Annotated in this window: 25 protein-coding genes and 1 other RNA gene; 9 read left to right on the plus strand and 17 right to left on the minus strand. The window is 43.3% G+C overall.

Annotated elements, in window-relative coordinates:
* Nucleotides 1–827 precede the first annotated feature (827 nt).
* The 11 genes from murC to RDO37_RS10735 form a co-directional block, all read right to left on the minus strand.
* Nucleotides 828–2276 carry a UDP-N-acetylmuramate--L-alanine ligase gene (murC, locus tag RDO37_RS10685; RefSeq protein ID WP_308499074.1) on the minus strand — a complete coding sequence of 483 codons (1449 nt, stop codon included), beginning with the start codon at nt 2274–2276 and terminating at the stop codon, nt 828–830.
* A gap of 717 nt (nt 2277–2993) precedes the next feature.
* The gene (gene murG / locus RDO37_RS10690; RefSeq protein ID WP_308499075.1) at nt 2994–4064 is read right to left on the minus strand and encodes an undecaprenyldiphospho-muramoylpentapeptide beta-N-acetylglucosaminyltransferase; all 1071 of its coding nucleotides are present in this window, start codon (nt 4062–4064) and stop codon (nt 2994–2996) included.
* Between the two features lie 164 nt (nt 4065–4228).
* A complete protein-coding gene (gene ftsW, locus RDO37_RS10695) occupies nt 4229–5392 on the minus strand; it encodes a putative lipid II flippase FtsW (RefSeq protein ID WP_044121328.1) in 1164 nt (387 codons plus the stop codon).
* A 129-nt stretch (nt 5393–5521) separates the two neighbouring features.
* A complete protein-coding gene (gene murD / locus RDO37_RS10700; RefSeq protein WP_308499076.1) occupies nt 5522–6853 on the minus strand; it encodes a UDP-N-acetylmuramoyl-L-alanine--D-glutamate ligase in 1332 nt (443 codons plus the stop codon).
* 110 nt (nt 6854–6963) lie between these two features.
* Entirely contained in the window at nt 6964–8046 is a 1083-nt protein-coding gene (gene mraY, locus RDO37_RS10705; RefSeq protein WP_308499077.1) for a phospho-N-acetylmuramoyl-pentapeptide-transferase, read from the minus strand.
* 194 nt (nt 8047–8240) lie between these two features.
* Entirely contained in the window at nt 8241–10682 is a 2442-nt protein-coding gene (locus tag RDO37_RS10710; protein WP_308499078.1) for a Mur ligase family protein, read from the minus strand.
* A 9-nt stretch (nt 10683–10691) separates the two neighbouring features.
* Nucleotides 10692–13466, minus strand: a complete 2775-nt coding sequence (gene murE, locus RDO37_RS10715; protein WP_308499079.1) for a UDP-N-acetylmuramoyl-L-alanyl-D-glutamate--2,6-diaminopimelate ligase — start codon at nt 13464–13466, stop codon at nt 10692–10694.
* 257 nt (nt 13467–13723) lie between these two features.
* Complete coding sequence (locus tag RDO37_RS10720; protein WP_308499080.1) at nt 13724–15595, minus strand: penicillin-binding transpeptidase domain-containing protein; 1872 nt, start codon at nt 15593–15595, stop codon at nt 13724–13726.
* Nucleotides 15596–16279: 684 nt separating this feature from the next.
* The gene (locus RDO37_RS10725; RefSeq protein WP_303074750.1) at nt 16280–17590 is read right to left on the minus strand and encodes a cell division protein FtsL; all 1311 of its coding nucleotides are present in this window, start codon (nt 17588–17590) and stop codon (nt 16280–16282) included.
* A gap of 3 nt (nt 17591–17593) precedes the next feature.
* On the minus strand, nt 17594–18553 hold the full coding sequence (rsmH, locus tag RDO37_RS10730; protein ID WP_027939132.1) for a 16S rRNA (cytosine(1402)-N(4))-methyltransferase RsmH: 960 nt from the start codon (nt 18551–18553) through the stop codon (nt 17594–17596).
* A gap of 1574 nt (nt 18554–20127) precedes the next feature.
* A complete protein-coding gene (locus tag RDO37_RS10735) occupies nt 20128–21687 on the minus strand; it encodes an ABC transporter substrate-binding protein (protein ID WP_308499081.1) in 1560 nt (519 codons plus the stop codon).
* 1395 nt (nt 21688–23082) lie between these two features.
* Here RDO37_RS10735 and RDO37_RS10740 point away from each other — a divergent pair.
* Together RDO37_RS10740 and RDO37_RS10745 are read left to right on the plus strand one after the other, a co-directional pair.
* Nucleotides 23083–24468, plus strand: a complete 1386-nt coding sequence (locus RDO37_RS10740; protein WP_027939134.1) for a DegQ family serine endoprotease — start codon at nt 23083–23085, stop codon at nt 24466–24468.
* Nucleotides 24469–24892: 424 nt separating this feature from the next.
* Entirely contained in the window at nt 24893–26014 is a 1122-nt protein-coding gene (locus RDO37_RS10745) for a S1C family serine protease (protein WP_027939135.1), read from the plus strand.
* Between the two features lie 381 nt (nt 26015–26395).
* On the opposite strand, the gene rnpB is transcribed toward RDO37_RS10745, so the two are convergent.
* The 3 genes from rnpB to rsmI form a co-directional block, all read right to left on the minus strand.
* Nucleotides 26396–26774: RNase P RNA component class A (gene rnpB / locus RDO37_RS10750), an RNA gene on the minus strand.
* Nucleotides 26775–27050: 276 nt separating this feature from the next.
* Nucleotides 27051–29252, minus strand: a complete 2202-nt coding sequence (locus tag RDO37_RS10755; RefSeq protein ID WP_308499082.1) for a YgjP-like metallopeptidase domain-containing protein — start codon at nt 29250–29252, stop codon at nt 27051–27053.
* Nucleotides 29253–29336: 84 nt separating this feature from the next.
* Nucleotides 29337–30185 carry a 16S rRNA (cytidine(1402)-2'-O)-methyltransferase gene (gene rsmI, locus RDO37_RS10760; protein WP_027940319.1) on the minus strand — a complete coding sequence of 283 codons (849 nt, stop codon included), beginning with the start codon at nt 30183–30185 and terminating at the stop codon, nt 29337–29339.
* A 1446-nt stretch (nt 30186–31631) separates the two neighbouring features.
* Between rsmI and RDO37_RS10765 the strand changes: the two genes are divergently transcribed.
* On the plus strand, nt 31632–32813 hold the full coding sequence (locus RDO37_RS10765) for a LacI family DNA-binding transcriptional regulator (protein ID WP_308499083.1): 1182 nt from the start codon (nt 31632–31634) through the stop codon (nt 32811–32813).
* Between the two features lie 477 nt (nt 32814–33290).
* Nucleotides 33291–35060, plus strand: coding sequence for a penicillin-binding protein activator (locus tag RDO37_RS10770; RefSeq protein ID WP_308499084.1), 1770 nt, complete (start codon nt 33291–33293; stop codon nt 35058–35060).
* 705 nt (nt 35061–35765) lie between these two features.
* Here the strand turns inward: RDO37_RS10770 and RDO37_RS10775 are convergent.
* The 3 genes from RDO37_RS10775 to rplM all read right to left on the minus strand — a co-directional run bounded on the left by RDO37_RS10775 (nt 35766) and on the right by rplM (nt 37538).
* The gene (locus RDO37_RS10775) at nt 35766–36281 is read right to left on the minus strand and encodes a stringent starvation protein B (protein WP_052339047.1); all 516 of its coding nucleotides are present in this window, start codon (nt 36279–36281) and stop codon (nt 35766–35768) included.
* A gap of 422 nt (nt 36282–36703) precedes the next feature.
* Entirely contained in the window at nt 36704–37096 is a 393-nt protein-coding gene (gene rpsI / locus RDO37_RS10780) for a 30S ribosomal protein S9 (protein WP_027940135.1), read from the minus strand.
* Nucleotides 37097–37109: 13 nt separating this feature from the next.
* Entirely contained in the window at nt 37110–37538 is a 429-nt protein-coding gene (gene rplM, locus RDO37_RS10785) for a 50S ribosomal protein L13 (RefSeq protein WP_027940136.1), read from the minus strand.
* 2334 nt (nt 37539–39872) lie between these two features.
* Here rplM and RDO37_RS10790 point away from each other — a divergent pair.
* The 5 genes from RDO37_RS10790 (at nt 39873) to RDO37_RS10810 (ending at nt 46134) form a co-directional block, all read left to right on the plus strand.
* Nucleotides 39873–40892, plus strand: coding sequence for an ABC transporter permease (locus RDO37_RS10790; protein ID WP_308499085.1), 1020 nt, complete (start codon nt 39873–39875; stop codon nt 40890–40892).
* On the plus strand, nt 40893–41786 hold the full coding sequence (locus RDO37_RS10795) for an ABC transporter permease (RefSeq protein ID WP_027940138.1): 894 nt from the start codon (nt 40893–40895) through the stop codon (nt 41784–41786).
* A 12-nt stretch (nt 41787–41798) separates the two neighbouring features.
* Entirely contained in the window at nt 41799–42770 is a 972-nt protein-coding gene (locus tag RDO37_RS10800; RefSeq protein WP_027940139.1) for an ABC transporter ATP-binding protein, read from the plus strand.
* 10 nt (nt 42771–42780) lie between these two features.
* Nucleotides 42781–43806: an ABC transporter ATP-binding protein gene (locus RDO37_RS10805; RefSeq protein ID WP_303075000.1), complete on the plus strand. Its 1026-nt coding sequence runs from the start codon at nt 42781–42783 to the stop codon at nt 43804–43806.
* Between the two features lie 1428 nt (nt 43807–45234).
* Nucleotides 45235–46134 (plus strand): hypothetical protein, encoded by a 900-nt coding sequence (locus RDO37_RS10810; RefSeq protein WP_308499086.1) that lies wholly within the window; start codon nt 45235–45237, stop codon nt 46132–46134.
* Nucleotides 46135–46601: the final 467 nt, after the last annotated feature.

Raw genomic sequence — 46601 nt, forward strand, 5'->3', positions numbered from 1 at the left:
GACTGGAGTTCAGACGTGTGCTCTTCCGATCTCCGCGACCTGTCGCGGCACGACCTAAGATAAGCCAAACATCTCCCTCAAGTAATATACGATAGCCGCGCGTTGCATCTAAGTGCACTTCGCGAATCATATATTGTGTGCCCTTAGTCATCTCAATAAACTTCGCGGCATGTGCATATAAACCAGCGGCCAATGTGTCATGCTGCGCACTTAAGGTAACTAATGGCAAATTAAATCTTTGCATATCAGGATAGAACACGCTTTCACTAAGCGCATCGTAATATCCTGAGTTTCGCCAGCGTGCTGAGGCGTGATGCTCTTCAATCACCACGCTTAAAGTGTCAGGCATTTTCTTTCTTACTGAAACCTTGCTCACCCACGGCATACGCAATAAAGCATTATGCACAGGAGCTAGATCCAGCGCTACCAAGTTCTTACCGGCAGCTATCTTAGCTACAGTATCAATGATCTCTTCTTTAGTTAGAAACTCAAACTCACCTTCAACAGTGACACGAGAAATCGGAAAAGTCTGCTCTGACTTAGCGTAGTCAAAGAGTAGCTCATATCCTTTGATAGAGACTAAGAGAAAGCCTACAAAGAAGAGCACAGACAAGATAAATCCTGCTCTACTTCTACGTCTGCGTGAACGCTGCTTTCCTATCGCCACTTTGCCGTTCCTAAATACTGAAACTACTTAACTGTAGGTTAACACCTAAACATTGCACTATAGTGAATGATATATGGCAAACAAACAAAAACGCAAGATTGGATGCTAAACAAGATTCTTTTTAGCACCCATCATTCACTATCAGCATTGAAAATAATGCTTAGGCTTTCTTAATAAAATCGCGATCTGACTTATCCCAACGCTGTGTCAGCATACCTGCAACCTGAACTACATTGCCTGCACCTTGAGTAAGCACAATATCGCCCTCTTCACACAATGCATCTAACAGCTCAGGCACTTCTTGAACAGACTCAACAAAGTGAGGTTCAATGCGACCTTGAGATCTGATGGAGTGACACAGATGACGACCATCAGCACCAGGAATTTTAGACTCACCAGCAGAGTAAACCTCAACTAAGATAAGCACATCTACCTGCTGTAAAGTCTTTACAAAGTCTTCATAGAGATCACGGGTACGGCTATAGCGGTGAGGCTGGAATACCATAACCAAGCGTCTTGTTGGCCAACCCTCACGAATTGCTTTAATCGTTGCATTAACCTCTGATGGGTGATGCCCGTAGTCATCGACAATGCTAACTAGACCCTTAGGAGCTAAGTATCTGCCATAACGCTGGAAGCGACGACCTACACCTTCAAAATGTTCTAAAGCACTTAAGATAAACTTCTCTTCAATGCCTTCTTCAAGCGCCACAGCGATCGCGGCTGTAGCATTTTTGGCCATATGAAGTCCTGGCAAAGGCAGCTTCACATTTAGATCATTACCATTCTTACGCTTGACAGTAAACAATGAGCCTGCCGCCATCTGAATGAAGTTAGTGACCTGTAAGTCAGCTTTCTCACTAACGCCATAAGTAATTACTTGACGACCAATTCTTGGAATAATGCTCTCTACAGTTGGATCATCAATACAAACTACAGCCACGCCATAGAATGGTAAGTTGTGCAGGAACTGTACAAAGGTATCAGTTAACTTATTAAAGTCACCGTCGTAGGTCTCAAGATGATCTGGCTCGATATTGGTAACTACAGTTAACATTGGCTGCAGATGTAAGAATGAAGCATCAGACTCATCTGCCTCAGCAATTAAGAAGCGGCTTGTGCCTAAGCGTGCATTTGTGCCAGCTGAGTTGAGCAGTCCTCCAATAACGAAAGTTGGATCCATTGCAGCTTCAGCAAAGATAGAGGAGATTAATGAGGTAGTAGTGGTTTTACCATGAGTACCTGCTACAGCAATGCCGTAACGGTAACGCATTAACTCACCTAACATCTCGGCACGGCGCACCACAGGGATACGGCGCTCAACGGCTGCATCGATTTCAGGGTTACCCTTGTGGATAGCAGAAGATACCACCACGACCGAAGCACCCTCGATATTTTCTGCCTTATGGCCAATAAAAATTTTAATACCAAGAGAGGCTAAACGCTGTGTAACCTTGCCATCTGCAATGTCAGAGCCTGAGACCTCATAACCCTCATTTTTTAATACTTCAGCAATACCGCACATGCCTGAGCCGCCAATACCAACAAAATGGATGCGACGCACCTTGTGCATATGAGGAACCTTTTCAAAATTAGGCATTTTGTTCATAACAATCTCAGGCTATCTCAGCCTTATAAAAATTTAAGCAATGGCTAGCGCGTTAGTATTAGTAACTTATATCCCATGTACTAGGAAAACTCATAATCGCTACTTTAGACAGCGAACATCCTAGTTTTTTGCCACAGATTAACATCGTGAGACTAAAGAGTAGTTGCTAGACAAACAAGCAAAATATGCCAAGCACTCACTGTAAGTATCGTAACTTAGCCGTTAGTAATAAAAGCGCTACTAACCTTTAAAGCAACTGTCGAAATCCAACCAGCAATATAAGGTCTATAAAATGCCTTACACCGCCCACGCATAAACACTATTAAAACCGTATCTACAAGCGCTTTCACTGCTGATTTCTTTTCGACAAGTGCCTTTAGTGAATAGAAAAGCAAAACTATGATCTTAGTCTAAAATTGCCTAACTGACAAATGCCATGTTAATTCACCCTCATTATTTATGCCATGCACAGCCCCAAAACGAGAGCAATTAACAGCAAATCCATAAAGACGTTAAGAATGGATGTCTTTGACAGCATATATAAGCAAAACCCAGCTAATAAGCTGGGTGTGCAATAGACTTGCATGCAACAAGCTGGGGGTGCAATAGACTTGCATGCTACAAGCAGGGCACGCAATAAGACATAGGCATAACGCTGCGCAGTGCGCCAAAAGACTCTGTCATTGCAGCTCAGCACTAAGAGCTGTTTAGTTGGCTCTACTTGTTGGCGAGCTCTTCAGCAATATCAGCTACACGAGTGGTTGCATCAAGCTTGGCAGCTTTTGCAGCAGCCTCGGACATAGCCTTGAGAACCTGAGGATTTCTTAGCTCTACGATCAGCTGATGGAGAGCCTCACTTGTAAGCTCAGACTGTGGAAGCAGCTTTGCTGCGCCAACTGACACTAAAGACTGGGCATTTTTGGTCTGATGATCATCTACAGCAGTTGGCAGCGGAACAAAGATAGCAGGTAGCTTTGCTGCACTCACCTCTGAGACAGTAGAAGCGCCCGCACGACAGATGATTAAGTCGGCATTACGATAGGCAGAGGCCATATCCTCAACAAAGTCTGAAGTTACAAACTCGCACTTTACATTCTTGTAGAGCTGAGCTGTTTCCTCTGAGCGGTCTTTACCACACTGATGGAAGACACTAACCTCATTGTCATTAAAGCCTTCTAAAGCTGCTGGCACCGCTTTATTTAAAGCAACTGCGCCTAATGAACCGCCAATTACCAAGATGCGAGTCTTACCATCCTCGCGCTCAAAGCTGCGCTCTTGACTATGCAAGGCAAGAATCTCAGAACGTACAGGATTACCTACACTTTCTACTTTTGGGCCATTAAAGGCATTGCCCACGCCGAGTAAGATCTTAGAGGCAAAGCGGGATAACAAACGGTTGGTTAAGCCTGCAGCTGCATTTTGCTCATGCAAAATAAGCGGAATGCCACTTAAAGAGGCTGCAACACCACCTGGTCCTGAAGCATAGCCACCAAAGCCAATAACCACATCTGGCTTAAACTCTTTAATGACTTTCTTGGCCTGAGATACAGCATGCATCACCATAAACGGAGCCTTTAACAAAGACATAATGCCGTTACGACGCACACCTTTGACATCAATATAGTGAATGTTAATGCCTGCAGCTGGCACTACACGCTCTTCAATACGGCCACGGGTACCGAGCCACTCAACAGTATGGCCACGTGACTGCAGCTCTTTTACGATAGCCATTGCAGGGAATACATGGCCGCCGGTGCCGCCAGCCATGACTAAAACTCTCTTGCTCATAGTACCCTCTAATGATTTTGTCCTAATTTTCACTTACCTTAGATAAGTGCCACTCAGTTAAGTATCCATAATTCTTACTGTAGCAATATGACTTAGACAATTACTTCTACAGCTTCAATTAAGAGCCAAACTTGCTGCGTATTACTTAGGCTCGCCTATACCAGCTAATTATTGTATTTAAACTCGCCAAGCTGTTCTGTACGCCATTCATAATCGATGCGCAAAAGTATGGCCACTGCCCAAATACAGACTACCAAGGATGAACCACCATAAGATACTAATGGCAATGTCAGACCTTTAGTTGGCAGACCACCTGAGGCTGCACCGATGTTAATTACAGTCTGCAAACAGAAGAATAAACCAATCGCAAAGGCCACATAGCCTTGGAACTGAGCTCTCTGACGTAAAATGCGTGTGGCTAAGATAATAGCCTTTGTCACAATGATGAACTCTAAGAAAATCACAAAGCATACGCCAATAAAGCCACACTCTTCACCCAAGATTGAAGTGATGAAGTCAGTATGAGCCTCAGGCAAATAACCTAACTTGTGGATAGAGTTACCAATACCGTCGCCAGTTAAACCACCTCGACCGAATGCCATTAGAGATTGGGTAAGCTGATAGCCAGAGCCAAAGCGGTCTTGCCATGGGTCTAAGAAGGAGGTCACACGTGCAATACGGTACGGCTGGAAGATAATCATAAGGCCGCCAGCTGCAGCCACAAAGCACAGTGTAATTAGATACTTTAATAGACCTGCACCAGCTACAAACAAAATACCGAAAGTAATGGCGGTCACTACTACTAAGGAACCAAAGTCTGGCTGCAGCAAGAGTAAGAATGAAATACCCACTAAGAACATCATTGGCTTAATAAAGCCTGCTTTCTCGTGACGCACCATCTCAATCTTACGGCTAGCATAGCTAGAGAAGTAAATAATCCACACTAGCTTCAAGATTTCTGCCGGCTGTAAATTAATTGGTCCTATAGCAATCCAGCGCTTAGCCTCATTAACCTCACGTCCTATGATGAGCACTAGCACCATCAAGAACAAGGCTATACCTAGCAAGGGCAAGGCCGCATCAAACCACGCTTTGGAGGGGATTGATGTCATCAATAGCCCCCATACTACAGCCACGGAGACGAAGACTAATTGACGCTTGAAATAATAGTAAGAGTCACCTTTAGTGGTAAATGCCTCTTGTACTGAAGCAGATGAAATCAGCACGATAGAGATCAAGATCAGCAACAACGCAGTAAAGATAATGACGCGATCGAAGTGCACGACGTGTTTAGTGTGTTGATCAATCTTGAACTTATGTTCTGACATGGCTATAGCACCTATCTAGAGGCAAAGCAGTATAGGAGAACGACTACTATCTAGCCATATCTAAAAAGACAGCTAGATAGCACATCAAGCTTAAATGGCTAAGTGATACTAGCCTAAGCTTAAGCTTGATTACTTGATGGAATTAACTAAGTCAACGAAGACGCGGCCGCGCTCATCAAAACCCTTGAACTGATCTAAAGAGGCGCATGCAGGGCTTAATAAAATAGCCTGACCATCGCTAGCCTCTTCACTTGCCATGCGCAGGGCCTGACGCATATTCATAACGCTCACACAGCGCTCTTTATCTAAAGCTAAGAGCTTATCGGCATCACGGCCAAAGCAGAAGACTTTCTTAATCTCCTTGCCTAAATAGCGCTTTAATGGGCTAAAGTCTTGACCCTTACCAATACCGCCTGCCAGGAGCAAGATGCCATTCTTGTGACGTGAGCTCAGACCAGTAATAGCTGCCTCTGCAGATGCAACATTAGTAGCCTTAGAGTCGTTATAGTAAGAAACACCCTCAAGGATGCGCACTAACTGACAACGGTGCTCTAAACCATTGAAGGTCTTTAAGGCCTGAATCTGTACATCACGAGGAATACCAGCTGCATCAGCTAAAGCCATAGCAGCTAATGCATTTAACTCATTGTGAGTACCGCAGATAATAAGGTCACGAGCATCCATAATGCGCTCACCGTTTACGCACAGGTACACGGTGTTTTCAGTAACCTCACGACCATACTCTTGATTATTTAGGCCAAAGCTAGAGTAGATATGCTGCTTCTCTTCATCCTTGATTGGATAAGTACGCTTATCATCGCGGTTAACGATAATCTTCTCGCAGTGGGCAAAGATACGGCGCTTAGCCTCAGCATACTTCTCAATATCACCATCATAACGATCAAGGTGATCTTCAGATACGTTGAGATTTACACAGGCAGCAAGCTTTAAGCTTGAGGTGGTCTCAAGTTCAAAAGATGACAGCTCTAAAACATAGGCCTCATTGCTATCTGAAAGAATGTCAAAGACGGCATTACCAAAGTTAGCTCCGATTGCTGCCTTGATTCCGGCCTTTTCAAACATGTAGCTAACTAAAGCGGTTACAGTGGACTTGCCATTAGAACCAGTAATTGCAACTACTGGAGCTTTAACCTCACGAGCAAATAGCTCAACGTCGCCTACTACCTCGACACCTGCATCTGAAGCTGCCTTAATCTCCTTGGTGTTGATGGATAAGCCAGGGCTTACCACTAACATGTCATAAGAGCTTAAGTGCTCAGCGTTTAAAGGACCAAAGTTGATATCAACACCGCGAGGTACTTCCTCAGCATGTGGTGGATTTGGACGGGTATCAAAAACTGACAGCTGCTTTAAGTCGTGCTTGAGCAGATATGAAATCACAGCAATGTTGGAGATACCAAGACCTACAACTGCAACCTTTTTACCCTGAAATTTGTCCATTTTGAATCTCCGCTCCACTTGTGAGCGCCTATGACATAAAGATTAACTTATCCCATGGCCCTAATCTGGCCATGGTCTAAAGTAACAAAAACCAATCTCATTTATCTGGCTTAACGTAACTTTAAGGTTACTAAGCCTAAGAGTACTAAGATGATAGTGATAATCCAAAAGCGGATGATCACGCGAGGCTCTGGCCAGCCACCCTTTTCAAAGTGGTGGTGGATTGGAGCCATACGGAAAATACGAGTACCTCTCAGGCGGAATGAACCAACCTGTAAAATAACACTTAAGGTCTCGGCAACAAAGATGAAACCCATAATGAAGAGTAAGAACTCCTCACGAATGAGCACAGCAATGATACCTAATGTAGCGCCTAAAGATAAGGAACCTACATCACCCATGAACATCTCAGCTGGGTAGGTGTTAAACCATAAGAAGCCTAAACCAGCTCCGATGATAGCCACGCAAGCAATTACCAACTCAGATGCTAAAGGCACATGAGGAATGTATAGGTACTGTGCAAAGTTATAGTTTGAAGTAGCCCAAGCGATGATGCCCAAACCTGCTGCTACAGTAATGGTAATCAAAATAGCCAGACCATCTAAACCGTCGGTTAAGTTAACCGCGTTAGATGAACCAGTGATTACAAAGTAAGCCAGAGGAATGATAAGGAAGCCAATATCAGGCATGAACTCTTTAAAGAAAGGCACTACTAAGGTGGTCTCAGCTGGAGACTGAGCAAAGCCATAAATGCAGCAGCCTAAGCCTAAGGCGATAGCTGATTGCCAGAAATACTTGTACTTAGCTCTCAAGCCTTGTGGGTCATGGCGTACTACCTTTAAGTAGTCATCAGCAAAACCAATGAGGCCATAGCCTAAGACTGTAACTAAGGTGTACCACACATAAATATTGTCTAAATGAGCCCATAATAAAATGGTCAGCATGATGGTGGAGTTAATCAAGATACCACCCATAGTTGGGGTACCCTGCTTCTTAAGATGGCTCTCAGGGCCATCCTTTCTAATTACCTGACCAAAGTGCAACATCTGCAGACGTTCAATAGTCTTTGGACCAAGCCATAAAGAAATGGTCAATGCAGTAAGCAAGGCACACACTGCTCTAAAGGTTAAGTATTCAAAAACGCGAAAAGCTGGCACATATTGGCTTAGCCATTCAGCGAGCATAATGAGCATGTTTAGTTCTCCACTATCGAGCTGACAGCTCGACGCTCAGTAGCGCAGCTCTGACAAAATAACTTAACATCAAGTCAGGCTGCTCTTAATTTAAGTACTCTGGTCGTTAACTTGCCGTTGTACTATCCCTAAGTCCTATATTCATAAAGAAGCCCTGCATATAGCAGGGCCTCTTGTGTACACAAGCTCAAATACTAGAGCTCGGTGTAATCTTTAAGTGCTGATACTACCTTGTCCATTTGCATAGCATGAGAGCCCTTTACCAAACAGGTAGTATGCTCATGTTGCTCAGCTTTTTCTTTAAGGTAGTTCTTCAAGAAGGTAATTAACGTATCGTGATCAGTAAAGTGCAACGCATTACGTCTCATTTCCTTTACTGAGTACTGTGAGAGCGGACCAATACATAAGAGCTGATCGATCTTGTCTTTAGCATGAGCGCCAACAGCTGCGTGTAACTCAACCTCAGCATTGCCAAGTTCACCCATATCGCCAAAGACTAGCACCTTAGAGCCATTAAAGGTGCTTAAAGTATCAACTGCTGCAATTACTGCATTGTATGAGGCGTTATAAGCATCATCAATTAAAGTCAAAGAGTCATTGACCTCAATTGGGGTTAAACGTCCCTTCATATTTTGCGTATTGCTAAGACCTGCAACTACATCGCTAGCTTTAGCACCCATGACCATGGATAGTAAAGCCGCACCGGCTGCATTAATGGCGTTATGACGGCCTAAAGCATTGATGGTGATCTTCTCATCAATCTTAAAGCGCTCATCATTGCTATGCAGTCTGAAGCTTAAACCATTAGTGCTAGCCTCAATCTCACTTACCTGCATGTCTGACTCATCAGACTCGCCAAATGACAGTAAACGACCTGCCTTCATATAAGCTTCGTAGTCACGCTTCCAAGAGGCAAACCACTCGCTATCACTTGGAACAATGGCGGTTCCAGGCTCGGCATAAGGCTCTATCTGTGCACATGGCTTGTTAGAGTGCTTAGGAGCTTTTGGTGCCTTAGGAGCCTCATAGGCACTCTTGCCCATATTTCCAGAATGGAAAGGACAACCAGCAGCTGCAGCAGCTGCGGCAATACCAGCATCATCAGCACCATGAGCGCCCATGATCTTGGTTAAATCGATCTTTGGATGTCCTGCCGGCAGCATATCAGCCTTATGACCATGCACAGGGCAACCGCCCTCATGGCCACCTGGATGACCCATTGGATGACCGCCCATATGTGGGTGACCACCTGCATGAGGATGGCCACCGGCATGTTGATGACCAGCCATCTTGCTATGGTCAACTGGACAACCGCCCTCATGGCCACCTGCTTGTCCCATTGGATGACCGTCCATATGTGGGTGACCACCTGCATGTGGATAACCTGCCATCTTGCTATGGTCAACTGGGCAACCGCCCTCATGGCCAGCTGCATGTCCCATTGGATGACCGCCCATATGTGGGTGACCACCTGCATGTGGATGACCTGCCATCTTGCTATGGTCAACTGGACAACCGCCCTCATGGCCACCTGGATGTCCGCCCATATGTGGGTGACCGGTTGGATGGCCCATTGGTGGATGACCACCGCCGTGACCATGGCCCATAGGACAGCCACCACCATGTCCAGCCATATGAGGATGGCCGCCTGGGTGCCCCATTGGTGGGTGACCACCTGGGTGACCACCTCCATGGCCGTGAGGCATGCCATGGCCATGACCCATGCTCATTACTGGTGGAGTTGAAGTTGGGAAACCGCCTTTCTTTGAAAACTCAGTTGCGTGAGCTGCGGCACGAGAGATTACGTCTTCAACAGATGAAGAGCCCTTTTGATGTAAGGTACGCTCACGAGCTGCCTTAATGCCATCAACATATGCTTTAGCAGCAGCCTCAGCATCATATGGCTCATATTGCTCAGGTAGACGGTAACGATCAAAGAGGCTATCTAAGATTTCTGACTTGCCCTTATATACACCCTCACGTGAACCAAAGCCCATAATATGAGCCTCGCCTACATTGGTGATGAGTGCGTATTGAGCCTTTACAAACTCACAGGTACGCTCAATATCGCCAAGATGGCTAGCACCCTGCTCGATTACTGCAAAGTCATAAGAATCATCTAAACGACGTAAGGTTAAAGGAACACCCACATCGTTATTGAAGTTACCTTCGGTATAAAGTGTCTTACCAAGCTCGCTTAAGATTGACGCAGTCATTTCTTTAACGGTGGTCTTACCGCAAGAACCAGTAATTGCGCAGACTAATGCTTTTGCTTTGCAACGCACGATCTGGCCAGTTAAGCCTAGCAAACGTAAGGTGTCTTTACACTCTAAGACCATGACCTCATCAAGCTTTGAAGCGTCATCGCCTAATGATGCCTTAAGTTCATCCATACTACGAGATGAGGCAATAATCTTTGCGCCATTTGAAATAGCATCACCGATGAAATCGTGGGCATCAAAACGCTCACCCTTTAAAGGAACAAACAAGGTTTTATCGTTGTTAATGTCCTTTGAAGAAGTGGATACAAACTCAATTACTTGGTTTCTATCCATACCCTCTTGGGCAGCCTTTGTTCCTATGTGCAGCTCGCCTTGAGCAAGTCGCAATAACTCATGAATAGCAAAAGCAATCATATTCAATCCCTATTTGCTGCTCTCTGAAGTGCTCTTTTTAGCGCTTGGAGCTGCTTTGCGTGCAGCAGTTTTAGCTGCTGACTTTACTGAATTCTTAGAGGCACTTGCCTTAGTTACAGGCTTCTTAGCTGTAGTAGCCTTAGTGGCTGTTGTCTTCTTTGCTGCAGTTGCCTTGCTTGCAGCAGCCTTGGTAGTGGCTACCTTCTTGGCTGCAGTTGCTTTGCTTGCAGCGGTCTTGGTGGCTGGCTTCTTGGCTGCAGTTGCCTTGGTTGAAGCAGTCTTGGTGGCAGGCTTCTTGGCTGCAGTTGACTTGGTTGAAGCTGCCTTTGTGGTTGCTGGCTTCTTGGCTGCGGTAGCCTTGGTTGAAGCTGCCTTGGCTGCAGGCTTCTTGGCTGCAGTTGCCTTGGTTGAAGCGGCCTTGGCTGCAGGCTTCTTGGCTGCAGTTGCCTTGGTTGAAGCGGCCTTGGTAGCTGGCTTCTTGGCTGCAGTTGCCTTGGTTGAAGCGGCCTTGGTAGCTGGCTTCTTGGCTGCAGTTGCCTTGGTTGAAGATGCCTTGGCCTTTGCCTTAGTGACTGGCTTTTTGGACTGTTTGGCTGGCTTGTCTGAGTTGCTGTTTGTCTTGGTATCTTGCTTAATGCCTAAGAGCTCACAGCAAATCTCACGATCTGAGAAGTTGATAGTCTTATCTGGGAAGATTTGATAATCCTCATGACCCTTGCCAGCAATGACTACGCAGTCATTCTTGTTGGCATGCTCAAAAGCAAAACGAATGGCCTGATAACGGTCATGTACGATGATGACATTGCGATCTGCTCGAGATGCTGGAGGCAGCATGGCAGGAATAGCAAAGCTTTCCTTATGCGCCTCATAGTAATCAGCTCGCTCTTCTACGTTAACAATGCTCTTATCGGACTTGATACGAATGTCATCGTACTCTTCAAAGCTAAATACTTCTTTAAGCTTAGCTACAGCCTTTTCAAAGACAGAAATGGCCTTTAAGAACACGCCCTCGGAGCTAAAGCCATCGATAGCATTTTCTTGTTGATCAAACTGCTCGATGAGCTTAAAGCTGTTTTTAACCTCAGTAAGTAAGGTACCATCAATGGCGCTTTTAACCTTAGATAACTGATTTGGGCTTAAAAGACCAAGTTTGTCGGCCTTCTTAGTCACAATCAGGTCATTAACAAAGAGCTTTAAGTTATCGTAAAGATCTTCAGCCTTACGAACTGCGCCTTCAGCGGCGTTACTGTCGATCGCCATCATCATGTCATCGATAATGAGATCTAATGGCTCAGAACGTGGATTATCAGCAGTGAAAATAGCGTAATCGGAGTATACAGAGGCTTTCATGGCCATTAAAGGACGCTTGCCACTGTCACGATCGCCACCACAACCTACGATAGAGAAGATACGACCCTCACCTTGATTATGGTACTGTGCAGCCTTTAAAGCCTGTTCTACACCATCTGGAGTATGAGCATAATCAACAATCAGACGTGGTTTATCAGCGCCACTAAAGCACTCCATACGACCAGTGATTGGCTTTAACTCAGGAGTAATACGCATCAAATGCTTGATGTCGTAACCCATAGATAAAAGCACACCTAAAGCTACAGCATAGTTCTCTGCATTGAAGTAGCCGAGCAAGTTCAAATTAGTACGAGAAGTCTTCTTCTCTGAAGTGTTGATGAGTAACTCTAAAGAAGATGGCTTGAATGAAACACGCTTAATGTTAAGCATATGGCTCAAGCTCTTTGGTACATCATCAAGACCTAAGTTAACCTGATAAGCACCTGAGATGGTTTCAGCATAGCGCTTACCCACATCATTCTTGCAGTTTAAGACTAAACGAGCAGGAGGAATGGTGCGCAGGAAGTTGAGCTTAGAGCAGAAGTAATCTTCCATAGTCTCGTGATAATCAAGATGATCACGGCTAAGGTTACTAAAAGCACCAGCATAAAAAGATAGCCCTGCTACGCGACCTTCACAGTAGCCAATCGATGACACCTCAAGCACCGCATAATCAGCACCTTGCTCAACAAAGCTAGCGAGCTCACGCTGCAGAGAAATAGCATCCATGGTGGTGTTGGCTGACTTTTGGAGATTATCGACAAAACCATAACCTAAGGTGCCAAATACTGCGCACTTGTGACCACACTTATTAAGCATCTGAGCAATCAAGTTAGTAATAGTGCTCTTGCCATTAGTGCCAGTAACACCGATGAGGCGTAACTTCTCAGATGGATTACCATAGATAAAGCCAGCTAAACCTGACAGGCTCTTGCCACGAGGTAGCACAATGCGCAGCATCTTAGCCTCAGCAATGATACGAGCCTCTTCACTATCATCAGTTGCATGATAGTCGCTTACAGCTAAATCCTGATTAGACTGATACTTGTTAATGACGCAATAACCAGAGCGCTTGAGACGAGATAAAGTATCCTTAGTCTCAGTATTCGGCTCGTAATTACTAGACTTTAAAGCCTCACCTGCAGCAGCCTTGTCTGCATCGATAGTCTCTAAAGGAAAACCGCTGACTTGATCTTCAGGAGCATCAATCAAAATCGCAACTGCACCCTTTTGCTTGATCTCTTCAATGTGATCAAAAGGATTATAGTGCGCACCCTTTTTAGCGTAGTAGATGGTGCCCTTAGTGACGCGACGAGAGTCGCACTCAATACCAGTAACTACGATACGAGGTAAGAACTCGCGCACACGCTCATTGAAAACCTGAGAAATCTCCAAGTAGTCGCATACACTAGCAAGAGTACCTTCAAACTTCATACAACGATTCCAATCAATGCGCCTTTCGGCCTGCAGAAGAATAAGAACTTTAGTCCCTATCCTATTAACTACAGCTTAATTCTTTGCAAGACAAACCATAGCTTAAGTTTGCCTCATACAATCAATCCAAACTAAGTTACTAATAGCTCAGCGAGGATAATTTAAATTTGTTTTGTGCAACAGCATATTTTAACCGCTTTTGCTGCCTTATCTTCCGCTTATGCAAGCTTATCTTATAAGCGGCATAAAGACCTTGATTACTCAAGCTTTGCAAGCTCCTCTTCAGTCTTATCTGGAGGAATGTTATACAGCTGTAGAGCTTTGGTCATGATTTCATTGAATGCCATACCAGTTACGGCACCACCGAAATAACTTACTGCTTGAGGTCTAAAGACTACAATAACCAAGGCAAAACGAGGATCTGAAAGCGGTCCAAAACCTACGAATGAGGATACGTACTCATTGGCGTAGGTACCGTCACGCGCAATGTGGGCAGTACCAGTCTTGCCTGCAATGTTATAGCGGGTAATGGCAGCACGACGACCAGAGCCACGATCAACTACGCCCTTGAGCGCAGTATGCATGCGACGGATTTCAGTAATATTAGCAACCTGCTGATATTTTGGAGTTTCAACCGTTCTTAAAATACTAACTGGTACCTTGGCACCGTAATTTGCTAAGGTTGCATAAGAAGAGGCCAACTGCAGCGAAGTCACAGTTAAACCGTAACCATAAGCAAAAGTAGCCTTATCGATCTCAGACCAGAATGTGCGGTTAGCGTAGATATTGCCATTAACCTCACCAGCAAGACCTGAGTTAGTATTTGAGCCAAAGCCAAAACGCTCCAGCATGGAAATCATTGGGCCTTGACCAATACGCTGACCAATATGCGCCATACCAATATTGGAAGAATGCTCTAAGATGTCAAAGAGCTTACCGCTATCCATCTTATGGCTATCAGTAATTCTCTTGCCATTTACAACATATGGATGGGTATCAAAAGTCTCGTTCCAAGTAACCATGCCTGACTCTAAGGCGCCTAAAGCGATAATTGGCTTAATGGTAGAACCAGGCTCAAAGGTATCGGTAATGGTACGGTTACGTGCTAAAGATGCGTTAAAGACCGAACGATCATTTGGATCAAAGCTTGGGAAGTTAACCATAGCCATAACTTCACCAGTCTTAACATCCATCATGACAGCTGATGCATATTCAGCCTGAAACTTATTAACGGTCTTTTCTAATGCCTCATAGGCAAAGGTTTGCAGACGGTCATCTACGCTTAAGACAAGGTTACCACCAACTTTACCCTCTTTGACCACGCCTAAGTTTTCAATTACATGGCCTTCAAGATCTTTTTTGGCCTTAACCTTAGATGGTGATGAGGATAAGAACTCGTTAAAGCTTGCTTCAATACCATATACACCATTACCTTCACTATTAACAAAGCCAACTAAGTGGGCATTAACAGGGCCAGTTGTGTAATAACGCTGGTAGTTATCGGAGATGGTCAGACCAGGCACATCTAAACGCTCTAACTCACGAGCCTTATTGAGCATCAAGTATTGCTTTAAGCGCACATAACGACGCTCTTCATTGGAAATCTTATCAAAGAGCTCTTTAGGATCAATCTCTAAGATGGATGCGATCTTTCGCAGCAGTTCTGCGTTATGGGTAACCTTTTTGTCATTTAAGATTTTGGCATCTGCCACTACAGACTTTGAAGGCACAGAAAGAGCCAAGATCTTGCCGTTACGATCAGTAATCAGACCGCGAGCTGGCTCATTGACATAATGACGAATAGTGCGGCTTTCACCCTCTTTAATGAGACGCTCAGGATTAATGATCTGAATCCACATCAGTCGTCCCACTAACAAAGAGATGGAAGCAAATATAACTATCCAGATGATGGTGATTCTAAAAAATGTCAGCTTGTAATACTGACTACTACCCTGCTCACTACCCTCTGCAAGATCTACTTCTTTATTCAGTGCAGACACTTCGTTGCTAACGGATAGCGAATTGTTAAAAGACTGCCCCTGTCTACCTTGACGACGTGCATTTGCGCTACGGCCGCCTTTAGACAAAGCTCCAGCTTTTAATTTAGACATGAAGTTAAACAACGACATATGCTTATCCGATAAAGAAACGATTGCAATATCACACCATAAAGCAACATGCCACGTGCATCTAGGCAAAGCTTGGCAGCGCATCTAGTTTACCAAGGCTCACACAAGCATGCTAAGTTAGCATGCCTATCTTGATGGGCTAAGCTTGGCTTAGCCTAGCTAGGCTGTGCCTTGCTTGGCTCGACCTCGTTAATTGCTGCAGCACTGCGCTTAAGAACATCTTAGGCTAGCTTAATCTGCCATTAAAGTAAGCTTGGCTATAGATGACGTAAGTTGTCTATGAGTTTTAGTCCAGATAACGCACCACACTCACGTCACCCTTTATATGCATAGCGCACACACTATGGGCATGGTATATGATGAAACATGAATTATAAGGCAAAACATGCTCATAGGACGCATTACGCTAAAATTGCCCATTAGTAATACCATTTAGGCCAACATATCTGCCATTTTCAGCAGTCAAAAACCTAAACTGAGTTTAGATGACTGCTTGTGCCGCTGTGATTTTAGTAGTTTGGTTCCTGAAGGAGCAATTTACGGCTGATTTGATGGATGCTTAACGTCTTATGGTTTGAGTAACATTACTAAGCAAAAGCAATTTCACATAGCGATAGGCACAAAAAAACGCAGCGGCCATGTGGTCAACTGCGTTTTTTGCTTTATGTGCACTTTAAGGCACGCTTATTTTAAGGAGATAACCACCTCATTTTCGGTACGTGGTGAGGACATGTTCATTTGACCTGATGCCACAGTACGAATCGAGGCATGCTCAGATAAACGCTGTTTTTGCGCAATTAAGATGAGCTGCTGCTTTTCAAGCTCTTCGTTAGTAAAACGAACCTCATTGAGGCGAGCGGTTAAATCGCGAGTATCTTGCACCTGATAAACCTTAAACAAGCACAATGCACACACGGTAATAGCTAAAGAGTAAGTAAGCCAGTTATTGCCAAACTCACCAAGGAGCATTGGTAAAAGACGCTGCTCACGCTTAGTGCCGTAATCATCTGAGATGGTTAAGGTGCTGCCATAAGTGCGCTTAGTATTAGCACCCTCAACCGTCTCAAAGTCATCTTCATCCTCTACGCTAATGCTAACGCCTGATGAAGCTGCAGCTGAACTTACACGAGCACCTGAATCGGTACCGGTCATTCTAGCTTCTTCGACAATAGTGATATTGCCAGTTACAAAGTCTTCAACTTCTGCAGAGCCTGAGATCTCTTCTTCTTGAGATAAAACATTGCTCTGACGACGACGCTCTTCAATCATGCCTAAATCACGCTCGATTAAGGTGAACATGGCTGAAGAACGTTTATCTTCCTTTAAGGTTAAGATGTCAGAAACGCCAGCTGAGATACGCTCACGATTGTTTGCATAGCGCTGCTCTTGCTCAGCATCTAAAATAACGTAACCTGAGTGAGGGTCAGTATTATCGCCTAAATGGGTAATCTCAATACCATTGCCAATGGAAGAACCATCAGGAGAGAGATTGTCGATAGTGCTCTTTTGAGCATTCTCGCCATCTAAACTAATCTCATCGTCAAGCTCATCAGCTACATCATCTGTAGCTAACTTAACTTCATCGTTAGAAACAAAGTTGTCGTCTAGCTTAAAGATATTGTCATCATCATTAGCATTGAAGCTTAAGGAGCTATCTACATTCTCAAGCTTCATATCTAAAGCATCGTGGTGTGAAACGAGCTTTAAATCCTCTTCGTTTAAAGATGCATCACGCTCGTTGCCATCTGACTTTAAGAGGTTGGCAAAAGTGGAGGCAAGTGAAGAGACAGCATGGTCTGCAACTGATGATGCTGACTGAGCGATCTTACCCATGCCACTATCTACACTTGGGGCTTGAGTACGAGCACTATCAGTATAGTCCACAGATCCTAAGCTGATTAAGGATGCATTGTTATCGCTATCAACACTTGAACCTAATGAGAAGAGCTCATTATCATCAAGACGATCACGATTATGATGCATGAAGTTATTCATCTATTAATCCCCAGCTGCCAAACGCTCGGCTACACGTAAAGTTGCACTACGCGAACGCACGTTTAGAGCAAGTTCTTCTGGTGAAGCTTTAATTGCATGACCCACTGTATCTAAGGTGGCAGTCTGTCTGCGTAAACGATCTAGCTCAGCACTAGTTAAAGGAACTGATGATGGCACCTTTTCACCTTCACTTTCCTCTCTAAAGAAGGTCTTAACAATACGATCTTCAAGAGAGTGGAAAGAGATCACACACAGGCGTCCTTGAGGAGCTAACACTCCAATTGCGGACTTTAGTGCCTGCTTTAACTCATCAAGTTCTGAGTTGACCTCAATACGCAATGCCTGGAAACAGCGAGTTGCTTTGTGCTTTGGTGTTGGCTTGCCTGGAATGGCTGCTGCAATCACCGCAGCTAAATCTTTAGTATTGGTAAATGGCTGCTCTTCACGGCGACGGACGATGGCGCGAGCTACCTTGGTAGCAAAGCGCTCTTCACCATATACCTTGAAGATGTAGCTCAGCTGCTTTTCGTCATATTCAGAGATTACGCTCTGAGCAGACTTAGGAGCAGATTGATCCATACGCATATCTAAAGGGCCTTCCTTATCAAAAGAAAAACCTCTTTGACCATCATCTAGCTGTGGCGAGGAAACACCGATATCAAGCAAAATACCATCGATTTTGCCGACTAAATCTAGCTCCTCACAAACATCGGCTAAACGAGAGAATGGAGTATGGATAATTGAAAAACGTGGATCTTCTTTTTCAAGCTCACGACCAACTGCAACTGCAGTTAAATCACGATCAAGACCAATGAGTCGGCCATTTGGGCCGAGCTTTGAGAGGATCTGTCTTGAGTGACCACCACGACCAAAAGTGCCATCAATATAAACACCATCGGCCTTGATATTCAGTCCGTCCATGCACTCATGTAGCAAAACGGGAATATGGGTCAAAGCAGACATCCCAAAGTATCCTTCTAGAACTTATAAAAATAGCTACGCATAGGCTCAAGATTTTTAGTGACAATGACTAAATGAGCAAACAAACAAGAACAAGGCAGCACTCAAATGTTGCTGATTAAGATGAGGGGCAATAAGACGGAGCTATTACTCACAAGATAGGCAAGCAAGCTTGATCATCCATTCATCTTGGGACACTTGTACTTGCTTAAGCACGTATGAAGTCATGGCAACTAACGAAGAGTATGTAAGGTAATGTTGTAGCGTTTACTAAGGCATAAATTTAGGTCCAACTTTAATGACCTTCAATCTACTCCATATACCTTGAGTGCTGCTTAAGATCTCAGCGTGAAAAGATCACCGTTTTTATCTACTTAAATACAGCGTTACATGATGTCTGATCTTATAAGATCGTCAGATCAGACTCTCTCCTAAGATTGAGCCAATACGGAACTAGCCGTCAGAGCGGTTGCACACCACTCAATATTCAAATTATGTTTAAACAAGCAAACGAGAGCCGCGATCGCTTATATAAGCGCTGCGTGATCTTATAGGATAATTGCACTTTTCCTTAAAGATCCATGCTTAGTATGAGTATCTTTTAAAACTAGGCATACTCTAATGAAGCATTTTAATTGATGCGCGTACTTAACTCAATGAAAAGAGACCTAAACATGCATGCAATATCTAGATTTCTTGGTACCTAGGCATACCATTTTGAAGCTGATGAGCGAGATAACCTTTCACTCGCCCACTTTCCTAGATACACCATAGAGACCAAATGCACTAGTTTATTTTTGATGTTACTTTCATAACAAAGGCATATTTGACGCGAATTAATCTTTAATTACGCCATCTTTGACTGAGCGCAAATTGATCAAATATCTCTTTCATAGATACATTGCGATTGTTTATTTAACAACCAATTTTAGAATCAATAGGTTATTTCTAAGCCATAAAACTTTTTTTCAAAAACCATGATCTCGTCACAAAAAAATTTTATAAATTGCCCTGTTTAAGATCGTAGATCGCCAAACTATCAACCACTGTTTCCCAATCAAGATCGTAGATCGCCAAACTATTAACCACTGTTTCCCAATCAAGATCGTAGATCGCCAAACTATTAAGCACTGTTTCCCAATCAAGATCTTAGATAACCAAATACAAACCTACACCTAAGAGACGATCCTTTAGTAAAAAAGATCATACTTACAGCTAAGCAGCATCTCTGATCTCAACATAAACTGTGGCGATCTTATCCATCAAAAGATCAGAGCCGATAGCAAAGATAAGATCTTGCGATCTCAAATTATTAAGTTCTTAAAAAGTCAAATCACTTTCACTCAACTTCTTATGCCTTTACCCATGATCTCTGCATGTACCCCATACTTATAAAACAATCTCTATCGATCATCATAGGCCTAATGAGGTTGAATTTTCCGAGCTATTTTTAGGCATAAAAAAAGGCAAATGGTTGCTACAAAATGTAGCCCTCATTTGCCTTTGTAAGCGCTCATTAATCGCGCCTGATTATGCTGTTGCTAAGGAATAACCTAGCTTAAGCGATAAAGTCTGAATTACTTCTTCTCAACTAAGTTAAAGAACTGCAGACCAATTGGGTGAGTGAACTTACCTGAAATGTTTGGACGGTGAGCAGCTAAAGTCTTAGCGTGGGAGATAGTTAAGATAGGTAAATCCTCGTTTAAGATCTCAGCAGCACGCTTGTATAACTTAACGCGATCCTCACCATCAGCAACATGAGTTGCATCCTTGATTAAGGTATTGAACTCTTCGTTAACCCATAAGCCCTGGTTAGAGATTGGATCGCTTGAAGAGAAGATATTGATGAAGTTATCAGGATCACCATTGTCACCAATCCAACCGATGAAGGTGAGATCCCACTTGTCGGTTAAGAGCTTGGACTTGAAGGTTGACCAGTCGTAAACGTCGATCTTAGCCTTAACGCCAACCTTAGCTAAATAAGCCTGAACAGCCTCAGCTAATACCTGACCACCAACAGTGTTGTAGATACGGGAGTTGGAGTAGGCAAGAATGGTCAGCTCCTTGATGCCCTTTTCTGCAAAGAACTTCTTAGCAGCTTCTGGGTTGTACTCAGCCCCCTTTAAGTTAGGGTCGTAACCTGCCATGAATGTTGGGAAGTATGAAGGAGCGTAAGTAGCGTAACCCTTGTATAAGGACTCTACCATCTCAGGAACATTGATAGCCTGAGAAATAGCCTTACGTACAGCTAAATCCTGAGTTAAATAACCATCACGGCAGTTGTATACCATGTAGTTAGTGTTATTACCCTCAGCCTCAAACACGACGTTGCCGCCCTGCTTAATTTGGTCGATAACGTTAGCATCGATACCGTTGATGATGTCAGCCTCACCGTTGTTTAAAGCAACTACACGAGCAGAGGTTTCCTTCATAATGCGGTAGATAACGTTCTGCACTGGTGGCTTGGCACCCCAATAATCTTCATTGGTAGTTAAGATCAGCTGCTGACCCTTATCCCAAGCAACTAACTTGTATGGACCAGTACCAGCTGGGTTCTCCATTAAGTTATTGTTGTGCTTCTTTAAAGCGGTTGGGGAAGCGATTGGAGCAGCAAAGCACATGGCCATGTTGCGCAGGAATGGAGTGGAGCTCTCAGCAAGAGTTACCTTAACGGTGTACTTGTCGACAACTTCAGTGCTCTTTACACCAGCAAATACCAGTGGAGCATATGACATCTTAGGAACTAAGTTCTCTGGGCTCTGACGATCGAAGTTGAACTTAACGGCCTCAGCATCAAACTCAGTGCCATCGTGGAACTTAACGCCCTGACGGAGTTTGAAAGTGTATACAGTGCCGTCCTCAGAGATAGTCCAGCTCTCTGCCAAGCATGGCTCGATCTCGGTATTGTCAGCTTTGAACTTTAAGAGTGACTCGTAAAGGTTAGCATTGATGTTGCCAGAATCATTATCGTCAACTAATGCTGGATCAAGACCTAAAGGCTCAGTAGATGTGGCAAAGAACACATTGTCCTGTGGCTTACGTGACAGTGGAGCGGCATCAACAGCTGATAAAGAAGTAGCTCCGAATACAACAGCTAAGGCAGCTGAAAGAAGAGTCTTTTTACTTAAGAACTTCATAAAAACTTCCTAATACGGACTGTAGATATCAATCCGCTTATAATTCCACATGCATGCGCGTGCATACATACCCAAAAACACAGTCATCAAGACTGATGTATGACGGATCGTTTTGTACAAATCATTACTCTGTTTAAGTTACAAGCTCATCAATGGCATCGACATGTTGCTCAAAACATTAAGACATTTTGATCTGTATAAAGTTAAGACCCTCAACTTGTTGTCCCACGCTACAGTCAAACTGCAGATATGTGAACGTTAAGATGTGTACACATTTTCAGTTAAGCATAAGCAAAAGACAAGTTTATGCACCATGATGTAGGTTATCTGTGCATTATTTTGGGGCATATATGCTCTTTTCTGTACATATTGTATCTAGTAGGCACATTACAGGATATTTGATACTAATCCACCGTCACTACCACAGCTACACAATAGCTCTAAAGATAGTTAGCAAATAAATCTCTAGCGTTAGCAATGAAAGCACGTAAGTCAGTTCATTATAAGCATGTGACTATGAGCGAGTTATCAAGTCTCGCTTACGCCGAAAGCCCGCTGCAATCTAAAGTGGGCTTTTTTTTTGAATTACGCATCACTACAGCACCTCTTACTCACAGCGCCCGCACATCGACCTTAAAGCACACATCAGCTGCAAAACAAGTATCGCTAATCAAATCCCTTGTATGCTTGCATTATTCTTTACTAAAGAAGATCGCCTGTTAGATCCCATACTTGCAAACTAAACGCAGGCATCTTTAGAAAGCCTCTCCTTACAAGCAGATAAGTTTTTCATCTTCACATCAGCGTGCCAAGTGAGTCTTACATATCTTGTTCCAAGCTGATATTTACGCCATTTTGATAGACTGAGCCACTTTGTTACTTACCTTTCTTTCACATAAATAAATAACTAATTAACAAAAAAGTGTGATCTTGCTAAGTATTTGCTAAGAAAGACACTATAAGATTAATCATGTGCCGAATGATGATCATATCCGCAGTTTTGAATCACAGTGCCCTGCAGAGCACCTTGCCTAGTAAGCTTAAGGCAATTCAAAACATAGCTTTATGTAGCCTTATATTAGACATTGCTCTAAGCACATAGAGTAAAGAAGTCCAAGACTACATTTACTAAGGTACACGTTAGGTATAAGTTGAGTTCTTAGTAGTCGTTTAGCACCTAAATATGACTACAAGGTCAAGTCATTTACTCTACTTATGCCCAAGAAAATATTGTTATCCAAAAGCCTATGCTGATGGCTAACAACACTGATTTATCACAGCTATCAACAGTGTTTTGGCCAGTGATCTCAAGAGTTATATTTAATGCCTTTATCTTCTTGAGTTCAGTGCCCAATACTCTGCTTGATAGTGCTATCAGTTTGCGGGAAATTAAAAATGAAGTCTTTAAAGTTATCTGCTGCTGCCATCGCTCTTGCTGGCCTTACCTTAGTCGCTTCTTCTGTTAACACTGCTTTTGCTGCAGATGCGCGTCCTTTAATCAGCGCTATGGAGAATGCCCAAGGCGAGCCTTCATTAGCTCCAATGTTAAAGAACGTTATCCCTGCAGTGGTGAACATCTCCGTAAAGGGTACCAAACAGGTTACTCCTATGTTTGATATCCCTGAGGAGTTCCGCTTCATGTTCCCTCAGTTTAACAATCAGAACCGTCAAAGAGAGTTCCGTGCTTTAGGCTCTGGTGTAATCATTGATGCCAAGGAAGGCTATATTGTTACCAACCATCACGTGGTTGACGATGCCTCAGAGATTCGTGTAGCTCTGTCCGATGGTCGTGAGTACGATGCCAAGAAAATCGGCTCTGATCCTCACACTGACTTAGCTCTGTTAAAGCTTAAAGATTTTGAAAACCTAACTGCCCTGCCTTTTGAGGCCAATGGCAATATGGAAGTTGGTGACTTCGTAGTTGCAATTGGTAATCCATTTGGCCTTGGTCAGACTGTGACATCAGGTATTGTCTCAGCTTTAGGCCGTACTGGTCTGAACATTGAAAACATCGAGAACTTCATTCAGACTGACGCTGCTATTAACTCAGGTAACTCTGGTGGTGCCTTAGTAAACCTAAGAGGCGAGTTAGTGGGTATTAATACCGCCATCTTAGGCCCTAATGGAGGAAACATCGGTATTGGTTTTGCCATTCCTGTAGATATGGTTAAGACTGTTATCGATCAGCTTAAGAACTACGGTGAAGTACGTCGTGGCACCTTAGGCGTTATTGGTACTGAGCTGACCCCAGATTTAGCAGAAAACTTCGGTTACAAGGGTAAGGCTGGTGCATTTGTTAACGAGGTTGTGGCCGATGGTGCTGCTGCTAAGGCTGGCATTAAGGCAGGCGATATCATCACCTCTGTAAACGGCAAGAAGATTAAGTCATTTGGTGAGCTCAGAGCCATTATCGCAACTATCGGTGCTAACAGCAGTGTTACTATTGGTCTCTTCCGTGATGGCAAGGAACTCACTGTAACTGCTAAGCTTCAAGAGCCAGATGAGATCAAGGGTTCAGATGCAGGTAAGCTCTCTACCTTCTTTGAGGGTGCTACTTTAAGCAACCACGATGGTGGTGGCGTTGAGGTAACTGAGGTGCAGCCACGTTCTGCAGCTGCTCAGTACGGTCTGCGCAAGGGTGATGTTATTACCTCTGTAAACCGCGATGCTGTTAAGAACATCAATGATCTCAAGCAGAAGATGGGCAAGTCTAAGGGCAAGTCAACCGCCTTACGCATCGAGCGTGGTGATCAGGCTATCTACGTAACAATCCGTGGCTAATCTTTTAGCATAGTTACTCGTTCTCATAGAGCATGCTCATAAGAAGCCACACATGAGGTTGATTATGGGCATAATCTAACATAGCTATATTGGCACAAACGATTTTCTGTACTTAACAGTTCTTCTAATACACAAAATCTTACTCAAATAAAGCCGGGCTCATATCCCGGCTTTTTCGTTTTTAAGGCATATGCCCTATCTTATGTCATTCATAAAAGGCATCTTGCTTAGCTTTTTTAGCTAAGTGCAGTGTGCCTATTAATAGCATCTCAAGCTTGCAATAAGATCTTTAACAATATGCTTGCTTAGTTTTTGCATCTCTCTGGCATAATAGTTTGCAGGGCGTCAAATTATTGTTTTGGCACTGCTAGTGAACATAATGTAACTATCAAGATAGTTGGTTTCATCTTATAGGGACTTTTCTATGAGTAATAAGGTCAACTTTTATAAAAGACCTTGGTTCAAACTTGGACTAATCCCTATCGTATTGGGACTAATTGCTGCTGGAGTTGTAGTCAAAGTCCAACCTGAACTCGGTGAGTCTTTTGGTAATAATATCTATAACTCTGGACGAGATATTAAGTCTTTTTCCTATGCTGTTGGCCGTGCCTCACATAGTGTTGTGAACATCTATGTCTCTAAGCTCAACCATGACTATACCGGTATAGATAAGAACCGTGGCGAAATCACCACTTCTGCCTCTGGCGTGATTATGTCTTCAAACGGCTATATCGTCACTAACTATCATGTCATCCCATCGTTAAACGAGCCTAATCATGCTCTATGGGCTCAAACATCCGATGGCAAGCTCCATCAGGCCTTTATTGTAGGTTTTGATCGACGTACTGACATTGCGATCTTAAAGATCAATGCCCACAATCTCACTCCAATAGAAATTAATAACAAATACAAGCCAGCCGTTGGCGATATTGTTCTAGCTATTGGTAATCCAAATAATCTAGGTCTTACTGTAACTCACGGTATTATTTCCGCTACTGCGCGTACTGGATCAGGTCTGTTAACTCGTGAGCGTATGAATATTCGCGAGGGGCTACAAGACTTAATTCAGACTGATGCTCCAATCAACAGCGGCAACTCAGGTGGTGCTCTCGTTAATACCAATGGCGATCTTGTGGGCATCAACACTGCTGCAATTGAGTCTTCTCGTTTTGGCACCTATGGTATTGGCTTTGCCGTTCCTACAGCCCTTGTAGTACGAGTAATGAATGAAATCATTCAACATGGTCGTGTTATTCGTGGCTATCTTGGCATTAGTGATGAGAACGATAACCTGATTGCAGATAACAGCATAAAAGGCGTACTCGTTCGCTATATCGATCCACTAGGCCCTGCTGCTTTTTCAAATATTCGTATTGGCGATATTGTGGTAGCCGTGGACGGTAAAGAGATCGTTAACGTGCGAGCTTTGATCGACGTGATCTCAAAAACTAAACCAGGCACACAGTTAGTTCTTACCGTTGATCGCAATGGTCGTCGCATTGATGCCCCTGTAACTGTGGCAGAAGATCGCCCTTACGTTAACTAAAAAGCTTTAGATCCATTACCTTAGCAATGCATCATCCTACAAAGCATACTCACCACTACATGATCAAGGAGCAGCTTGCATGCATGTAGCGTTATACAGCATAGGCGTTTGCAACCAAAGCTTTTGAAGATCAGGTATTGGCATCCCATACGTCTACAGCACTAGCATTTGCTTCCTAAGCGCAGCATTCCAAGCTTTTGCAACACTGGTATTTCATCATCAGTATTTGCATCCTTAGCGTTTGCAGGTGCAAGGACATATGCCTAAATTGCATGCTGTATGGTGAGTAAGTTTGGTTTTGATTGTGCTGTAAAGATACTTACAAGGTAATAGAGAATGGCGCGAAGCCTCATAAGAAGAGCGCAAGGCTCTTTTAGGAAAGTAGTGAGTTGACCTATAAGCCGGGTTCTGTTCTCTTGCGAGTGGCAATCATTCCTCTAGGCTTAAGCTCGCGCTTAAGCTCCAGCAATCTACCCGCTTCCCAGCGCGGACCACGCCCTATGGAAGACTATTTGATCTTGCTCCGGGTGGAGTTTACCGTGCCGTTAACTATTGCTAGCAACGCGGTGCGCTCTTACCGCACCCTTTCACCCTTACCTGAGCCCTAAGGCCATCGGCGGTCTGCTCTCTGTTGCACTGGTCGTGGACTCGCGCCCCCCAGATGTTATCTGGCACCCTGTCCTATGGAGCCCGGACTTTCCTCCCCCAAAACCGTATGCCTTAGCGCACGTGTTCTAGCAGCGATTGCCCAGTCAACTCGCGGGCGATTATAGCATAACGCGCTTGTCTGTCTATATAAACAGCTGCAAAAAAAAGCCTTTCACTCTATAGGCTAAAAGCCATAAACATGCACTTTGCCACCACACAGATCAAATACACTCATCGCGTGAGTTTATCTAGGCTATGTACTTGATGATGGATGCACTCGTAGCTTGATTTTATCTAGGCTATGTCCTTGATGATGGAATGGACTCGTAGCTTGATTTTATCTAGGCTATGTCCTTGATGATGGAATGGACCCGTAGCTTGATTTTATCTAGGCTATGTCCTTGATATTGATAGAGAACATACTGTCTGCAACATTGTCAGCATCTGGGCTGAGATTAGAGAGCATAAAGTAGAATACCTTGGAGTGGTTATACATATTCAAATGACAGATCTCATGCATAATCACTGCTGCAGTTAGGTTGAACGGGTACATAGACAAATGAGGATTGAGTCTAATCTCAGGTGTCTGTCCTCTTCTAGTTCGACACTGTCCTAGTGGTCGCATACGCATGATATGAAGCTTACCTACCCACTCAATTGGCTTTAACTGATAGTGTCTAGCTGTGTGGTTATAGACGCTAATGTAGAAAGGATGAATGCAATCTAAAAATTTTGCAGAAACCTTATACATCTCGTTTTGGATAAACTTCTCGATCATGGCTTTGACATTGTCAGTATTATTCTTATCTTTGACGACAATGCGTAAGATGCCTGGCTTTACCAAGGTCTTATGAAAATAACGATCGCGTGGAGCATTACGACGACGATAGAGAATATCACCTGCGATCTTGGCTACATAAGTTTCATTTGCCTGACCTAGAGCAACGCTTTGCGACATGGAGTACATGAGATTAGCGGTATGAGGAGTATCAGGTAAATAAGCAATAATGGCAGTAGAAGGATCGACTTCCTTACCATCTGTAGTAACAAAGGTCAGCTCAAGATCTTTTAGCGCCAATGGAAAATCATCTACAGGGCTAGCTGATTGTGTCAGCGCAGTTCGTGTTAGCTCTTGCTCGGCTAGCGCGTTAGCATCTTGATGCTTAATGGTTGCAGTCTTAATTAGACCATGAAGTCTGCCGCTCTTATAAAAAGCTAATTGCTCAGCCAACTCCATAATCAAATCCTTACGGCACATGGATATGTAATCCTTGTACTCAGGATAGAAAAGGAAGGTTGGCATCTTCTTATGCTTAATATGCAAAGATCGCGCTTTAGCAACCTCATCTAAGGCTGCCTGACTGTGCGCCTGCAAAATACTTACAGGAGGCTGATCAGTGCGCACATCCTCTAATTTGATGAAGTTTTCATACAGATCGTAATTGACCTTAGCCTCATGCTTAGCATCATTTACATGATCCCTAGCGTGTGCATCTTTATCTGCCTGTAGTGAACTTGAGTCGTGCTTAGAAGTCTGCTTTGGATCGTCAGTAGCTTTAAAGTTGTTATGAGGCTGCAGAGGATCGAATGCATAAACTCCTGTTTTATGGCCAATTGAGCCTTTTAAAACAGTACGAATACATGAGGCAGAAGCCATCTCACAACGGCCGATAATATCGTTGATGATCTCTGGTTCGTAATGTTCTGGACTAATCAGATCAGTAAAGCGACGAATTACATTCTCAAGGACGGTACGCTCAGTAGCACTGAGCATGCGTGAACCAAAGAATTGCTTGCGTGATAAGAGATTATCCTGAGTTAACTGCATCATGCAGGCAAAGGCATCTAAATAATAATTGCCCGTATTCGGAGCCCTATCTCTTAAAGCTGTGTCATGTGCTAGCTTTGGATGGATATGACGCATGGAGGCAACCTCATCTGAGTTACTGCCGCCATACTTAGTACGGTCATATTCAAAAGCATTAATATCATCAAAGAGGCTCTGTTTAGGCATGATGAGACGACCTTGATTGAAGATCGGCATAGCCTTAAGCGCATTGGTGTTGATATAGCCATTAGCACAGAGCTTGGCAGCTTTTGCGCCAAAGCGTGAGCTGCCTTTTGGCACTAGGGTAGGGATAAGCTGTTTTGGTCTAGTGATACCAATACTATTATGTGGTTCATCCTCGACGACCAAGATAAGATATGGCTGCCCCCAGACATAGACCAGATCATTGGTACGAAAGGTACGCTTTTTCTGGCAATGAAACGAGACCTGATCGTAAGAGCTAGTCATGGACTCAAGATGCTCTTTACACCAGTTATAGTGGCCACGGATCATCTCGCGTATATCCACCCAACGATAAGTTGGATTGGTCTTCATGACAACATAGCCAGAAGTATCGATGACAAGCTTGAGCTTGCGCAGATTACGATTAGTCTTAACCCGAAACTCGATATCTCTAAAATAAAAGCGCTCTAGAGGATATTGAGAATATGACTGTCTTAAAAAAGGTGCTTTTACAGTGCTCAAGTCAATGCAGTCAGTGTTCAGATCATCAAGCTGTTTTGCTTCTGCTATTTGTTTCATAACACCATCTATACCTGACTGAGCAGGACTACACAAAACTTAAGCGCTACCTTAGTACACTAGATTTCAAATACAGCTTTTGTATTAGCTGCGATCTTTGAGGGTTAAGGCATAGTCGTAAAGGCGATTCTTACTCTCACCAGTAAGATCAGAGACGATTTGACAAGCTTCCTTAACCTTTAGACTAGAAATCATCTTTTCAAGAGCAGCTTTAGCTTTAGCTGAGATCTCATCGCTATTATCTTTTGCCTCATATGGGCCAACGATGAGCACAAACTCACCACGAATCTCATCTTCATGCGCTTTAAAGTGCTCGATAAGATCGGTAACTTTCATACGATAGATAGTCTCAAAGGTCTTAGTCATCTCACGACACAAAGCGACCTTACGATCTGCATCCATAAGAGCTATCTTATTTAGTGTATTGATGATACGACGTGGGCTTTCATAAAAGACCACTGGATACGGTGCAGTTCTAATAGACTCAAGCTTATCGGTAAGCTCCTTATCTTTTACAGGTAAGAAACCAGAGAAGAAGAATCTGTCTGTAGGCATAGCCGAAGCGCATAAGGCGGTGATCGCAGCACAAGGGCCTGGCAGAGGAAAGACTTTAACGCCTCGCTCTACTAAGGATGACACTAGCTTATAGCCAGGATCTGAGATCATTGGGGTGCCAGCATCAGAGATCAAAGCTACAATACCGCCTGACTCAGTTTCTTTTGCAATAATCTCGGTACGCTCAGCTTCATTATGATCATTACAAGAGATCATTTTGACCGAACCAATACCGAGCTTATCGAGCAAAATACGTGAATGCCTAGTATCCTCAGCGGCGATCAGGGTAGCTGCTTTTAACACTTCAACAGCACGAAAAGTAATATCACTTAGATTGCCAATCGGTGTTGGCACAATATACAGTGCACTTTCAATCATAACCCTGTCCTAATCACTCTTGGTCACAGCTAGTAAGCTTATTTACCTAAAAAGGCATCATAAGCACCTGACTAATAAGATGCTATCTAAGAGATTAGCCTCAAAGCAGCTCAAATTGCGTCATGATCTTAACCTATTTCACATAGATTGCCTTAACAAGTGAGATCAAAACTCTAAACTTAGATAAATAAGGGCTTATGCAGCATACAAAAGTTTGTGTTTTTCAAGATCGCAACCAAGAAGAAACTGTTGTTAAGTTAGGTAATCATTCATCATAGCGCCCGCACCCAAGGTACTACAAAAACTAGCTGCAGCAAGCTGCAACGCGCTGCGATAAACCTCAGTTACATGAATCATATGGCGTCTTGTTAGTATGATTGTGGAGGCAAAGATTGGTCAAAGTATTGTCATCTTTTCCACATATAACGATAACTGTCAGTGATCTAACTACTTACACCTTAACTCAAATAATCACTTATGATTTATTGCGATCTCAATGTCAAAGAATGCTCAATCACTAAGATTTAGCAACTTTTGCATGGCTGGTGCACGCTGGTGCAAGTAAATAATGTGATACATACTGTATTTTTACAAAACATTCATGGACGCTCTTTACGCACCTGTGTGCAAGTAGAGGCCTACAAGAGTTAAGCTAACGATAGCTTTAACCACATCAAATGTCCTTAAAGTTGTGCGCAAAGGCATTAAATATAAAGATAACCTTGTTTAGGTTATCTTGGCGCTTTTCAATGTGTTAAGTACCTTTTAGTAAAGTTTTTGGTGATGAGAGCAAAACTTTTACATTGGCGGCCTGAATCTTGCGAGAACTTGCAAAACTCTTAAGTACACCTCTAAATTAAACACTAATGCGTTATATTAGATTTTGTACTTTGCTGTTGCATCTAGCGCACTAAAAGCTCAGCCTAGTATCCAGTTAGCTATGTATAGTTGACTCAACTTTGTTATGCAGTGTTACGAAATTTTATTTAGTAATACTCACTACTTAGTTTTAAGTCACTACACATAATGTCTTTGGCATCGTTTCTAGGCCATTGTATATATGCAAGCAGTTAGTGCTTTTTCAGCGTAGATGGCTTATGAGTCAAGCAAACATAGGGAATTTGCTTACTTTAAAGACAGTTAAGAGCATCTTGAGTTTTAAGATGCATTCGAGTTTGTGAACGAGCAGTTAATAGCAATAGGCTTAAAGTGACCATATAGGCGAGCTTAAGAAAAGATCACTTGCTAATGCTCATACGTATGACCTTGTGCACTATGGAGTCCTACACAGTTGCCAAGTGTACGTATGCTCTGAAGTTTAAGATATTCATCTATCTTTAGAGAGCTATTTTTTTTATTCAAGTCTCACTACCGTGGCAACACACGAGTCTTAGCAATTAGCTGTGGATAGCAGAGACTTATTGTGGCACTGGGAAAATTTCAGGCATGGATGATAATTACGACAGCGAAAACCTAGTAAACACCTCCACAGGAAAACCTCGCGGCAAAGTAACAGTATCTTTGCTAGCAGAGATGAGTGGCGTCTCACGTGCAACAGTATCCCGTGTACTCAATGAACATGAAAGCGTTAACGAAGAAGCACGTGCTAAGGTCTTAGCTGCGATTAAGGCAACAGGTTATAGTAAGCATCGCACTCAAATAAAGATCTCTCTTCGCTTTACTAAGGTCACCATTATGTGTGACGAACACGGCAGCGCCTTTGAAGGAAGCTACTTTGATACCGTGCTACGCTGCTTACATGAAGAGGGTCAACGTCTAGGTATTCAATGTGAGTTCATTGGCAGAGATCAGATGTCTGTGCCTAGCCGTTTGAGCGCCATCCTTGCTGGATCCGAGGCCATAATTATTCTTGGTTCAGATAGCCCTGAAATCTTGCATCTCGTCAAGCGCTTTAAGATGCCAACCGTTCTTATTAATGGCATCGATCCAAGCATGAAGATCTGTACCATTTCTCCTGATGCCGAGATCTCTTTTTATAACATCGCTAACTATCTGATGGATCATGGCCATCAGCGTGTCGCTCTGCTTACAGCACATGTCAAACACACTATGTGGGAGCGCACCTCAGGCTTTGTTAGAGCCTTTAAGCTCAGAGGCATCCCTTTTGATATGAACCGTCAAGTGATTGATCTTTGTGATATTGCTAATGTCGCTGATCCTTCTGGACAGACTTTAGAACTATTACAGACACGTCGCTATGGCACTGACTTCTGCGCTGCTAGACTGCTACCATATCTTATCGATCACAGCTATTTTGATGGTTATAGTGCAGTTGCTTGTATCTGCGATAGCACTGCTATGAGTCTCATTCGCGCCTTAAAAGAGCGTGGCATTAGCGTACCTCATGACATCTCAGTTACTGGTTATGATGACATCTCGCTTGCAAGCATGATGACTCCTGCACTTACTACTGTAAATCCTGACTACAAGAACTTAGCTAAGGCAGCTTTCAATAATCTCATTCGTATTGCAGGTGGTAGCGTACCAATGATCATCCGCGCTAACACAGCTACATCTATTATTGAACGCGGCTCTGTAGCCACTATCCGTCGCGCCTCCCCATCTGTTCATCCTAAAGCTTTTGAAGTAGAACAAGACGCGATCTAAGATTCAAATATCCATCTCATGCCCTGTGGCCTTACCTTGACCATAGGGCAATGCCCACCTAAACACCTACTTGTTCACATTAGCCCCATGATCTTTTTGTCTTAACAGGCGCAAAGCGATCTGTCTCTTTGTATATATTTGTCTATTTTTCTGGGTGCATAAAAAGTTTCATCAAGGATGAGATCTTGGCAAATATGGATTCGATCGGATCAATGGTGTGACGAAGTTAATCGTATTCATTAGATCGGGTATGTTAGCTAAGTTTCGTGTGCTATTATGCTCTGATTGTTACTTATCAGAAAAAAGCCGTAGTACAACTGCCTAAAGCCATTAATTTAGAGCAAGATAAGCAACAACTTTTGGTTTTAACGATGGTTCACATATCGTTAGGCTAAGTACACTTTAGCCTAGAGATCACGGCGATCTTGATACTTTTAGATCTTATGTGTGAATCATTGAACTTTGCAGGATAACATCGTGTCAGCCCAATCATTTACCGCTCGTCTTAAACTTAGCGCTATTGCTGTGGCTTTAACTTTGAGCCTCGGTGCATGTACCTCTACTACCGATAAGGCAGAATCAGGTATCACAACTCAGCAGGCATTTAGTGCGCTTACACTGTCACAAGCAGAGTATGAGCGTATGTTGTCAGATGCCGACAATGATTCACGCTTCCCTGCGATGATCCTGCTTGCACGTAGTGCAATTGCAGCACGTGACTACACCACCGCATCTGGCTTAATTAGCAATATGCAAAGTGAAGCGATCACCCCGCTGCAAAGGGATGAGTCTTTAATCATTGAAGGTCTGCTCTATTCAAGCCAGAACCGCAATACTGATGCACTGTTTGCTATTAACAAGATCAATGTAGCCACTCTGCCAAACGCAGTAGCCTCTTTTTACTATCAAGTAGCTACTCGTATTGAGACCAACCTCTTTAACGAGAGCAAGAGCTCTTCACACATGTTAAAGGCAACTGAGTACCGCATTGCTCTGTTAAATCTCATCAACCCTGATGCCAAGCAAAAGGTTGCACTGCAAGCGGTAGATGCTCTGCAATTACTCCCTGCTTCAGAGCTAACTGTACAGCTCAATAAGAGCACTGATCCTGTAATGCAAGGCTTCTTTGATTTTGCGCTGCTTGACTCCTCTAACAGTGAGGCGATTAAACAGCAGTTAGTTAAGTCATGGATCAGCAAGTATGGTAGCAAGCACCCATTATCTTTTGCCGCCGAGCAAATGGCTAACAAGGGTGAAGTAAGCAAATCTGACGATCCTATGGCTGCCCCTAGCGCTGTCTCCTTAAAGGAGGGCGATAAGCTTGCTGTATTACTGCCTTTATCAGGCCGCTTTGCTGCATCTGTTGGTGAGCCTGCTCGTTTAGGTATCTTAGCTGCTCTTCAAGATCGCAATAGCCGTCTTAAGGTAACCTTCTACGATACCAACCGTTTCTCCATGCAGGAGATTGCTTCATCATTAGGTCAAAACGGCACCAACTACATTATTGGCCCTATCTTAAAGCCTGAGGTTGATGCTTTACTTGAGACTAAGATCTCTCTGCCTGCAATCGTTTTCAATCAACCTGCTACTCATCGTGAGGGCATGTACTACTTTAACTTAGGCCCAGATTACGAAGGTGCCTTAGCTGCATCTAAGATCTACCATGATGGTCATAGCCGTCCTGTAGTCATCGCCCCTGAGAGCACCCGTGGACAACGTGCAGTAGCTGGCTTTAATGAAGTATGGCAAGTTGCCTCTAGCAAATCTGCAGTAGCTTGTCGCTATCAGGATATCAACAATATCCAAATGGCTTTAGCTACCTGCCCTTTGAATAATGCTGACTCTGTATACATCAACGCCACTGCATCTGATGTAATTAAGGTACGTCCATCCATTCCTGATAATACCCCAGTTTACTTAACTGACCGCAGTTTCACTGGCGTAAACCACAGCGCCTCTGAAATCGCGCTTGCTGGTGCTTACTTAGGTGATATGCCTTGGCTGCTTACCGATAGCGTCTTAAAGTCAGATCTGACTGCAACTCTGCCACAAGCTGACAGCCAGGTTCAGCGTATCTTTGCTGCAGCTTATGACTCCGTAAACTTCTCATTCAACCTTGAGAAGCTTGCCAAGGATAACAACGACGTACTCCACGGCATTACTGGTGACCTGCAAATTGGTAAAGAAGGTCTTATCGAGATGGCCCCTATGTGGGTAAAGCTCGGCACCGATCGCCAAATTAAGTAGATTCAAACTAGATCTTAAGATCTTGGATTTAATACACTCGAATTTAACTTCCTAGTCTATAGACTAGGAGTGATACAAGTCGGCCTCATGGCCGACTTTGTTTTTATAGGCCATACAAACGTTTAATTTGTGCAAGCCCATGCTCAAAGAGCGCCGCCTCCTAAGCTCAACAAGCGCTTTTTAGCGCCAGCACTTTTGACCTTTCTATCACAAAGAGCCATTCAAGCAGCAACGCACCTACAGCCGCTTCATCGTAGCTACGTGGAACAATACTCCTTTCAAGAGATAATCGCATTGTGTTGGCTGCTCGTGATAAGTAAGGCAATTGAAATTAGCAAGAGTCACTTAGTCTCAAGGGCATAATTGTCGATGCAATGGAATTTTATGCCACTAAATGATTGGTGCAATTGAATTGCTGATGCAATGGATTTTTATGCCACTAAATGCTTGGCGCAATTGAATTGCTGATGCAATGGAATTTTATGCCACTAAATGCTTGGTGCAATTGAATTGCTGATGCAATTGAACACGCATTTATCGCAGTGGGGCTTATATATGCTGGATAAGATACGCACGACATGCGCACATGCGCATGTGTGGTTAAGCAAGAAAGGATTGCTCCAATGGCAATAGAGCTGTCTTTACGCCAAGGGCAATAAGCACGTGCTTGATTAGAGATCACATGCAAACTTGTCGAGAATAATACTAGCTTAGGATGGTAAAGGATGGCTTGTTCTTGTTGTCATCTTTTGCGGAGCTGCGGCCTTTGCTCTTTGCTGGCTTAGCACTGCCATCATACTCTTCGAGCACAAATTGAACGTCGCTCTTAGAGCTAAGATCCTTGTCCTCATCACCATCATCATCTTCACCGCTTTCTCGGCTTAGCGCACTAAAGGTATGCTCCATGCTCTCAAGCCAGTTAGACACTGGAATATAGATACCATTATTAGCAGTAGAGATCTCAATCATAGCCTGATATGGAATCCCCACATAACGCTCTTGACCTTTAAAGCGGGCATAGAATCGAATACCCTGCTCTCCTACTTGAAAGTCATTGATGTACTTATGGTAAATCGAAATGATGATAATGCCATTATTTACGTACTCCTGAGGCACAACAACGCCTGGAGCATTAGCATCGACAACGACACGAGGGTTGTAGTCATTGTCACGCAGCCAATCATATAAAGCATTAAAGATGTATGGACTGATACCGATCATTTGATTTTCCGCAAAAGAGCATTGATACAACTACTTGATGCATTATACCGCAATACACCTGCTACTCATTAAGCAATGCTATCTAAGCTGATAGCAAATCCTCATGAAGATAAGGCTTAATAAGTGCTAGCAGCATCTTGATCCTAATGAAGGCTCAATAGGGGGTGCTATCAGATTAAGCATATATGGGCTCTACCCAATCAAACATGCCTATGATATTGAAGTGAACACACTCCATGATAGCTAAACTTAATTAGTCATTCCTTAGCTGCAGCAAACAGCTATTGGCTATCTAAAAGCAAGGACAAATAAAATAGGCATAAAAAAACCCCAGTCTGTAAAGACAGGGGTTTTTTGTAACTCCAGGAATCGAATGACTCCTGGAGAGTACCTCCCAAGGGAGATACGATAAGTAATCCAAATTAACGCTTGGAGTACTGTGGACGCTTACGAGCCTTGTGTAAGCCGACCTTCTTACGCTCAACAGAACGTGCGTCACGGGTGACGTAGCCTGCCTTACGTAATGCAGGACGGAAGCTCTCGTCGTACTGCATTAAAGCACGGGTTAAACCGTGACGGATAGCGCCAGCCTGACCGGAGATACCACCGCCAGTAACAGTGACGTAGATGTCGAACTTGCCGTTAAGGTCGAGGAGCTCTAAAGGTTGAGCAACAACCATACGTGCAGTTGGACGGCCAAAGTACTGCTCGAGGGTACGACCGTTAATAGTCATCTGACCATTGCCCTGCTTGATGAATACACGAGCAGTGGAGTTCTTGCGGCGACCGGTGCCGTAGTACTGATTTGCAGCCATTTGCTAATGCTCCTTATAACTTGAGTTCCTGAGGTTGCTGTGCGGTGTGATTGTGAGTCTCACCAGCGTAAACCTTCAGCTTACGGAACATAGCACGACCTAATGGGCCCTTTGGCAGCATACCGCGAACGGCAGTCTCTAACACCTGCTCAGGCTTACGGACGATTAACTTATCGAAGGACTCTGCCTTGATACCACCTGGGTAACCAGTGTGGTGGTAGTACATCTTGTCCTGAGCCTTGTTGCCAGTAACCTTGATCTTAGAAGCGTTGATTACGATGATGTAATCACCAGTATCCATGAATGGGGTGTACTCTGGCTTGTGCTTGCCACGAAGACGTGATGCGATTTCAGTTGCAACACGGCCTAAGGTTAAGTCGGTTGCGTCAATAACAAACCAATCACGCTTAATGGTAGATGGCTTGGCTACGAAAGTTTTCATTAAAAAACCCTTTGATTTGAAGGACGAATCCTTTAAAACATTCAGCTTTCGCTGAGCTCAAAATAACAAGCATTCCCATGCTTGCATCAAATTATTCGGGTGGGAAACCGCATAACTCGATAAGAGGGGCGCAAAGATTATACATTGTTTAGCAAAATAAGCAAGCAGTGATCACGCTTTTTTGCCCTTATTTTTCAGCATCAGCGGAAGAAGGCAAATTCACATCTATCTTGCAACTAAAGATCACCACTAGCTGTAAGTGCACCGTCTGCCAATTTAAAGCTTGCAACCAAAGATCACCGCTAGCTACGAGTGCACCCTCTGTTAATTTAATGCGAGCATTTAAGATCTCCACTTTAGTCACATCTCTTAATGAGCACATAAGCTTGACCATACTCTACAAACGCGCCCTAACAAGTACGCAAAACCGGTCCAACAGAACTTTAAGATCAAAACGTATATAAGCCTTGAGTGTATGTAGAACAGGATCATGAGCCTTAAATCGCTCGATAAGTTCATTTGATGTGATGGGCGTAAAAGTTGTGCTTAAAGGGGGCTAATTAGAGGGGACTCAAAAGTGATTTGAAAAATGAAAAATTAGAAAAGCTAGGTTCTGTAATGACTTTCGTGCAACTTGTATACTAGTTGACGACAGAAACTCTATAAGAGACAAGCAATTACTGTTATAATAGCTTGTTTTTGCTAACAAGGAAATTCAGGACTGTTTCTGATATTAACATGTAAGTTTTGTTAGGCATTTAGAATCTGTCTTGCGCAGCTTCAACTTGCACACAATACGATCATGCTAAGTCTAAATTGTCTCTTACTTCGCTTGTGCTTTATCTAAGACTGCCATCTACATGGCAGCATTGGTGGGAAACTTTCGCTCTGACTCTATACTTTAGAGGGTCATAGAGTGGCACAGTGACTAAAACCATCAAAGAGTAGCCATTCTCCTTAGTGCTTTACATCTCTATTAAGAGCAAAAAGCACCAAGACAATAGTCTTGTTGAGCATAGCTACTGATTGTATGGGGCACTGTATTAGGTTAAAGCCGTCGAAGTAACAGTTCAGCTTGTATATGCAGCGCTATAACACTGTAACGTACTCATTAAGATCATAGAGCTAATCAAGTATTAGCCCTTATTGAGGGTCTCATGCTTTCAAGTAGATCTTAGATGCGTACCTAAAGCTTCTATTGAGCGCTCATCATGGCTTTAACTAGTATCAAATCTGAATTACTGTTGCAGGCTATTTCAACACTAGGATCTGTTTAAGCTTATTTAGATAGCGATCTTATATCTGCCTATCTAAGATCAAGCCATTCTCGATGGCTTTTTAATAAGCTTGTTAGGACATGGGATGTTTAAACTGCAGCTCCATATCAAATTGTCCATACTATGCACTTAAGTATGACTCTTATCCTATCTAGAAACACTCTAGTGATTGAAGCAATGGTAGCACTACGTTAATCCTGATAGCTTCTGTATAGAACTAGTAAGTAGTTACTGCAAATACAGACACTAAGGTCATGTACCAACACTCTAATAACCTACATTAGTGGGTATAGCTCTTTATATTTCCATGTCTACTGATGGGAAATACTAGATCTAAACAGCACTGTAACTTAGGTTGTTTGATTAAGTGCATTGACCATAGTCATATATCAGCTCATCACATCTACGCCGATAATAGGACGGCATCAAGTAAATGCAGTGAGTTCAGCCTGACATCAAATCAACCTTGGCCTAAGATCATAGCGATCATGGCTAGGTTAAATTTGCTCTTTCTTGTCAGTTAATCTGTTCATACTACAGCTATCCACGTGTTTGTTATCTTCGTGATGTTGCCAGACCTGGCCTCATACTAACTAATAGGCTCATGAGTCACTTTGATTGATGATTGTAGTTAGTCTAGAGACATGCATTGTCAGAACTGTAGATGACCTGCTCTAAGTTGTTATGACTTTAAGATCACAAGATTTTGCTCTTGAAAGTTCTTTAAGCAGCGTCAATTACTACTTTTCTTTGAATGTTTGCTGTATGAAACCACTTAATTGCCTTGTCAGATCAATATTGCCTAGGCTAGCTAAGATGTGATTATCCTTAATTGTTCGCTATACATCAGGACATAAGCCTTATGTACATAGCACTCAAGGATGCCCCCTTAGTTATGAGCACTGCACTATTGTGCTCATTGAAAGTTAGACCCGTATAAGTTTTGTATAGCGCTTAAATTAAGTGCTCTGAAAATTTAGCGTAAGTTAAAACTCTTAAGTGTTTGCATACATAAAATGAAGATACGCATATAGCACGTGCACTTGAGGACAAGCTTGTGCTGTTATATTTTTTAAAGCGCTTACTAATGCTGATTCCAGTGTTATTCTGCGTATCCGTGCTGGTGTTCTTGATCATGAGAGTGTTCTCTCCGGATCCAGCTTTAATCGTTCTTGGTCAACACGCTACTACAGAGGCAATTAATGCCTGGCGTGAGAGCATGGGTTTTAATGAGCCACTTCTCACTCAGTACTACAACTACATGGTTGCTATGTTCAATGGTGATTTTGGTACCTCATTCTTTACCAATACTCCAGTTACTACCGAGATCATGGCCCGTCTGCCAGCCACTATCGAACTTGCAGTTTTAGCCATCATCATTGCATCTATTGTGGGTGTTATCTTCGGCGTTATCTCCGCTGTTAAAAAGAACTCCCTTATCGATAACTTCACCATGACTACAGCCTTAATTGGTGTGTCTATGCCTGTATTCTGGCTGGGTATGTTATTGATTATCTTATTCTCAGGCATTTTGCACTGGGTCCCATCAGGTGGTCGTATTGACACTCTGATGCGTCCTTATGATGGTACTGGCTTCTACTTATATGACACCTTAATCATTGGTGATTTTGAAGCCTTCTTTAATGCACTGCAGCACGCTGCTCTCCCAGCTATTACCCTTGCTTGCTACTCAATGGCGATCATCACCCGTATGACTCGTTCAAGCATGCTTGACGTGCTCCACCAAGACTATATCCGCACCGCTAAGGCCAAAGGCTTACCACCAGTTAAGGTAATCGGTCGTCACGCCTTTAGAAATGCGCTCTTACCAATCATTACCGTTATTGGTCTGCAGTTTGGCGGCTTACTCTCTGGTGCTGTGCTTACCGAAACCGTATTCTCATGGCCAGGTATCGGTGCTTACTCTGTAGAAAGTATCATGCGTTCAGACTTCCCAGTTATCCAGGCTGTAGTACTGATCGTTGCATTCATCTTCGTATTCATGAATCTGGTGGTTGATCTGCTCTACGCAGCATTAGATCCACGTGTTAAGTATGGTGCTGAGGGACAGAACTAAATGACTGAAATCGCCATGAAAAAGCCACGTTCCTCTCGTTGGGGCGACATGTGGGCTTCTATATCCTCAAACAAAGCAGCTTTACTTGGTCTGATGATCATCTGTCTGCTTGTTAGTATTGCTGTAGTTCTGACTATTACTCAGGCTATGGGCATTAACATTCTGCCTTATGATCCTAATCAGGCCAACATGGAAAAAGCATTCATTGCTCCATGTGCTGAGCACTGGTTTGGTACTGATCAGCTTGGCCGTGACATCTTCTCTCGTGTCCTCGATGGCACCAAGATCTCCTTAAGCGTAGGCTTAGCTGCAGTTACTATTTCTTTAGTAGTAGGCACTATCTTAGGTGCTATGGGTGGCTTCTACGGTGGTCGCCTTGATAACATCATTATGCGTGCTATGGATGTGGTCTTATCTGTTCCATCCATCCTTTTAGCAATTGCCTTCATGGCAGCTATGGGTCGTGGTTTAGATAAGGCTGTTTTAGCTATCGGCCTCGTATCTATTCCTGAGTATGCTCGTATTGCACGTTCATGCGTTATGTCTGTAAAGGCTAACGATTATATTCAGGCAGCTGTAGTTACTGGTGATAGCAATCTGCGTATCATCTTCCGCCACATTCTGCCTAATATCACCTCTCCAATCGTGGTCCGTGCTACTTTAGGTATTTCTACTGCTGTGCTTGATACTGCTGCTTTAGGCTTCTTAGGCCTCGGCGTGCAGCCTCCATTTGCTGAGTGGGGTGATATGCTTGCTCGTTCACGTAGCTTTATCTTCTCTGCTCCTTATACCCTGATCTTCCCTGGTCTTGCGATTACTCTGACCGTGCTTGCTTTCAACCTATTTGGTGACGGTCTGCGCGATGCTTTAGATCCGCGTTCAAGACGCCGCTAGTAGGAGTACACAATGTTACTTGAAGTTGAACATTTATCCACTGAGTTTGCTACCCGTCGTGGCCCGGTTCGTGCCATTCGCGATGTTAGCTTTAGCATTGATAAAGGCGAGATCTTAGCTTTAGTAGGCGAGTCAGGTTCTGGTAAGTCTGTAACCTCTCTGTCTATCATGGGCTTATTAGCCTCTAACGGTCGTGTTGTTGAAGGCTCAAAGATTAACTTTGACGGCATCAATCTGCTCGAGCAAAGCGAGCGCAAGATGCAGCAAATTCGTGGCAACCGCATCTCGATGATCTTCCAGGAGCCAATGACCTCCTTAAACCCAATCTTTACTGTGGGCGATCAGATCTTAGAGAGCATTCGACTACACACTAATCTGTCTAAAAAAGAAGCCCAAGAAAAGCTCTTGGACTTAATGGACACTGTTGGTATCCCTAATCCTGCAAAGCGCGTTAAAGACTATCCTCACCAGATGTCTGGTGGTATGCGTCAGCGTATTATGATCGCTATGGCTATGGCATGTCAGCCACAGCTGCTCATTGCTGATGAGCCTACTACCGCTTTAGACGTTACTATTCAGGCACAGATTCTTGATCTCATTTACCGCATGAGAGAGCAGTTCAACATTTCTGTACTGCTGATTACTCATGACTTAGGCGTTGTGGCTGAGGCTGCAGATCGTGTTGCAGTTATGTACTGCGGCCGTATTGTAGAAGAAGGCAGCACCAATGAGATCTTAACCGACCCTAAGCATCCTTATAGCTTAGGCCTGTTAAAGTCCATTCCTCGTTTAGATGAGCAAAGCGAGCGTCTGTTTATGATCCCTGGTATGGTTCCTCCTCCAGAGGAGATTCCAGAGGGCTGTGCTTTTGCCGATCGTTGTGAGCATGCTCGCGCTGAATGCCGCGCTTCATTACCTGAGCTTATTACTATGGATAAGCGCAAGGTACGTTGCTTCAACTACATTGAAAAGAAAGACGTTTAAGGAGCTGTAAATGACTGATATTCAAAACAATGCAGCTGCTTCAGACAAGAAAGACGATAGAGAAGTTCTGCTTTCTCTTCGTGGACTAAGCAAGCACTTCGAGCTCAAGAGCGGTCTTTTAAATCGTAATAAGACTTACTTAAAGGCTGTAGATAACCTCACCTTAGATATCTACAAAGGCGAGTGTTTTGGTCTTGTGGGTGAGTCTGGTTGCGGTAAGACTACTTTAGGTAAGATGATTGCTGGTCTTTACAAGCCAACTGCCGGTGAGATCATATACAACGGCGTTAACTTAGGCGGCATTACTCGTAATGAGCGCCGTAAGTACGCACGTGACATTCAGATGATCTTCCAAGATCCATACTCATCTTTAAACCCACGTATGACTGTTGAAGAGATCATCTCTGAGCCAATGATCGTCAATAAGACTCACCACGGTGCTGAAGTTGGCAAACGTGTTGAGTACTTACTTGAGTGCGTAGGTTTAGCTAAGCAGTACAAGACTCGTTACCCACATGAGTTCTCTGGCGGTCAACGTCAACGTATTGGTATTGCTCGTGCCTTAGCCGTGTCACCACGTCTTATCGTATGTGATGAAGCGGTATCTGCTTTAGACGTGTCAATTCAGGCCCAGATCTTAAACTTACTTGATGATCTTAAGAGCGAGTTTGGTCTTACCTATTTATTCATTGCACACGGCTTAGCTGCAGTTAAGCATATCTCTGATCGTATTGGTGTTATGTACTTAGGCTCTTTAGTAGAAGTAGCTCCAGAAGAAGCTATCTACGATCGTCCTCTGCATCCTTACACCAAGTCATTGATCTCTGCGATCCCAATTATCGATCCAACTAAGCGTAAAGATCGTATCTTGTTAAAGGGCGACTTACCAAGTCCAATCGATCCACCAAAGGGCTGTCGTTTTAACACCCGTTGTTTTATCGAAGATTGCCCATACAAGCAAGATACCCAAACCTTAGTGCACATGGACAACCATATTGTGGCCTGTAAGTATGTAAGTGAAGCTAATAAGAAATAGCCTCATAGCGTCTTTAACTTGCTAACAAACATGCCACTAGATAAGGGTGTAAACCTAAGCAAAACCATAATGGTCAAGCGTATACATACCCACGCTTAGCACTTTATTGATAGCCCATAGCGCTGTGCCTATTGAACGCTGTGGCTAGCTTGTCCTAATACGTGCATATTCAAGGTTTACATTGCCTAGCGCACTAACAATACATCTATAAGCAAAGGCAGGGATCATCATGGCCCCTGCCTTTCTTTTTATATATTCACGCAAACAAGCATCAGCACATCTACAGCACAAGTAACATCCTCGACAAGCGCTCTAATCAAGCAGCCCATATCAAATCACCCCAAGCTGTCCCCCAAAAAACAATCAATAACACTAGCAGCTTGCGCGAACACAGACCGAAGCAAGTTTGATAATAGTTAGTTTATATACTGCATATACAAGAATCACATAAATAAACACCACGTATATAAACAACAGACCTCTCTAATAATTACATAAGATAACTACTACAAATGGCCGGCAATGCAGATAAAAGCACAAGACACGTCCACAAAAAGCAGCCTACCTACTATTACTCCCAAATTGTTTAAACACCCCTATGCACGTAACTATGCACGTAAGCTGTTGATTATGTATTTTGATGTAGGAAGATGCGCCTATCTATCTGATTCCGTTTTATAAATCGCATATATATGCGATTTCATACAAACAAAGAATCGTTTCACAGTAAATTAGGACTTGACATAATACGATCTCAGTACAGCTAAGGCGCGTCTAAAATTAGTCTTTATAAAGACCATATGATCTTGTATGACAATTTGCCGATACAGGGGACTTCCCAAAATTAATCGCTCGACGCTCCTCTCATGTAAATCGTAAGCGCTAAAAATCAAGATCTAAAAGCAGCAAAATTTGTAAATAAATCTAGTAATTGATCGTATATACTCCATTTCCCAAACTTTGCAAGCGAGCAAAAGACTGCAAAGAATCATTTAATTTTGAGCTCCTAGATAGACATATGAGTGCTCTGCCTACAAGGCCGAGCCTCGCTAACTTACAGTTAATAACAACATAAGCGGCATCAGCGTGCTAGAGGTCTTAACCCTACCACATGAACTTAGGTGCCCCTTCGTTAAAGCAATGCGCTTATACCATGCTCTACTGCATGCTGTCGCGTAAATGGTGGGCACTACTATGCTCTACTGCATATCGTCGCGTAGATGATGGGTGCTGCAATGCTTTATACGCTGCTCTATAGAAGGTCTCTCTAGTGTTACCTACGGGTATTGAGCAAACAAAATGAATGAATAACTAACTGGTTGCTGAGCAACTTAGCTAACCATAAATAGATGGTCATACATTTATGAATGGCCTTAGGTAAAGCGCTTTTGGTAACTGTATCGTTTATATTTGAAAATCGAGGTCGATATGTACGTAGAACCAGAAACTGGACGCACCATCTTTGGCTTTTGGAATGAGGACGAACAAAAGTGGGAACTTGACTTTCCTGGGCTCGTAAACATCAAGCTTCTCGTTCTATCGGCTCGTAAACGTGAAGAATTAGGCCCTCAATCAAATGTTAAGATCGATGACTCTTGTGTTGATATGGACGAATTAACTGATGAAGTTAACAACACAGATTGGTCAGAAATCAATGAGGATATCAAGATCGCGATTGGAGAACTGGAAGCCCGCGCTAAAGACCTCATCAATGCAGAAAAAGAGCAAGAAACTTCATCTGTGAGCGATTCAGAGCAATCAGATAGATTATCTCAAAGCCATGGTGAAGACGAGGCGTACGATACATTGTCGAACTTTGCCCTGTTTGGCCATTGGGACTATCAGAATATGCAGTGGGTGTTTACAAAAGAACAACGCATTGCACTTGATGTACTCTATGAAACAGCAGTACAACATATTGATGAAGATCCTGAGTCTTTAGGTCTTTTTGTAGAATCAAAAGATAATTTCACTGCACAAGAGATTGCCGATATCGAAGCTGAAATCAAAGCCAATATGGAAGATGAGGATCAGCATAAGCTTGATATTGCTAACCTTGAGATTGACTACCGCGTTAAGCAACTGATGGAAACTCATAAACGCTGCCACGACCACACATTAAAACAAGACTTTACTGCAGATGAGCTTATCAAGATAAGCTCTACTCTTAAAGAACAGGGCCTTAAGCACAGTGCACTGCAAGAGCTGCGCAATGCCCTGCGTAAAGCTATAGATACTCGCATAAAGAACATCATTAACCCTAAGCTTCCCATCATTAAGCAAGAGGCCGAAAAGACCTATCAGCGCCTCATGGGCATTGTAGCCTAGCTAATAAGGGCGGCTCACACTATAGCAACCAATACCATATACATGTGCATCACCTCGCACGATCTAAAAAGGGAGCTTATAGCTCCTTTTTTTATCCCATCGTGCTTAAGCTCATAGCAACGCCTCATAACGCTAACGACCACAGTAATACACGCTCAACTCTTTGATACTCCCTGCACTAAAGGATCTCAGACACGTTAGAGCTATGAGAGCTCTTTGAATAAACACATAACTAAGTGCTGCCATATTGTTTAGCGCTACTTAAAGTTTAAGAAGAGCTTAACCTGCTAAGAATTTGCTGGCAAAGCTTAAGACAGACCTTATACTCTTAAACCCCATAGCAGAGCTGTATTTGATCGATATTTGGAAAGAGCATATATAAGCCGTTTAAGCTATGATATATGCATGCATCTGCATGATCCGGACATGTAGTTTTTGTATTACGCTAACCACAAAAGTTAACGGTA

This window comes from uncultured Anaerobiospirillum sp. (assembly GCF_902485895.1).
GTDB classification, from domain to species: domain Bacteria; phylum Pseudomonadota; class Gammaproteobacteria; order Enterobacterales; family Succinivibrionaceae; genus Anaerobiospirillum; species Anaerobiospirillum succiniciproducens.

Excerpts from the sequence above, each read along its gene's own strand:
- ftsW (WP_044121328.1), bottom strand. The coding sequence starts at position 5,392 with ATGTCAGAACATAAGTTCAAGATTGATCAACACACTAAACACGTCGTG.
- murD (WP_308499076.1), bottom strand. The coding sequence starts at position 6,853 with ATGGACAAATTTCAGGGTAAAAAGGTTGCAGTTGTAGGTCTTGGTATC.
- RDO37_RS10775 (WP_052339047.1), bottom strand. The coding sequence starts at position 36,281 with ATGATCGGTATCAGTCCATACATCTTTAATGCTTTATATGATTGGCTG.
- RDO37_RS10710 (WP_308499078.1), bottom strand. The coding sequence starts at position 10,682 with ATGATTGCTTTTGCTATTCATGAGTTATTGCGACTTGCTCAAGGCGAG.
- RDO37_RS10795 (WP_027940138.1), top strand. The coding sequence starts at position 40,893 with ATGACTGAAATCGCCATGAAAAAGCCACGTTCCTCTCGTTGGGGCGAC.
- RDO37_RS10755 (WP_308499082.1), bottom strand. The coding sequence starts at position 29,252 with ATGAAACAAATAGCAGAAGCAAAACAGCTTGATGATCTGAACACTGAC.
- RDO37_RS10720 (WP_308499080.1), bottom strand. The coding sequence starts at position 15,595 with ATGTCGTTGTTTAACTTCATGTCTAAATTAAAAGCTGGAGCTTTGTCT.
- rsmI (WP_027940319.1), bottom strand. The coding sequence starts at position 30,185 with ATGATTGAAAGTGCACTGTATATTGTGCCAACACCGATTGGCAATCTA.
- murE (WP_308499079.1), bottom strand. The coding sequence starts at position 13,466 with ATGAAGTTTGAAGGTACTCTTGCTAGTGTATGCGACTACTTGGAGATT.
- murG (WP_308499075.1), bottom strand. The coding sequence starts at position 4,064 with ATGAGCAAGAGAGTTTTAGTCATGGCTGGCGGCACCGGCGGCCATGTA.
- RDO37_RS10745 (WP_027939135.1), top strand. The coding sequence starts at position 24,893 with ATGAGTAATAAGGTCAACTTTTATAAAAGACCTTGGTTCAAACTTGGA.
- RDO37_RS10805 (WP_303075000.1), top strand. The coding sequence starts at position 42,781 with ATGACTGATATTCAAAACAATGCAGCTGCTTCAGACAAGAAAGACGAT.
- mraY (WP_308499077.1), bottom strand. The coding sequence starts at position 8,046 with ATGCTCATTATGCTCGCTGAATGGCTAAGCCAATATGTGCCAGCTTTT.
- RDO37_RS10810 (WP_308499086.1), top strand. The coding sequence starts at position 45,235 with ATGTACGTAGAACCAGAAACTGGACGCACCATCTTTGGCTTTTGGAAT.
- RDO37_RS10765 (WP_308499083.1), top strand. The coding sequence starts at position 31,632 with ATGGATGATAATTACGACAGCGAAAACCTAGTAAACACCTCCACAGGA.
- murC (WP_308499074.1), bottom strand. The coding sequence starts at position 2,276 with ATGAACAAAATGCCTAATTTTGAAAAGGTTCCTCATATGCACAAGGTG.
- rplM (WP_027940136.1), bottom strand. The coding sequence starts at position 37,538 with ATGAAAACTTTCGTAGCCAAGCCATCTACCATTAAGCGTGATTGGTTT.
- rpsI (WP_027940135.1), bottom strand. The coding sequence starts at position 37,096 with ATGGCTGCAAATCAGTACTACGGCACCGGTCGCCGCAAGAACTCCACT.
- RDO37_RS10740 (WP_027939134.1), top strand. The coding sequence starts at position 23,083 with ATGAAGTCTTTAAAGTTATCTGCTGCTGCCATCGCTCTTGCTGGCCTT.
- RDO37_RS10735 (WP_308499081.1), bottom strand. The coding sequence starts at position 21,687 with ATGAAGTTCTTAAGTAAAAAGACTCTTCTTTCAGCTGCCTTAGCTGTT.
- rsmH (WP_027939132.1), bottom strand. The coding sequence starts at position 18,553 with ATGTCTGCTTTGACCCATATTCCCGTTTTGCTACATGAGTGCATGGAC.
- RDO37_RS10800 (WP_027940139.1), top strand. The coding sequence starts at position 41,799 with ATGTTACTTGAAGTTGAACATTTATCCACTGAGTTTGCTACCCGTCGT.
- RDO37_RS10725 (WP_303074750.1), bottom strand. The coding sequence starts at position 17,590 with ATGAATAACTTCATGCATCATAATCGTGATCGTCTTGATGATAATGAG.